Here is a 51,097-nt window from a genome sequence, read left to right on the forward strand (position 1 = left end):
GATTCGAATAATGCCTGAAGGACTTTTTTTCTTATAGTCGATTGCATGATTCCAGCCACCTCCTTATCTCTTCTTTGTCATTGTGTATCGTCTCATTGATGATAGCTGATTCAATTTCCAATAATCGTTCTTTCACCCACGGACCACCCTTTTGATCGGCCCAAGCCATTAAGTCTGTACCTGTTACATCGAGTTCTTGCCTGGACGAGATTGCGAGCTTGTGATATTGCTCCATCACTCTCTCCACCGAAAAGTCTGATGACGGTTCCAGGCATCCGTATACCTTTTCAACATTAAGGGCTGCATCGAGCCCGGCACGATATAATAATGTCTTTGTCCATCCGGATTGACGTTCCTTTAGAATATCTAGCTCTTTGGAACGGAGCCTGATCATTTTGGTAGGAAGTCTCCACCCTTTGAGAAAGGCCTGCACATCTTCCTCTTCTATATAAGTCAATAAGATCAGCCATGCTTGATCTTTATTTAATGAATCCAAATCGGGGAGGTCTGCGAACGCTTTGAGCTGTGTGCCATATCCACTTAGAAAGGGAAGCTCCTTATACAAATCCGAATCCACAAGGAGATTCAGCCCTTCTTGCTTCCATCGGCCAGCCAGAATTTTCTCGAATTCCATCGTTTTTCGTTCAACTGCTATATGCTCGAGCAGTTTCGAGTGCTCCCTTAAGCTGGTTAAAGTTGATGATTCGAGATTGAAGCCGAGCTGACTGACAAACCGGACTGCCCTCATCATCCGCAAGGCATCCTCTGTAAACCTCATCTCCGGTGAGCCCACGGTCCGTATCAACCTATTCTGTATATCTTCTCTGCCATGATAAGGGTCGATGATCGTGCCATCCCCGTCCATGGCCATGCTGTTCATGGTGAAATCCCGGCGTTTCAGGTCCCCGTCGAGTGAACGGATGAATTCTACCTTATCGGGTCTTCTATAATCCGTATAGGAAGACTCGGTCCTGAACGTGGTGATTTCATATTCCCTGCCTTCTTCCAATACGAGGACCGTTCCATGCTCAATACCGATATCAATCGTTTTACGGAAAACCATTTTAACCTCTTCCGGATAGGCAGAAGTGGCGATGTCTACGTCATTGATCGTCCTGCCAAGAAGGTAATCCCGGACAGATCCTCCAACGAAATAGGCTTCGAACCCTGCCTCTTCAAGCCTTTTCAACACGGGAACAGCCTGTTGGAATATGGTTGGTAACATTCTTAACACCTGCTTTACTTGAATCGTCTTCGCGTATTCCTGACTGTTCACAAAAGATTCTTATAGATTTGTTCATACTGTTCGACTATTTTGCTCGAGTGAAAGGTCGACCGTGCCGTATGAAGGGCATTCTTCGATAATTCACCGTGGAGCCCATCGTCCTTCAGTAATTGCAGCGCCCTGCCGGCAATTTGCCTGACGTTTCCGATTTCACAAATAAAACCGTTGTATCCATCCTCGATCACTTCAGGGATGCCGCCTACATTTGTACCGATGCTCGGAACGCCACAAGCCATCGCCTCGAGTGCGACTAAGCCGAAGCTCTCTTTTTCTGAAAGTAATAGTTTGATATCACTGATCGAATAAAGTTCTTCCAGATTATCCTGTTTTCCAAGGAATAAGACCCGATCCTCTAATCCCAGCTCCGTTACCTGCTTGCATATGAGGGTCATTTCAGGTCCGTCACCTACAAGGAGGAGCTTTGATGGGATCTCCTTCTGGATGAGGTTGAAGGAATCGACTACATCGTTCACCCTTTTCACACCACGGAAGTTTGATACGTGGATGATGACCTTTTCATCATCCTTGATTCCATATTCGCTTCTCAGATGACGGGAATCCACTTTCCTGTAAACCCTCTCATCAATGAAGTTATAAACCGTCTTAATCTCTTTATCAGGCTGGATCAAATCATGGGTCTGTTTGACTAGAGCGGTAGACACCGCCGTCACGACATCCGACTTTTCAATGCCAAAACGAATGGCCCCTGTCAGAGATGGATCGTACCCAAGAACCGTAATATCCGTTCCGTGTAATGTGGTGACGATCTTCACGTCCTTCCCGGACATTTGTTTCCCCAAGATAGCACAGACAGCGTGGGGGATCGCATAATGAACATGCAGGATATCCAGGTTTTCCCGTTCCGTTATCTCCGCCATCTTATTTGCCAGCGCAATATCATAAGGAGGATATTGAAACACTGAATATTGACTCACTTCCACTTGATGAAAATAAATATTGTGATACATTTTGTTCAACCTGAACGGGATGCTAGAGGTAATAAAATGGATTTCATGGCCTTTCTCAGCCAGTAACTTACCGAGCTCCGTTGCCACTACCCCTGATCCTCCGACCGTTGGATAGCAGGTGATTCCTATCTTCAACTTCTTCATACAATTAATCTCCTAACAAATCATGATGCAAGATAAGGGTGTGATAGGAAAAGAATCCTTCTGCATAAAGGAGTCCGGCATCTTTCCCCATCATTCTCTCCCTTGCTTCTACCGCTTCGATGTAACCATCTGTCAAAGGAGTCGAGACCCCGTCGGATCCTTTGGAGAATTGGCTTCCATATGCTTGAAGGCTCGCAATCTTCGCTTTCATATACGGCTCGATATCCACTACAAATTGAGGCTTATGAAACCCGTTGATCATATAGAAATAGAGATGAGCCGTTTTATGCGCCGGGGTTTCGGAATGAAATTTCCGGATTCCAGCAGAAAAAAAAGCCTCTTTCACCAGTCGGGAAGCATTTCCATGGTCTGGGTGGCGATCTTGGTCAAAGGGAGCAAATATCGCTTTCGGTTTATATGTTCTAATCAAGTTGACGACTTTCTCGATGTTTTCGTCCGTTATGTATATTCCCCGATCGGGTATATCGAGGGTCACTCTCTTATATGCACCTAATATGTCCGCTGCCCGCAGCGCTTCCTCTTTTCGCAAAGAAACCGTCCCATTCGAGGACAGCTCTGCCTCTGTTATATCGCAGATGACAATCTTCTTACCCTCAGCTGCATATTTCGCCAATGTTCCTCCCATACCGATCTCCACATCATCGGCATGTGCTCCGAACGCAAGGATGTCTATTTGTCGGTCCACTTTACTCCTCCTTTTCCTTCACTATACTCCGCCACGCAATATCCCCTCTGTCAAGACCCCTTACCAGCACTTCAGCGGTCCCCATATTGGTCGCAAGGGGTACTGAGTACACGTCACAGAGCCTGATCAGAGCCGATACATCAGGTTCATGGGGCTGTGCCGTCAGGGGATCCCGGAAGAAGAGGATAAGGTCCATTTTATTATTGGCAATGTATGATCCTATTTCCTGGTCTCCCCCCAATGGGCCTGAACGGAATCGATGGACGGATAAACCCGTTTCTTCCCCGATCCTTTTTCCCGTTGTCCCAGTGGCAAAGAGAGTGTGTTTCTCTATGATTGTCTTGTATGCGAGCACAAAACGAATAAGATCATCTTTTTTCTTATCATGAGCAATCAGCGCAATATTCATAACACTCACCCTTTAGTCTAAAATATTTTCAAGTCCATACACTAATGTATCCAGTTTCATGACCGTGTCCACAGAAACCTTCACGCCAGACATGAAACTTCCTCTGTTAAAAGAATCATGGCGTATCGTCAATGTTTGTCCCTCTGCTCCCAACATCACCTGCTGATGTGCGATGAGACCCGGAAGACGGACACTGTGAATATGCATCCCATCTACATTCGCTCCCCTGGCACCACTATGTGTTTCCTTTTCATCAGGGTGGCCCTGCTCCTTCGATTGCCTTACTTCCCTTATCATTTCCGCTGTTTTCACGGCCGTACCCGATGGTGCATCCAATTTTCGATCATGATGCAATTCAATGATTTCCACATCATCGAAATATTTTGCAGCCATTTGAGAGAACTTCATCATAAGTACGGCTCCGATCGCGAAATTGGGAGCAATGATACATCCAAGAGACTTGGACTCTGCCAATCCCCTCAATTCTTCCAGTTCATCCGGAGAAAAACCCGTTGTCCCGACAACCGGTCTGACTCCATATTCCAGGGCCGTTTTCGTATGATGATACCCGACTTCGGGCGTCGTCAAGTCAATCAACACATGTGGCGCTTCCACTTGAAAGCATGCCTCTATATCTGTATAAACCGGTACATCCAGATTCGTTTCCTTTTTATGATCGATTACGCTAATAAGAGTAAAATGCTCGGTGTCCTTCACCAATTGAACCGCTTCCTTACCCATTCTTCCTCTTGGTCCTGCAATCGTGATGTTAATTTGCTCCATCTTCATCCCCACTTTCGATTCTGGTCCAACGATCTTTATCTCTTGTATTAAACTTATGAATCACTCTGTTATGGGCTTCTTCAAGGCTTATATCCAGGGAGTTGGCCAAACAGATGACGACAAACAATAGATCCCCCAGCTCTTCCTCAATCGTGTTTTCTTTTTCTGTATGTTTCTTTGGTTTTTCGCCATGGTAATGATTCACTTCTCTCGCTAACTCACCAAGTTCCTCGGTCAGACGCGCTACCATCGCCAATGGACTGAAATAACCCTCTTTGAATTGACTTATGTATTGGTCCACTTCTTTTTGCAATTGATTCATCGTTTTACTATTATCCATGAGAAGCCTCACTCCTTCATTATCTCCTATCATGTTAGCTAAATCCTCCCCGTTTGACAAATATTACGTTTGATTTCGCAAGTCTTCGTTGCCAGTTTGTTTTTCTTCTTATATAATGTCTCTGTCAACGGGATAATACTATAAAAGGAGGGAAACACAGATGTTGGGATTACGTATTAAAAATATTTTGTTCATCTTATTAGGATCGGCTATATTTGCATTCGGACTTGTACATTTTAATATCCAAAATAAACTGGCTGAAGGTGGATTCACGGGAATAACACTCATCCTTTACTTCTTATTTGATATTGATCCATCGTACTCCAACCTAGCCTTAAATATACCCCTATTCTTTCTGGGATGGAAGCTCCTAGGGAAGAAAGCTTTCTATTATACTGTGATAGGGACTGTAGCTCTATCCGTATTCCTATGGATTTTCCAACGGTATCAAATGACCATCAACCTGGAAGGGGATCTTTTTCTCGCGGCCTTATTTGCAGGTGTTTTCATTGGAATCGGACTGGGGATCATTTTCAGATACGGAGGTACGACAGGCGGGGTAGATATCATCGCCCGGCTTGCCCATAAGTACATTGGCTGGAGCATGGGAAAGACGATGTTCATGTTTGATGCCGTCGTCATCGGCATCTCTCTCATTACGTATTTGGAATATCGGGAAGCGATGTACACCCTGGTCGCTGTATTTGTTGCTGCAAGGGTCATCGATTTCATGCAGGAAGGGGCTTATTCTGCCAGGGGCGCCATGATCATTTCAGAAAGCCATGAAGAAATCGCCAATGTCATCAATGAGAAAATGGACCGGGGAGTGACCGTCTTACGCGGCCACGGCTCATTTACGAAACAAGAGCGGGAAGTTCTTTACTGTGTGGTAGGGAAAAATGAAATCGTAAGACTGAAAAACATCATTACAAGCGTTGATCCCCACGCCTTCGTATCCGTCACTGTGGTCCATGACGTTCTCGGCGAAGGATTTACACTTGATGCAGATAAAAACCCTATACTGGACTAGAGGGAAACAAAAAGAAGCCGGACCCATGATCAAGGGTCCGGCTTCTTTTATTCTATTCTTAATCGTCACCATTCATCCCGGTGAAAATAAGTACCAGTCTTAACAATTCAATGATTGCGACAGCTGCAGCTGCTACATACGTCATTGCTGCTGCGTTCAGCACTTTTCTGGCATGACGCTCTTCTTCGTTGCGGATCAGTCCAAGGGAAACGATTTGATTCATCGCCCTTGAGGAAGCATTGAATTCAACAGGAAGCGTGATCAATTGGAACACAACCCCTGCCGCCATCAAAATGATCCCGAGCAGGAACATACCGGATAATTGCGTGAAAATACCGATCATCAAGAAAATCCAGGACATATTGGAACCGATGTTCGCTACCGGTACGAGAGCATGTCGGAAACGGAGAAATGCATAGCTTTCAGCGTCCTGTATGGCGTGGCCAACTTCATGGGCAGCCACTGCGGCCCCGGCTACGGAGTGCCCGTGGTAGTTATCAGGTGATAAGGCGACCGTTTTGGTCATAGGGTTGTAGTGATCACTCAGGAATCCCCGGCCTTCCACTACCTTCACATTGTGCAAACCGTTTTCGTCCAGAATCCTTCTTGCCATTTCCCTTCCGGTCATACCAGAAGTGGTGGCCACTCTTGAATATTTCTTAAACGTACTCTTTACACGCATCTGTGCCCCTATTGGAATAAGAGCAATCAGTAAAAAGTAAATCAAAAATCCTGCCATTATCGCAAAAACCTCCAGATGTATAGATTACCTAAATTTTATAGCGTCATCCTCGCACTGTCAATTTTTTTGACGTTCGGACTTTTTCATTTCACCCTGTCCCTTATATTTTCTCCAACCTACATAAGATAATGTAGAAACAATGATACTGCCCGTCGATATGATGACCCACCAAAGAGAAGGATCTGCCTCATCCTCTGTCATGTTCTCGAATAATTTCTGGAGATCTGTTTCCAAAGCGGTAAGCTCGCTCATCGTTTGCTCCCCTTCCAGCACGTCCTGTCGATAATGATCCAAGTAAGTGATCCTCGCATCAAGGGATTGAGCCCGCTCAACTGGAATATCCAACTTAATACTCGGTTGAATGATATTATATTTTGATAAAAAGACATTCAATGTCGTTTGGTATTCATCCACGTTTCCATTTTCCGCCGCCACTTTGACTCCATTAAAGGCTTCCATGATCGGGTCCTCCATTTCAACCCATAAAGGCTGATGCTGACTGTTTAATGCATCCATCACCAGGCGGAACTTCGTAACGGCATTCACCTTTTGCTCAAGGGCAAGGGAGGATTGGTTGATACTTTCCAATGCAAGATTATGTGAAATGGTAAGGATTCTAAGCTCATCCATCGAAAAGGACTGCTGGGCACTCAAAGAGGCAAATTCTTCGGAGAAATAAACCAATAGGTGCTTGGCTTCTTCATATCGGCCGGCCTTTGTCATCTGTAAAGCCTGATCTGATAGATCATCAAGCTCGTTGATTGGAGACGGAGATTCTACAGCGATTAATGGGTGAGGTACTAAAATGAGAAATAAGAAAAGCGTGATAAAAAATTGGATTAATTTCATACTTGTCCCCCCTAAAACTACTAATAAAGTGTATGAAGGGGTGGACAAGAGTAGACCATAAATCAGTCAAACTAATAGTCGAGGGTGAGACGATTTGTTTTCTGAGTGAAATAATACGCAATGGCAATGGAGATGATGCTTAGCCAGAAAGTGAAATATCCTATATCCTGAATATACATATAGAGTTTTGAGTATACCGGAAACTGCATGAAAACATAATCGATGATATCATTATGAACGGTCCAGACGGCCCCTGCGACAATATGCCACAACTTCACCCGATAAAACGATGAATATAGGATCCCCTGCACGGCCATTGCGCCGTGTGAAGCCATTAGCATATATCCTTCCCAAGGCAAGTCACCTGATACCATGAGGGTCAACAGATTCATGATCACTGCCCAAACACCGTATTTAAACAGGGTGATGATGGCAAGCACTTCGAAAATCGGCCAATTCCGATTCAGTATAAATGCGATCAATACGAAGCAAAAAAACAGACTGGCTGTCGGACTATCCGGGACAAACAGTAAAAACTGTGGAGGAGTAATTTGGAGTTGTGGAATATACCATATGTATCCGTAGACGGTTCCGAAAACATTCACTATTAGCAGCAACCATAAAAACAGTTTATTTCTTAAGATCGTCATGAGCCAAAGCATGTTTGCACCTCACTTTCAAGTAGAAAAAAGGCCGACATAAGCCGGCCTTTTTTATTAAAACTATTCTTCTAAACCAGCAATGAACTCGGACAGCTTCTTAAGCTCTTCATCTGTCCCTTTAAATAAACCTGCAGGCATGCCCGGCGGTTTACCGTTTTTAGCAATTTTCGCAATTTCTTCAGGTGCAAGACCCGTTCCGATTAGGGAAGGACCAGCCCCACCTTGCAAATTCTCACCATGACAGTTGATACAGCCATTCTTCTGATCAGAAAAAATCTTATATCCTTCAGATTCTTTATCGATATCCACTTCGGCACGGATCTTCCCTTGTTCCTTAGCCGCTTCCCAGTCATGGGTCGCAACGGATTCCCAAGTCAGGAAGTACGTAGCTGCGAGTGCCAATAACATGAATCCTACTGCAAAAGGACGTTTTGTCGGACGGCGTTCAGGTCCTTTATCAATGAATGGCGCAAGTAAAAGTGCCCCAAACGCGATTCCAGGAATGACGAACGCTCCGATAACATTATAAGGTCCGGATGCATATGTGTACTTAAGTAATTGGTATAAGAATAAGAAATACCAGTCAGGTAATGGAATATATCCAGTATCTGTCGGATCGGCTATACGTTCTAACGGTGATGGATGAGCAACCGTTAAACAAAGATAACCGATAAGGAAAACAGCTCCTACCAGCCACTCCTTCAATAAGAAGTTCGGCCAGAAAGCTTCTGTTTTACCAGGGAACTCCGAATAGTCTTTCGGTATATTCGGCTTTCTGTCTGCAGGAACCCGGGAGTCCCCTACAAACTTCATCCCTTTTCCTCGATGCATAGTGTCCCCCTCCTTTTATTAGGTTAATCATTTACAATTGTTTCTTATAGTGGTCCGGAAATACCTTGCTTACGGATCATCAGGAAGTGAGCTCCCATCAAACCAAGTAGAGCAGCAGGCAGGAAGAATACGTGAATAGCGAAGAATCGAGTCAGAGTCTGTGCCCCGACGATATGAGCATCTCCCGCTAATAACATTTTCACCTGGTCTCCGATAAATGGAGTGGCCCCTGCGATTTCAAGACCTACTTTCGTCGCGAATAGCGCTTTCATATCCCACGGCAGTAAATAGCCTGTGAAACCAAGCCCCAGCATAACGAAGAAAATAAGAACCCCAACAACCCAGTTTAATTCACGAGGTTTTTTGTATGCACCTTGGAAGAAGACGCGTAGTGTATGTAAGAACATCATTACGATAACCAAACTGGCTCCCCAGTGATGCATTCCGCGGACAATTTGTCCAAATGCAACTTCATTTTGAAGATAATACACAGATTCCCAAGCGTTTTTAATATCTGGAACATAGTACATCGTTAAGAACATTCCGGATAAAATCTGGATGACGGTTACGAAGAATGTCAATCCTCCGAAGCAGTAAACGAACGCAGAAAAGTGATGCGCCGGGTTTACATGTTCAGGAACTTCGTGATCCGCGATATCGCGCCACAAAGGCGTAATGTCTAAACGCTCGTCAACCCAATCATAGATCTTGTTCAGCACAGATTACGCCCCCTTACTTAACAAATTTATTTGGTTCTGGTTGTCCAAGATAAAGAATTCCATCTTTTACTTTTGTCGGATATGAATCCAACGGTGCTGTCGGTGGTGTACCTGGTACATTCTCACCGTTCTTGTGATACATTCCACCATGACATGGGCAATAGAACATTTCTTTATGATCCGGATTCCCATTCCAGTTAACTGTACAACCGAGGTGCTTACAAACCGGTGAAAGAGCAATGATTTTGTCTTCTTTGTTCTTATATACCCAAGCGGTTTGTGTAACTTCTGATGTGTACCACGCATCTTTTTGCTCATATGAGAAATCGACACGTACTGGTTCATTCGATAATTCTGAAACCTTTTGCTTAGTCGCTCTAAAATCTCCCGCAGCTTCCGTTTTCAACACTGGATCCACTGCAAAGCGAACCATCGGCATTAACATTCCCGCCGCCATGAAACCGCCTACACCCGTAAGTGTATAGTTAAGGAATTGACGTCTAGATACACGATGTTTGCTCATCCTTTTCCCCCCTCTATCGTAAGGTAAGTCCGTCGGACATATTTCGCACAAATATAAAACTAGGACATAACTATGATATATTAAACTCTATACAAGGTCAATAACTCTCGTATCTAAAAGATGGAAACAATGTGAAGTTTTTATGAATTTTTTTGCCATTTTTGTACAATCACATTTAACAGCTGCTTGACCTGATCTTCCATGATCGAATGTTTATATTGGTCGTCCAGGTTTTCAAGCGGGATGGACGGGACCCAGATCAAGCCTTCTCCAAGTTTATCCTCCACCTTCTTCCACCGGCTGTCTGAAGTCAGGAAGAAGACGTGCTTCACACCACTCCCGGTTAATTCTCCTGCCCATTGGGATAATTCGGATGCCTCTTGCTCTTCCGATGATGTCATTCTATACGTAAATGAAGGGGTCATCATCATTCTTCCTTTGAACTGCCTTTCCAGGTGTAGAGCGAGTAGATTGATAAACTCTGATTGTGCCGCCGAGACTCTTATATCCTTCCCGAAATCAACAGGGACAACGGGAATGACCGCCGTATCTACATATGCTTTTTCCGCTTCAAACACTTCGATATCTTTTACGTTCCAATTCATATATAACCCTCACTTTTTTCTTTCATTTTCCACTTCCCATCTTATCACTTTATCTCATCTCATATAAAGCGATTTCACTTTTTTTATACTAGTGCCTTACATACAAAACGTGCTTCCCGGTGAAATACTCCCCTGGATAGAAATACTTCTGGGGGATACTCCACTAAAAGGGCACGAAAAGAGCCTCGTTCATAGTATGTACCATTCTTAATCTTCCTATCTAAAAAGACAATAAAAAAATCGAATGAAGAGATGGTGTTTCTCTTCATCCGACTTATCATGTCAGGCTATTCAATTCTCTGGTCAATTTACTGAAAGCCTTTTTGTCACCGGTATCCAATGCTTGATCGATGGCCTTTAACAAGCGGTCCCTCCTGAAAGTCTGCAGGCTGTCCTCTAAAAACTGTTCAGCTACCATTCTGTCTTTTTCATTGATGAGTAAGTACTTCGGCATAAACGGATTTTCTTCCAGTACGGCTGCAAATTGATAACTCGAATTTGCATTACTGAAGTTCAGCTGAATATAAATGTCCTCATCTTTGTTCAAGCGGATATCATGAAATGACTTCTCTGCGTCCGTTGTCATGATATTTTCCTTGTAGAACCGGAATGGAACATCTTCGACACAATGAGTGGACATCACCAAGCCTCTCGGACAATACTGGGATTCTTCGACAAAGTGAACCTTTTTCATTAATTGGTCATGACTCATCAAATAATTTAAGATCCACACACATTCTCTTCGTTTTAATTGATATCGGTTCAAAAACCAGCGGATAAATTCTTTCTTCTCGTTGACAGAAACAGGGGTGGTCATGGTTTTCCCTCCTCTGCAGAATCCTTTTTAAAAGGTCCGTTTTTCTTTCATCATAAAGTGCAAGTCACATTCATAAGCTCTTTGCCAATTTCATCTCAAGACACCCTAGTCCCTTTAACCCACCGTCACAGATCAGTCTTGTAATCTTTCAATCAGGTCCTGCCATTCGTCATTTGAAGGATCCATTTCAATCAGGTGTTTATATACTTCTACTGCTTCACCCCTGAGTCCTTCTTCTACTAGAAATTGTCCGAACTCTAGTAAAAACTCTTGATGATTCTTAAAGTAAGTATATGCAATACGGTATTGTTTTAATGCATGATTATATTGTTCAAGCCCTTCATAAGCCTTTGCCAGGTCCCAGTTGATCTGAGGCTCTTCTTCTCCTTCAACTGTCAGCATCTGGGCGATTTCCAGAACATCTTCATATCGGTCCTGTGTAAAGAACAATTTATTGATGATAAGGGCAGCTTCCACATATCCCGGATCAAGGGCAAGGGCTTCCCTAAGAAACGCTTCTGCTTCTTCTTCAAGTCCCATCTTCAATGAAATTTTGCCTCCGAATACATTCAGTTCTTTATTATATTCATCCTGTTTGACTCCCGCCTGAACAGCCTCCAGGCTCTCTTGAAGCTTTTCTTCACGCTCATACGACTTCGCCAGTAGTAAATAGACTGAATGATATTCAGGATCCAGTTCCTTGACGGAAACGAATTTTTCAATCGCCTTTTCGTAATAACCAGCCTGATAGGCGGTAAAGGCATAGCCAAACAGTGTATTGATTTCCAGATGTTCTTGAAGGGCTTTTTCATAATGGGTCAAAGCTTCTTCGAATGCTCCTCCTACACTATAGGCCTCTGCCAATCTCTGGTGTACATTCGTTCCGCCAAGCTCCGTCATCCCCTTTTCTATGAGGATCTGATAATGCCTGATCGCTTCCAGGAATCTGCCCGTTTCGGAGTACAATTCCCCAAGTCCGAAATCGATGACGGGTTCATGGGGTAATAACTTCTTGGCTTGAAGAAGCTTCTGTTCGCTTACTTCAAACAAACCCTGCATTTGATAAAGATCCGCTAAAAGAAGAAGTGATCTTGGATAGGTGGGGTCTTTCTCATCCAGTTCAGCAAGCGTTTCGATGGCTCCCTCTTCCTTATCCATCTCCACCAGCACTTCAGCCAGTTCAATGAGAAGTTCACCCTCACCCGGATAATATTGAAGGAGATTCCCGTAAAGCTCTTTTGCTTCCTCCAGAAACCCCAATTGATGTAATTCTTCGGCAAGACTGAATTTTTCTTCATGACTTCCAAATTTCAGCACTTGATTATACTGTTTCTTTGCTTCTTCTAAGTTCCCTTCTTCCAAGGAAGATAACATTTGTTCTTTGTATGACATGGTCAATCCCTTTCTATAAAAAAGCTTGTATTCAATTAAGTAAAATATCCCGGGGTTTGTATGATCAGTTCTTCACCAGCTCCAGGATAAAAATGACCTCTATTATTTACATAATGATATTTCCCTTTGTTCATAGTACATTTTAGCACATGATGATCATATTGAAATGATAATGGCTCAGTACTTGACTCACCTTCAGGCTTCATATAGAGGTTATAACATATTTCTCCACCCACTAAAAAATTTCCTCTAAGGGGATATATTCCAATTTTCTTCAATATGCTCAAGTTCAGTGGCTCTTTTTCAGGGATTTCAACAGGAATATGGGGAATACCCTCGTTTTTCATCGAATTCTGCCATATTTTAAGATGCTTCATTTTGGTTTTATTGTCTATGTTTGTCGTAAAAAAAGGGACAAAAGTAATAGGGTAATCATACAATAATCCTTTGATCCATCCCCATGGAATGTCTCTGAATCCACTTGCTTCATCCAGTTCGATCCAGATGAGGGGCACTTTATGCCGCTTACAGGCACGTATGATGTTCGGGGTAATCAGATTCGCAGATGTTTTCAACCCTATCGTATAATCAAGGGGACTGTTGAGCAGGGAGGTTTTCCGTTCATTCAATTGTGTAAGGAATTCATACTCATACTGTATTGAAAAAGCCGTTAAAATGGTGGTGCACCCTCTTTTTATGAATTCGTCAAGGTAATAATTCTTTACGGAGATGAAGTCGTTCCCTTGGGGTACCATTATGTCACACATGACATGTCCGGGAGTCATCAAAAAATGTGACACATCCATTTTCATGTACTTGTAGTACTGAAAGCTGTTCCTGATGGCTGAAATCCTTCCATCTTTCACCAATAGTGAAGTGTGAGTTAGCTTGGTGTCCTTTACCCAATGGGCATTTTCAATAATATAGGTGCTCACCCCATCATCACCTTCCTTTATAGACAAGCTATGAAGGTAAGGATGAATTCATGCCACCCACTCATTAAAAAGAGAGGCGGATTTCAGCCCGAAGACCAACCACCTCTCACTTAATCAATTCAGTTTTATTTCATCAACAGTTGGTTGATATGTTCAAAGAAAGTCGGATACGAGATCTTCACGGCCTCTGCATCTTCTAAATATACATCAGAGTCGGTCAACAGGGAAGCGACAGCCAGTGTCATGCCGATCCGGTGATCGCCCCAGGAATGGACTTCTCCACCGTGTAAAGGGGTTTTCCCCTCGATGATCATCCCATCATCCGTACCCTGTATGTTTGCACCAAGCTTTCCAAGCTCCTTCACAACGGCATCGATTCGATTGGTTTCCTTGACTTTCAATTCCTCGGCATCTTTGATGACGGTCTTCCCCTCTGCCTGTGAAGCTAAAAGAGCAATGATGGGAATTTCGTCGATCAAAGAAGGAATCAGGTCCCCTCCGATTTCAATGCCGGTAAGGTTGGAGGTTTGCACGAGAATATCACCGATAGGTTCACCTTCGTTTGATTGCTCCATGACCTCAATGGACGCACCCATTTTCTTCATCACTTCTACAATGCCGGTTCGCGTTTCATTCAGCCCGACATTCTTCAACAGTACTCTGCTATCTGGAACGATGGCTGCGGCCACCATGAAAAAGGCTGCTGAGGAAATATCTCCAGGTACATAGATTTCCGTTCCTTTCAATACCTGTCCTCCGTTTACTTTAATGGTGTCTCCGTGCTTCTCAATCGTTCCCCCAAACTCGACGATCATTTTTTCTGTATGGTTCCTCGTCTGCTCTCTTTCGACTATTTCAGTCATTCCTTCAGCCTGAAGCCCGGCCAGTATGAGGGCGGATTTCACCTGAGCACTCGCCACAGGTAAAGAATAATGGATCCCTTTCAGGTTTCCACCCCTGATGGATATAGGCGTGAAGTTGCCTCCTGAACGGCCATCAATCACTGTCCCGAATTGCTTTAAAGGCTCTGTCACCCTCTTCATGGGCCTTCTCGCAATCGAGGGATCACCTATCAGGACTGAATGAAAAGGCCTTCCAGAGAGAATTCCCATAATGAGACGGGTCGTGGTCCCTGAATTTCCCACATCAAGAATGTCAGAGGGTTCTTTCAAGTGGTCCCACCCTTTACCGTACACGGTCACTGCGTCTTTAGAAACCTCGATCTCAACTCCTAATTTACGGAAGCAGGATATCGTGCTTAAACAATCCTCCCCCATAAGAAAATTATGTATAACCGTTTTCCCCTCAGCTACCGATCCAAACATAATGGAGCGGTGGGAGATCGATTTGTCTCCTGGTACGTGAAGCTCTCCATTCAAACCAATGTTTGGATTTGATAATCTTTTCTTCGGTTCCATCCTTATCACCCTTTATCCTAAGAATAGTTCATAATTTGTTTGTTCTCTTAAGCAGTGCAAAGCTCTTTCCCTATCTTCCAGGGTTTGAAAGCTGATTGCTAATACTCCGTATATATCTTCTCTCGTTTCCATTATTCTGATATTCGTCAAACTGATCTTCTCCTGTGCAAGATATCCTGTCACTTCCGAGATCACACCTGGATAATCCGGTACGTCTACAAACAAATCATAGAATGAAGGTATCGCCCCTTTTTCCAAGATGGGGAGATCATCCCTGAATTCTTTCGCATCGTTAAAATAATCGTATATTTTCTGTGAATCATTCATTTCGATGAGTGATACGACCTCATCCATCTCTACTTTCCACTCCTTTAAGAGTGAAAGCAGGACTCCCCTGTTCTGGATGGTGATGTCTTTCCACATGGTCGGGTTGGATGAAGCGATTCGGGTGATATCACGAAAGCCCCCTGCAGCAAGTCTTCTCAAATAAGGGTGTTCGGTCGAAGAGCCCTTCGCTTGATGAACGAGTGAAGCCGCTACAATATGGGGAAAGTGGCTGATCATGCCCGTTAATTCATCATGTTCCCTTGGTTCTACTATTAAAAATTTCGCATGGGTTCCCCTCAGCCAGTCTTGAAGCCTGGCGACGTTTTCCTCTGCCACTCCGGATCCCGGCGTAAGCATGTAAAAGGCATTTTCAAAGAGGATTTCCTTCGCAGCTGCTACGCCGCTCTTATGAGAGCCTGCCATCGGATGGCCCCCGATAAATTGAAGCCCGTTTTTAGTCAGCACTTCCGAAGATCTCATAATCTGTTCCTTTGTACTTCCAGTATCGGTTATCAGGACACTTTCTTTCAAGGAAAGGGATTCAAATTGTGCAATGATCTTTTCAGTTTGAAAAACAGGTGTAGAGATAACAATAAGATCCGCCTGTTCGGCGGCTGTCTGTAAAGAAAGTGACATCTCATCGATTACTCCCAATGACTTCGCCAGCCTTAATTCTTTATGATTCACATCATGTCCAATGATCTTGGCATGTGGGTGTTCTTTTTTTATGCAGAGGGAAAGGGACCCTCCGATCAGCCCCATCCCAATGATCAACACTGTTCCATTCATCGTTTCCCCTCCATCTTTCTATTTAAAAAAAGCCGGAAAGGACCAACGCCCCTCCGACCGCTCATCATGCTTGTTTCTGAAGTGCCAGAAATTCAGTCATTTTCTCGATGACCTCTTTATTTTGATCATGGGATCCCACTGTTATCCTGACTGAATGAGGGTATCCGAGTGCTTCTCCGGAACGGACGATATAGCCCTTGCTCATCAAGTATTGAAATACCTCGTCCCCACTTACGCCGAAGTCGATCAAAACGAAGTTCGCTTGGGATGGGACATAGGCGAGGCCGTTCTCCTCACAGAAGCGGTAATACTGCTCTAGTCCTTTTCGGTTCTCTCTCCTGCATTCCTCTATGAACGCCTGGTCTTCGATGGCCGCTGAAGCCGCTCCTTGAGCCAGTGTATTATTATTGAAAGGTTCACGGATCGGATCCAATTTCCCGATTACGTCCTTATTCCCGATTCCAAATCCCACTCTGAATCCTGCAAGGCCATATGCTTTTGAAAAGGTGCGTGTAATCAATAATTGAGGATATGACTTCAACAATTCAAGAGAATTATAATAATCATCCGCCACGACATATTCAAAATACGCTTCATCCAAAACGACCAGGACATGGGAAGGGACTGCGTCCAGGAAGGAAATGAGTTCCCCGTTTCGGATATATTCCCCTGTTGGGTTATTGGGCGAGCATAACCAGACGACCGAAGTGGTGTCATCAATTTCTCCCAGCATTTTGGCCAGTTGATGCTTCCCTTCCGCATCCAGGGGAACTTCACGGACCTCTGCTCCCTCAACGATGGCATTATGCTTATATTGAGGGAAGGTAGGGGTTGCCATAACCGTGCTTTTCCCTCCATCCAATAAAGCCCTTGAGATGATCTCGATCACTTCATCAGAGCCATTTCCAAACAATAACTGTCCAGGTTCCACAGCTAAATGTTCTGCCACCTTAAAACGTAACTCCTTCGCATAACCGTCAGGATAGAGCGCATGTGAAAGGGCATTGTTTTTCAGATAGGTTTCAACGTTCCTGGAGCATCCAAAGGGATTTTCATTCGATGCGAGCTTCACTACTTTCTCAAGATTGAATAACTCTTTTACATCATCCATCGTTTTTCCAGGCTGGTATGCTTTAAGATTTTGAATCTGGGATTTCCACTTCATGTTTAAACTTCCTTTCAGTCGTATTCATAATGGCCGCTTCTTACTTCTTCAAGTCAGGACGAAGGCTGACTGCATTTTTCATATAAATATGTTGGATGTCACTCTGAGGTGTTGAGGTATTATAGTGAATCATCACCCTGATGCAGCGGGACAGTCCATGGGGTACGTCCAATTCCTGCATGCACATCACCGGGACATATTTCCACTCTTCGAATCCCCTTAATGCTTTGGCTGGAAATACGCTTTTAATGTCATCTGTTGCAGAAATAAAAACGGATGCGACATGTTCTGCCGTAATATTATTATGTAAAATCATTTCCTTTAAGAGACTTTCAGTTGAAAGGAGAATTTCCTTTTCATTATCACGATCTGCTGTAGTGGCACCTCGAATTCCCCTGATCATTCTTCCACTCTCCCTTTTTCTTGATATTCTGTACTCTCTTCAGTGGCGGGATCTATAACTGTCGAATGTATGCATCCGCCTGTTTTAAATCTTCCTCCGTAACACCCGCCATCACGGGTTCACCGATCTCCTTCAACAACACAAAAACCGGATTGCCGTTCAGGGACTTCTTATCACGCTTCATCCCCTCGTATAATGTGTCAAAACCGATGTTGGAAGGAACCTTGAGATTGTACCCGAGAGATTTGATCCATCCTATGAACCCATCCATGTCAAATGACAGGTTGCAGTAGCGTTCACTGAGATATAAAGCATAGACCATCCCGATCATGACCGACTCACCGTGAGTCCGATTTCCATAGCCGCTTGCACTTTCAACCGCATGCCCGTATGTGTGCCCGAAGTTTAAGAAAGCCCGGATATTTGACTCCCGTTCATCCTTTGATACGATGTCTCCCTTAACCTGTATTCCCCTGATCAGGCAATCTGTTAAAAAGCTTTCATCCATGTTATCAGGCGATCGGAAAGAGTGCATGAGATCCTGCAGGAACTCACGGTCAGACAAGAAGGCATGTTTGATCACTTCAGCGAATCCCGATCGTATTTCCGTTTCAGGAAGGCTCGAAAAGTAATTCAAGTCAAAGAATACGCCTTCCGGCTGATAAAACTGTCCGACCATATTTTTCCCCAGGGGGTGATTGATCGCGACTTTCCCTCCCACGGCACTGTCATGTGCAAGGATCGTGGTCGGAACGCTGATGAAAGGGATTCCCCTCATATAGGTGGATGCGATAAAGCCCGCAAGATCACCTATGGCACCGCCACCGAAAGCAATCACGATGGATTTGCGATCTACTCTATGCTTGAGCCCATGTGTGATCGCATCTTCATACGTGGCAAAGCTTTTCGCTTTTTCCCCTTTGGGAGCTTGATAAATGGTTACATCAAAGGACTGACCGAGATCATCCGAGAATGCTTGCCCATGGAGCTTATATACGGCTTCATCGGCAATGAGCCATAGCTTTGATACATCAGGGAAGGACTTCTTAATAAAAGAAACAATCTCATTCGTCATCTCCACTCCAATAGTTACGTCATATGTCTTGGAAGCAGTTTGAATGGTTACCTGTTTCATTTCATTAATACTCCTTTGATTCCTGGCGTTGTCTGTTGATATCCTGACGAAGTTTCTCAAATTGATCGCTATTGAATTGTTCAACGATGCCAGCAGCAAGTTCCCATGCCACTACGGCTTCCGCCACTACGCTTGCAGCTGGAACCGCACAGCTATCCGACCTCTCGATGCTTGCTTTAAAAGGTTCCTTCGTTTCGATGTCTACACTCTGAAGAGGTTTGTAGAGAGTCGGGATCGGCTTCATGACACCTTTGACACGGATCGGCATGCCCGTTGTCATACCTCCTTCAAATCCTCCTAAACGATTCGTTTTCCTGTAGTACCCAAGCTCTTCGCTCCATGCAATTTCGTCATGCACTTCACTTCCAGGCTTTCTTGCCATTTCAAAGCCCAAGCCGAATTCGACCCCTTTAAATGCGTTGATACTCATGACAGCCATGGCAATTTTCGCATCAAGCTTACGGTCATAATGAACATAACTACCTACTCCTGCAGGCATCCCCTCAACAATGACTTCCACGACCCCACCTATGGAATCCCCATTCTGCTTCGCTTCATCTATCAGGTTCATCATTTTCCCGGCAGCCTTTTCATCCAGGCAGCGGACAGGAGATTCTTCCGTGATCTCTCTCAGTTCATTTATTGAATTATAATGAAGCTTTTCGGCTTTAATGCCTCCGATTTCAAGGACATGTCCGACGACTTCTATATCCAATAGCTTCAACAGCTTCTTAGCAACGGCTCCTGCTGCCACCCTTACAGTCGTCTCCCTGGCAGACGAACGTTCCAGGACATTCCTTAAATCTCTATGTCCATATTTCATTCCGCCGACGAGATCAGCGTGACCTGGTCTCGGCCTCGAGATCTTTCTTTTCACTTCTTCTTCTCCGCCCTCAAGAAGGGGCTCGATTCCCATCACCTTCGTCCAGTGAGTCCAGTCCTTATTCTCCACAACCAATCCTAAAGGAGAACCAAGGGAATATCCATGCCTCACCCCGCCGACGATGGAAGCACGGTCCGTTTCTATCTGCATTCTTCGTCCGCGCCCATAGCCTTTCTGCCTTCTTGCCAAGTTTTCATTTATATCTTCAGCTTCCAGCGGCATTCCTGCCGGCAGCCCTTCAATGATGGTCGTTAACTGTGGTCCATGTGATTCTCCAGATGTTAAGTATCTCATTTACTTTCCCCCTTCAACTCGTTAAAGAATTATGTACCAATATAACATAGAATTTATATTCTTTCCTAGTCCTTACGTTTAAAAACTTTTCTAATATTCTATTTTCCTTAAAAAAATAAAACGATGTGAATCCATCATATTTTGAGAGTACACTTCTTCATCAGCCTAAGGGATGAAAAAGTGATTCTCGGATATGCGGATTGACATCGCCGTTGTTTATATTTTTTTGTAGAAGAAGGTGTCTTCTGTTTCGAAGCCGTATTGTGAGGGGTTGAAGATTTGTTCTGTGCTTCCTACGAAGAGCACGCCGCCTGGCTTTAGTGAATGATTGAATTTATGGTAAAGGAGGTTTTTGGCCTCTTCGGTGAAATAGATCATCACATTTCTGCACACGATTAAATCATAATTCCCTTCGAATGGGTCCGAAAGCAGGTTTTGCTGCTTAAAGCTCACCGTTCGCTTTACTTCGTCCTTCAGTTTAAATAAAGGTCCTTCCTGGGTGAAATGGACTTTTTTCATTTCTTCCGGGAGTTCGGTTAGGGATCTTTCCGGATAGACCCCGTTCATGGCCCGTTGAAGGGCATTTTTGTCTATGTCTGTAGCTGTGATGGATCCGTTTGAGAGGGTCATATACTTCGACAGCATCATGGAAAGGGTGTAAGGTTCTTCCCCGGTTGAACATGCTGCGCTCCATACTTTCAGTACTGGATTCCCACTTAACAGTCTCGGGAGGATCTTTGTCTCCATTATTTCCCAACGCTTGTAGTTGCGAAAGAATTCTGACACATTGATGGTCATACGATCCAGAAACCCTTCCATTTCTTCTCGATCCCGATTCAACGCACCAAGAAATTCCTGAAAACTTCCATACCCTTTCTTTTCATAAAGGGCAGTCAGCCTCCTCTTCATCTGCGCTTCTTTATATAGGGAAAGATCAATCCCTGTTTTTCGTTTAACCCCTTGAATAAACTCACTATAATCATTTGACATTCAGATCCACACTCTCTTTGCTGCGAAAGGTATAAAGCTATATTATCTATATCGAACATTTCGGAGAAAAGTTAACCTTTATCCATAGAAAAAAGCAAGCCGCAAAATGCGACCTGCTTCTAAATAGCAAAGGCTATTAGTAAACCCACTCGTTCATTAATTTGGAATATTCAACTAATTCTTCCTCTTTGAAAAATAGACCGATTTCTCTTACAGCGCTTTCAGCAGAGTCGGAACCGTGGATGATGTTCTTGCCTACAGTCAGACCGAAATCACCGCGGATCGTACCTAGTGCAGCATCCTTTGGATTTGTTGCACCCATCATTCCACGTGCTGTCGTGATGACGTTTTCACCCTGCCAAACCATTGCAAATACAGGTCCAGAAGTAATGAAGTCAACAAGTTCCCCAAAGAATGGTCTTTCTTTGTGCTCACCATAATGTTCTTCTGCAAGCTCGTTTGAAATACTCATAAGCTTGGCACCTACCAATTGAAAGCCCTTTTTTTCGAAACGTGATACGATATCACCGATTAACCCTCTTTGTACGCCGTCCGGCTTAACCATTAAAAATGTCTTTTCCATCTTCCCCACTCCTAATATGTATGTATGGAATTCCTAAGGACATCCCACGAAAATAGTAACACTGATTGGGGGTTTTGGCAACGTTTCCATTTTAAATTTTCTTAATATTTTCTCTTGCCGATATAATTTGCGATATTTTTAAGGCTTTTCTTTACGCGGTTATATGGAAGGTGCTCCAGGTCTTTCAGGGCCCTGTCCAGATACATCCTGCTGAGGTCATGGGACCGGTCGATGGCGTCTGTAGCCAGGATCGCAGATATGACCTCTTTCATTTCGTCGGGAGTGGTATATTCCGTCACTCGTTCAATCTTGGATTTCAATTCCGGGTATTCCATGGCGTACAGGATTGGCAGGGTGATATTCCCTTGCCACAAGTCACTTCCCGCAGGTTTCCCGAGTTCTTCCTCACTTGCTGTAAGGTCCAGGATATCATCCGTGATCTGAAAACTCATTCCCACATTGTAACCAAATCGGTAAAGACGCCTGTGAATCTCTTCAGGTGCACCGGAAGAAATAGCACCGAGCTGGCAGCTTACGGCAATAAGCAAGGCGGTTTTCCTTTTGATCCGTAAAAGATAATTTCGCAGGTTCTGATCAAATCGGTATTTATCTTCGATTTGAGCGATTTCACCCTTACATAATTCCACCAGTGTATGTGATAAAATCTGATGTGCTTCAGGAACTTTTATAGATGTCATATATTCAAGGGCCCGTGCAAATATATAATCCCCTGTATACATCGCGATACGATTATCCCATTGGGCTTTAATCGTCGGTTTTCCTCTTCTCAACTCTGCATCATCGATCACATCGTCGTGTACGAGGGAAGCCATGTGCATCAGCTCTAATGCTACCGCTACATTCTTCACAATATTAATATCGTATTGTCCGAATTTGGCAGACAGCAAAACAAACACCGGCCGGATCCTCTTCCCACCTGCTTGAAGAAGGTGAAGGGAGGCCTCTTGTAAAAGCAGGGATTCTGACTCGATCGCCACTTCCAATTCCTTTTCAATTTCATCTATATCCGCTTTAAGAAACGAATACATCCTGTTTAGCTTCATAGTTTTTCCACCTAATTTACGAATTTCTTACTTTCTGCCGGAATGCATAGCAGCAACCCCGCCACTATACGGCTTCACATGTATGTCTTTAAAGCCTGCTTCTTCAAACATCTGTGCAAGCTCCTTCATGCCCGGAAAATCCCTTGCAGATTCCTGAAGCCAGGAATATTCATTAAAGCTCTTGGCGAATATCTTCCCGAACAGGGGCATCACAAAACGGAAATATGCGTAATACATCTGCTTGAAGCCAAACATGGTAGGTTGGGAGGTTTCAAGGCAGACGGCCATCCCTCCAGGTTTCACTACGCGGTTCATTTCCTTCAGGACGTGGAGATAGTCAGGTACATTTCGCAAACCGAAGCCAATGGTCACGTAATCAAACGTGTTATCGTCGAAAGGGAGCTCCATAGCGTTCCCATGAATCAGCTCGATATTGTTCAGGTGGGACTCTTTGACTTTCTCTTTACCGATCGAAAGCATATTTTGACTGAAATCAAGGCCCACCACGTTGCCGGACTCACCGACTTCTTCCCCAATGGCCAATGTCCAGTCCGCAGTACCGCAGCAAACGTCAAGCGCCTTGGAGCCAGGCTTCACATTCATATGCTTCATGGTATCTTTTCTCCATTTTATATGCTGTTGGAAACTGATTACGGAGTTCATCTTATCATAATTGGAATAAATCTTTTCAAATACTCCATGAACTTTTTGTTCTTTCGACTGCTGCATGTTGTTTTACCCTTCTTCCGCGTATAGTTTGGTCATTGGTTCAGGCTCCACATAAGGTAACAGCTCTACAATAAGCTTCTTAAAATAGGGCGTGTCCGGCTCGATGGTCTCTAACTGCCCCTGGACCTTTCTCTTTGTCATTGCTATGAGTTCATCTATTTGAGAGAGCACATGTCCCGCTTCTTCCTTTGTTAAATGGAAGTCCGGTGAAGTCTGATCTGTCCGGTTGGATAAAGTGGTCAAAGCCCGGATGAAGCTCGTATACTGCGAATGCCCAAGACTTATTTTCTCCTGGACGAGCTTCTTGTAAAGCAGGGCTTCTTCTACGATTTCAATCCATTGATCGTCTTCGAAGGAACGATAGAAGTTGGAAACAATCGCTGATTCCCTGGTCTTTAACTTCTTCATGAGTTCAGCGATGCTTTTATGCTCGTCCTTGTATATGGAAATTTTGCTTTCATTTATTTCTTTGATCGCTTTTGCTAAATGTGAGATAAGTTCAACATCATCTGTTTCTGCGAGGATCTTGTAATAGAGGCTGCTGAAGTACACTCCAGCTAGAACTGTCAGCTGCCTTTCCTTTAAGGAATCACGTTCAGAGATTGTAACCTTTTCATGTGTATCAAGGGCTATCTGCAATAACATGGCAGTCGAAATCCACTGTACAACTTCTTTACTCATCGTCCGTCCTTCACTTACGAAAGGCAGGAGCAGAAAATAGATCCGGTCCCGGTCAATATACGGTTGATCGATATATTCCTTTAGATAAGAGTGATGCAACTGCTCTTCTATGTATTGATGAATGATATTCGCTTGATGGTTACAATCAATGAATTTCATACCCTGTAATCCCCATTTCTACTATGTATCGGTCTAAAAATTTCAGCATTAAATATTATACCATAAAATCCTCCACAATAGGGAACATGAGTCTCATCCCCCTTAAGGAGATTATAACAAAGGGGACGACCACGAAGCTGAAAACTTCTTAGTCCGTCCCTCCTTTATTCTCTCTATCAGCCAAAAGCAGAATAGAAGATTATTTCTTATTATCACTCTCAACCTCGCCGTAACTGGTGACGATCGTCGCTTTCCCTCTTACCTTGATGGCAGATGTGTGATCCGTAAATTGTGCGATCATCACTTCCCCTTTATCCAGCTTCTCTGAATGATGAAACCTTGTGTCAGTCCCTCTTGTCAGGCCGATCACATTCACGCCGTCTTCTATTGCTTTGATGACAATATAATCATTTGAATTCATTTGTCGTCACTCCTAATTCTTTATGAAAGAAAGAACTTCACTGCGTGCCTGAGCGTCCTCTTTGAACGTCCCCCTGACAGCTGTCGTCACTGTACTGGATCCCGGCTTCTTCACGCCTCTCATCGTCATACACATATGCTCCGCTTCAACGACTACCATGGCACCGTGTGGAAGAAGGGTTTCCATGATCGTATCCGCCACTGTGGATGTGATTCTTTCTTGGAGCTGTGGGCGCTTGGCAACGGATTCAACGGCCCTTGCAAGCTTGCTTAATCCTGCCACCTTACCATCCCTTGGAATATACGCAACATGTGCTTTTCCGAAGAAAGGGACTAGGTGATGCTCGCACATTGAATAGAACGGAATGTCCTTTACCAGTACGAGTTCTTCATGTTCTTCACTGAATATGGTTTCAAAGTATTCTTTCGGATCATGATCAAGTCCTGAAAAAACTTCTGCATACATTTTCGCCACGCGTTTCGGCGTATCTAATAAGCCTTCTCTATTAGGATTCTCTCCAATAGCTTCTAATATTAATCGAACTGCTTCTTCTATTTGGCCATGATTGACTTGTGCCATAATGTTGTCCTCCTAAAATAACTTAAAGAAATAGTAACATTGTTAATATTAGCACAAGCCCATAATGTCATCAAAGACTAGTGCTTTAGAAGTTTTATCTTAATATAAAATACTCGATAAAAGAAGAAAACTTCATACATAATTTTCGGGAGGAGACTTCATACTAGTAGAGAAAAACAAAAAGGCCGCATAATTATGCGACCTTCCCGTTACGCTCAAAGTATGTAATTATTTTACAGCTTCTTTAAGCGCTTTACCTGGTTTGAAAGCAGGTACTTTGCTAGCTGAGATTTCGATCTCTTCACCTGTTTGTGGGTTGCGACCTTTACGGGCTGCACGCTCACGTACTTCGAAGTTACCGAATCCGATTAATTGTACTTTATCACCGTTTGCAAGTGAATTTTGAATTGTATCGAAAACAGCGTCAACCGCTTTAGTAGCGTCCTTCTTAGATAGCTCAGCAGCTTCTGCAACAGCATTGATAAGTTCTGTCTTGTTCATGCCATTCACCTCCTCCCAAGGAAATGTCTCAGTCATGATTCATTTACTTTAATATCATTAGTAAACAACTTTAGCGAATTCTATACATGATGTGTAGAAAAAACGCTTGAAAACGTTGCTGAATCAATATTCAACAACAATTCTGTTAAAAGATTATCACAATAGATAAACCTTAGCAAGAACAAATCAAGAAATAATGGGAATCTTTTCTTATTTGCAACAGAAATGTAATAGAATCACCATCCATCCCTTTATTCTCGCACTCTAATCAACCTATCACTTCTTTCGGATGACTGCAACTGATACCCTCATCTATCAGGTACTCTAACTTACTTCCCAACCTCGGAATCCCTTAAACATCCATATCCGTTTCCCGTCAGGTTTGCATACCTTCCATGACGACATCCATCCAGGGAATAAACCTTCCACAAACCCATACACACCAAGGTTTCACAGGGTATGACGCAATGACAAAAACCTTCCTTCAGACGACTGGAAATTTATAATTATTCATTGTGAAAAATCCAGAGTCCGAGGAATATTTCTTAAAGAAAAAGCAAAAAAAATGACCCTCCTAAGAAGGTCAAAGACATTTATAATATAATGGCGATCAATCCACCCGATCCTTCGTTGATGATTCTTTCTAATGTATCCTTTAGTTTATATCTTGCATTTTCAGGCATGAGGGAGAGTTTGGCCTGAATACCTTCTCTTACGATGGAACTCAAGCTTCTTCCGAAAATATCGGAGTTCCAGATGGAGAGCGGATCATCTTCGAAATCCTGCATCAGGTAGCGCACCAATTCTTCGCTCTGTTTCTCTGTCCCGATGATCGGTTCAAACTTGGACTGAACATCCACTTTGATCATGTGTATGGATGGAGCCACCGCTTTCAAGCTGACACCGAATCTTGCCCCTTGCCTGATGATTTCAGGTTCATCCAGGCTCATATCGTTCAATGAAGGGGCAGCAATGCCGTATCCAGTCTGCTTCACCATTCTCAGCGCGTCTGAAATTTGATCATATTCGGCTTTCGCATGGGCGAAATCCTGCATTAATTCAAGCAAGTGATCTTTCCCCCGAATTTCCACCCCTACAATTTCCTTCAACACTTCATCGTACAGTTCATCCGGGGCGTACAGGTCGATTTCAGCAATCCCCTGACCCATATCGATACCGGCAAGTCCCGCACGTTCGATATGATCGAATTCACTGAAGTAGTGGACAACCCGATCCACATCCCGGAGTCGCTTAATGTCCTTGACTGTTTCCTTCACCGCTTCCTGGTAGTTCTGTCTTAACCAATGCTCTTCTTTCAGCACCATTACCCAGCTTGGAAGATTGACATTCACCTCAAGAACCGGGAATTCAAACAGCGCTTCTCTCAGGACATTCAATACATCCGAGTCCCTCATACTTTCCACACTCATGGCGAGGACCGGTATGTCATATTTATCCTGAAGTTTCACTCTAAGGTCTTCTGTTTCAGGAGCATGGGGCCTCGCTGAGTTGATGACCATGATAAATGGTTTACCCACTTCTTTCAGTTCCTCTATGACCCTTTCTTCTGCCTCAATGTAGTCCCCTCTGCCAATTTCCCCGATGGAGCCGTCTGTCGTGACAACCACTCCGATCGTGGAATGTTCCTGGATGACTTTCCGCGTGCCGATCTCGGCTGCCTCATGGAATGGTATAGGCTCTTCATACCACGGGGTATTGATCATCCTGGGTCCATTTTCATCCTCATATCCCTTGGCACCAGGGACCGTATATCCTACACAATCTACCAATCTAATATTCACTTCGAGGCCTTCATCGACGTGAACAGAGATGGCTTGATTCGGAACAAATTTTGGTTCGGTCGTCATGATCGTCCTGCCTGCCGCACTCTGAGGCAACTCATCCTGCGCTCTTGCACGCTCTGATTCGCTTGCGATGTTAGGAAGGACGACAAGTTCCATGAACTTCTTGATGAATGTTGATTTTCCTGTTCTAACTGCTCCTACCACACCTAAATAGATATCTCCGCCTGTTCTTTCGGCAATGTCTTTAAATAGATCGACTCTTTCCAAGAGATTCCCTCCCATCTTATATTCCAGGGATGTTTCATCCGTGTATTCTGTGTCTCACATTCTATAGTTATGATGTTGTCCCAATGACTTATGACTATTAATATGCTTTTTTTCCCCCCTTATGATGAAAAGTGAAAAATTTATTATGTCTTAGCATTTATGATCATTTGTTTTGATGAAATAACCCTATAAAGGATGACATAAAAATAATAACCCTTCCCTTACAATATATTTTGCAAGAAAAGGGTTATGCCTATTTTGTCATAAAGACAGGTTCGTTATTTTCATCAACCGTATACGGTAAAGAATATGCAGGAACAAAGTATGTATCTTTTACTAGTAAATTCCGGATATCTTCACCATTTTTATATTTTTTATCACCCGATTTGAGTTTTTCAAATAAATCCATTGAATAATCAACATAAATGTCGCCGTCCCCATTGATGACAAGGGGAAGATTTTTATTGGAATAAGGGCTATTCACGTAGACTTCCTCGTCATAGCCAAGTTCCTTATAATTCAGGGTATAGACATTATTTGCAACTTCTTTTTTAAACGGAGGATAGTCCTGTGCCTGGATCCTGATTTTCAATTCCCTTATTTGTTCAGCCATACGAAGATCGAATATCTTGACTTCGGGATTTTCTTCCACATTCACCAGAACATATTGAAAGATTCCTCCATTCTCAAAGGCATTCCCCGGAATTTCGGGTAAGTATCTTGGGGATAATTTCCTGAAATCAATCGGATATTTCTGATAGATGGGAGTATCCTGATCCCGGGTCTTGATCGGAAGCAGTCCGCTATTATCTTTCTGATAGGTTTCCACTGCCTCTTGTACTGCCTTCACCTGGGTTTCATAAGGAATCTGATTCTGACTTAATTCTTCATCCGGATACAAACAGCCGGAAAGTATGCTCATCGTAAGTATGAGGAGTAATGCTGTTATACTAAAGCGCTTCAATCTAAAACGTCCTTTCAATCGGGCGGCCCTAATTGGTAGGTCCGCTTAATACTATATAAATCATCATGAGCCCGCCAGCGATCATCAGTATGTATGCCATGAAAGCTGTGATAAAACGCAGGAATTTCTGCTTAATCTTATATCTGCTGAAATAAATCGTTAATATGGCAAAAAACATGAATCCCATCGAGGCAAACGAAATCCACATCTTCATCATCGAATCCAAAGTACATCCCTCCTGTTATCGAATGTATTATATCATAAGATTTTTACTAAAGAATAGAAAAGAATGGTTGTTCAAGAATCTGTTACAACCTTAAAGAGGGAGCTTATGGATGAAAGATCAAAAAAAGCTTCTCAAGTATGTCAGCATCATAGACGTCAACATACTAAGAGAAGCTCTAAATAAGGGAGACCTACCCATCCATAGGCAAAGCTGTATATATTCATGACAGTGTATGCAGAAAGATCCGTGTACGCATCCTCGAATGCCTATAAATCGAGGAATAATTGTGCATTATGCAAAAATAATCATTCATACAGTCCTATTTTCCGGATCAGGTTAAGCGCTCACCCAGAATATTCACAAGGTCTTCCATTTCATTCGTTTTCACGCGACCCATCAAATGATCAACGGCTTCTTTCGCTTCAACTTTATTGAAGAGGACATCGTACAGTGCATCCGTAATCGGCATATTCACTTCATACTTCTCAGCAAGCTGATGGGCCGCCTTCGTCGTGCGAACCCCTTCTACGACCATTCCCATGTTGGCCAGGACCTCATCCAGATTATGGCCCTTTCCGAGCATATTCCCGGCTCTCCAGTTTCTCGAGTGCACACTTGTACACGTTACGATGAGGTCACCGATTCCCGTTAATCCTGAAAACGTCAGGGGATTCGCACCCATCTTCGTTCCCAGACGGGCAATCTCAGCAAGCCCGCGTGTAATCAGAGCCGCTTTGGCGTTATCCCCGTATCCCAAGCCGTCTGTAATTCCGGCAGCAAGGGCGATGATATTCTTTAGAGCCCCACCAATTTCTACACCCAGGAGATCCGGATTTGTGTACACACGGAAATTCATGTTCATGAAGAGGTCCTGAACTTCTTCAGCGGCCTTCATATCCTTAGACGACACGGTCACAGTGGTCGGATGCCTTAAGCTCACTTCCTCAGCATGGCTTGGTCCTGATAGTACCACGACCGTATGTAAATTCTCAGGTGCCATTTCATCTTCGATCAATTCTGAAATTCTGAGGAGGGAATCAGGTTCAATCCCCTTACTTACATGAACCACGGTCAACGGGGCACGTTGAACCTCTTGAATCTGCCCGAGGACCCCGCGGATCGCTTTCGTCGGAACAGCCAGAATGATGGTATCGACACCATCCAATGACTCCCCGAGGTCGTGATAACCAATAATGGAGTGGGGAAGCTCGATGTCTTTCAAATACTTATGATTCGTATGCTTGGCATTGATTTCATCGATTTGTTCTTTTTTGTGGCCCCATAGCCTAACTTCCAGTCCATTATCAGCCAGTACCATCGCCAGGGCCGTGCCCCAGCTTCCTGCTCCGATTACCGTTACATTTTTTGAAATTTTCATTTTTACACCCACCTTATTATTTTCTAGCACGAGCAATAATACGAATAGGGGTTCCTTCAAATCCAAATGCATCACGGATTCTATTTTCCAAGAATCGTTCGTAAGAGAAGTGCATTAATTCAGGGTCATTGACGAACACAACGAAAGTAGGAGGCTTTACAGCCACTTGTGTCGCATAGTAAATCCGTAATCTCTTTCCATTATCCGTTGGTGTCGGATTCATGGCAACAGCATCCATGACCACTTCGTTCAATACACTGGATTGTACACGCATGGCGTGATTTTCACTTGCCGTATTAATGATAGGCAGCAATGTGTGAATGCGTTTCTTTGTTTTCGCAGAAAGGAAGACGATTGGAGCATAGTCAAGGAATTGAAAATGTTCCCTGATATTCTTTTCCCATTTATTCATGGTTTTCTCATCTTTGTCCACGGCATCCCATTTATTCACGACAATGACGACAGCACGCCCGGCATCATGTGCATACCCTGCGATTTTCTTGTCCTGCTCGATGATCCCTTCCTCACCGTCTATGACGGATAGGACGACATCTGAGCGCTCAATGGCTCTGAGAGCTCTTAATACACTATATTTTTCAGTGGTTTCATACACTTTCCCTTTTTTCCTCATACCCGCTGTGTCAATGATGACGTAGTCCTGTCCATCATACGTATAGGAGGAGTCAATGGCATCCCGCGTCGTACCCGCTACGTTACTGACGATGACACGGTCTTCCCCTAATAAAGCGTTCACTAGAGAAGATTTTCCTACATTCGGACGTCCGATCAAAGAAAATTTGATGACATCTTCCGCATAGTCCTCCTCCTCTTCCTGTTTGAAGTTCTTTACGACCTCGTCGAGCAGATCTCCAAGACCAAGTCCATGGGAACCTGAAATAGGATACGGTTCGCCAAATCCTAACGAGTAGAAATCATAAACCATTTCCCTCATTTCTGGATTATCGATTTTGTTTATCCCTAATACGACCGGTTTCTTTGATCTGTAAAGAATTTTGGCAACGATTTCATCAGCGGCTGTGACACCTTCGCGGCCATTCGTCAAGAATACAATGACATCGGCTTCATCAATCGCAATTTCAGCCTGCTGCCTGATCTGATCCAGGAATGGTTCATTTCCCAGTTCAATCCCGCCTGTATCGATGATATTAAATTCATGCGTCAGCCATTCTGCAGAACTATATATTCGGTCCCTTGTTACACCAGGTACATCTTCAACGATGGATATTCTTTCCCCAACAATTCTATTAAAGATCGTGGACTTCCCGACGTTCGGACGCCCTACGATTGCTACTACTGGTTTAGTCACGTTCATCACCCTTTCTGTAAGAAGTTGTTTCGTTCTTACATTTCCTCTTTTTAAGCCTGTTCAATCATTTTCATTAACTGGCACAAGAAGGACCGGCCCTTAAGGTAATGCTTCCTTATGGGACAGTCCCCCCTAACTTTACTATTTTATCAGTAAAAGAATAAACTGGCAATCAATGTTTTACAATGATGAAGAGTCCCTCGTCTAATTCATGGGCAATCCCGTCCAGGATGGCTTCCAGGTTTGCACAGATCTTCTGTAATTCATCATCCGTTTTACAATAGAACACACTTGTCCCACTCGGTACTTTTTCAGGTGTGGTGGTGACGGTTGCGAGGATGAATTTCTGTATCGTCGTACTCATTTTAACTTACTCCCCTCCTGATTCGCTTTCGACTCAGACGGCATCCTTATGGCATTTTCCAGTGTTGGTACCTGCCCAAGGATGGCAATGGCCTTCTCTACGTCCTTTCGCTGTGGAAGGACAAACACCCCGACTCTCCCATCATCTAGATCCCTCTTGGCGAGCGGTGTCAAAGCAGGAGTCCCCGAATCCTTAAAGATCCCGAGGGAAGTGGACATATCATGGAGAATGGCCTGACGCTGACCCAGATTGGCAAGTGTCGACCTTGCATCAAACGATTTGGGTGACAGGATGAACCCCATCCCATATCGGAGGATCTCTTCCTGCCTTACTTTAAGGCCTATATTCATGATGTAGATATTATCAACATATAATCCCGCTCCATCAAAATGAGGCTTCACATATTCAATGTCAACGATATCCTTCAGCCGCCCGCCGGCCATTAACTTATGAGCAAGCACCATGCAGATCGCACTGATCCCTAAAGCAGCATAAATATTAAAAACGATGTAGGCGAGCGTAGCAAGAAGAGAAGTGAAAATAACCAGGTAATTTCGGCTTTCAAATGCAATGGCAATCCCCTCGATGTACGTAGCCCCTCTGGGGACAAGTTCATAAGCATCCAGCTCTGTCAACGTGTTTCTCTCCATATTTCTCACATCACGGAACTGAGAAGCCGCAACCGTCAAGAACGTTATCGCCGTGAAATTTTCCTCCAGTAAAGCAGGAATTGCAATGGTGCCAAGTCCCGCCGCAATGAACCCGAGGGCTATATGTATAATCTTGCCATGAAGATACGTCGGATATTGGCGATAGTCGGTGCGAAGCATATAAATCCTTGTCAGGGTCCCCACCACCACGCCAAAGATTACCGGATACACATACACATTCATAGATTCTTCATTCCCCCCTTATTTGTTTGTGTCTTGATGTGAACAGCCTGATTTATTTCCCCCACTATTTTCAAGGCTGATAATAGCCCGATGGTTAGAGCAAGCACGTCCAGGTAAGCAGGACTTCCGATCGAATAGTAAAATCCAACCTTGTTTAATGGAATGCTCAGAAAAAAGTCACCGATCACACTGCTTAAAGCAACCGCAATGACACGGAGCCTGTATTGGGTGGAGAGACTGTAGAATAGAACACCTACAAGCACCAACGACAAAGAAAGGATGATATCCCGGTCTATGAACATAAGTACCGGGTCATAAATGGAAATCAGAGCGATTCCAGCGTAGAGCATCCCCATTGAGAGAACAGCTACAAGCATGTATAGCTTCTCTCTCAAGCTTAAATTTCGTATATAAACAATACAAATGAGTGCAAGTACAATAACAGGGAATGATACTTCTACAGGACCCACCATCATTCCATAAGGAAATACACAAAGAAGCAATAAACAGAGAAACGAATAACGAAAACGTTCCGGATGCGTCTTTCTCATTAAAAATGTCGTATATACCCATATTCCCCACAGTAACCACAAATACAATATCCCATCCATCAGTACACTCTCCCTCCTATTATCTACATTATGGAAAATCTTTATGTATCTCATTCATGTATGAATCAACTTTCCAAAGAAAAAATAAAGACAGGAGGTGTTTACAAGTGGGTAAAGATCGACAAGAGAAAAAGCTGAAACAAAGCAAGCGCGTGGAATCAGACCGTGACCAGGGCTTACATTACAACGGAGCGACAGGCGTCGAAGGACCGGAAAAAGCTAAACGCTAAAAGCGTGAACGGACAGATTGGAAGCGAGAAGCCTCAACATTATCGATAGCTCATATCCATCAATCGGTAGTAATCCGGCCGAAATGGTCAAAAATCCAGCCATTATGAGTGGAAATCCAGCCGAAATCGAACGGAATCCAGCCGTTTCACGTTGAAATCCAGCCAATTAACAAAAATATCCAACAAAACCGGATCAGAACCACAAATTAAAACCCCTGCAACAAAAAAAGAACGAATTCTCACTCATGAGAATTCGTTCTTTTTACATACATCTATTGCTGTACCCCCGGGGATCCAACTCTCTTGTTTCAAGCCAATGATATACGTGACCTGATAGCACCATGGGCACCTTATGAAGGTCGTCAATCCGTCTACATCCGAGAGCACACATTAAAAATTGAATATCCGTATGAATTTGATTCACTTCTTCAATGGTATCGTTCAAACCCGATTCCAGGAGCTGTTTAAGGATGACTCCGGCCATCCCAACAGCGGATGCCCCTAAACCAAGGGACTTAACGATGTCCAGGCTGTTCTGGATGCCACCGGAAGCCAGTATCGGCTTACCTGAGACAGCGTAGCTCTCGGCAATCGATATCGCAGTGGGGATCCCCCATTCATCAAAGAAATCCAACATACGCTTTCTCCGTTGGTTCTCGATTTTTGAGAAGTTCGTTCCGCCGAATCCGCCTATATCGATGGCTGAAATCGTTGAGCCGGACAAGGATTTGGCAGCTTCTTTACTGATGCCAAACCCGGTCTCTTTCACAATCACAGGTACAGAAAGATTCTCGGCAATATTCTGTATCCTCTCCAATGCACCCCGGAAGTCACGGTCCCCTTCAGGCATCGTCAATTCCTGAATTACATTCAAATGAATCTGCAGGGCGTCGGCTCGAATCATTTCAACGGCATCTCTTGCCTGTTGAACAGTGGCCTCACTTCCCAAATTCCCGAAAATCATCCCATCAGGGTTGTGCTTCCGTACGACTTCATACGTTTTTCGTTCAGCAGGGTCCTTAAGTGCTGACATTTGCGATCCTACCGCAATGGCGAGCCCCGTTTCCCTGGAAAGGATCGATAATTCCTGATTGATTTTTGTAGTGGATTCTCCACCTCCACCCGTCATAGCATTTATGAAAATTGGCGAACTCCATGTAAGTTCGCCAATCTCAGACTGCAGATGAACCTCATCTACTGCTATATTCGGTAAGCTTTGGTGGACAAAAGCCACTTCATCGAAACCGGTCTTCCGCTGTTGACCGGTAGACAAAGCATAATTAATGTGGTCTTGCTTTCTTTGAGCTCTCGTCACAATTCATCACCATTACTTAAGATCTTTTAATTTGTCTCCAATCATTTCACCTAATTGGAAGCCGGTGCTTTCTTCAGGCATTTCGTAATCCGTTACTTCTTCCTCTTTTTCCTCAAGTGCCTTGATGCTTAAAGATAAGCGTTGTTCATTTTCGTTCACGTCAAGCACCTTCACTTTTACATCCTGGTTCTCCTGAAGCACTTCGTGCGGAGTACCGATATGTTTATGCGAAATTTGAGAGATGTGAACAAGTCCTTCCACTCCAGGGAACACTTCTACAAATGCACCATAAGATACAAGGCGTTTTACGACCCCATCCAACACGCTTCCTTTAGGAGCCTTGCCTGTGATGTCACTCCACGGCCCAGGGAGGGTTTCTTTGATGGATAAAGAAATCCGTTCGTTGTCACGATCGACACTCAGGACCTTCACCTGTACTTTTTGTCCCTCAGTCACGACATCCGAAGGCTTCTCTACATGTTCGTGGGAGAGTTGGGAAATATGGACAAGTCCGTCCACTCCACCAATATCCACGAATGCACCGAAATCCGTAATCCGCTGGACTGTCCCTTCAAGGACGGCACCCGATTCGATATCTGTCAGCAGTTGTTTTTTCTGTTGCTGCTTCTCTGCTTCGACCACTGCTCGGTGGGACAGGATCAAACGATTCTTCTCCTGATCCAGCTCAACGATCTTGAACGATAAGGTTTTGTCTTTATAATCGGAGAAATCCTCGACATAGTAATCTTCCACCAATGATGCCGGGACAAATCCCCTTACTCCAAGATCAACGACAAGACCGCCCTTCACAACGTCTTTCACTTCAGCTTCGAAGACGTCTCCATTTTCAAAGCGGACCTTCATTTCTTCCCATGCCTTTTCGGCATCCACTTTACGTTTGGATAGAACCAGAAGTTCTTCTTCCACTTTTGTCACGATTAACTCAAGTACATCCCCTTCACTGACTACATCAGAAGCTTTTTCAATATGAAGGCTTGAGAGTTCACTAATTGGAATGATGCCATCCACTTTACTATCTTGAACGTCGACTAAGACTTGTTTTTCTTCAACCTTAGTGACTGTCCCCTTAACTTTTTCACCAATTTCAAGATTCTTCACTTCAATTCCATTCATGTCTTCCATTATGTACTCCTCCTTAATCCATGACTGCAAAGATTTTGATTATTGTGAGACTTCGCAATTTAAAATATTCTTTCTACTAACTTCTAATAAATACTACTTTTTGTCAAGCGGGAAACCTTATATTATTGATTCGCAAGTATCAACTCTTCAATATGCTTCATGATGATTTCCGTCGTTTTCTCCGCATTTAATCTTTCTTCACGGATACTATCCATCGGGATCGGCGGTCCGAACACAACCTTCAATTTCCTGAATGGCTTATATGGGCCGATGATGGCACAGGGTACGACATAAGCTTCAGATCTGAGAGCGAAGAAGCCCGCTCCGGCCAATCCCTTGCCTATTTGCCCTGTCTTACTTCTAGTACCCTCTGGAAACAGTCCTAAAACATCTCCCTGCTTCAGGATCTTTAATCCTTTACGGAGTGCTTCCCGGTCGCTCATCCCTCTTTTCACCGGGAATGCACGTAAGTCAGGCAGCAATTTCCCCAACACGGGAACATTGAAGAGCTCTTCTTTCGCCATGAAGGATACTGGCCTTGGGGCGGAGATCCCTACAACGGGGGGATCCAGATTATCAATATGGTTGGCGCATAGTAAAACACCCCCATCTTCCGGGAAATGCTCCAGCCCCTTCACCTCTATCCGGTACAAAGGGGACAGGATCGACTTAACGAGACCTCTGGCAAAGGTATATAGGTTCACTTTAACCTTTCCTTTCTACTAACATCATGATTTGGTCAACCACTTCTGAAATGGAAAGGGAAGTGGTGTCTATTTCCGTTGCATCCTCGGCTTTTTTCAATGGGGCCACTTCTCTTTCAGAATCGATCTTGTCACGGCGGGCGATTTCTTCTTTTAATTGCTCCAGATCACTCGGATATCCCTTCGAGAGATTCTCCTCATGTCTCCTTTGGGCGCGTTCGTCCACACTCGCCAGTAAGAAAACCTTGATTTCCGCATCAGGTATGACATGGGTGCCGATATCCCTTCCGTCCATCACTACAGCGCCTTCTTTTGCAAGCAGCTGCTGTCTCTTCACCATTTCTTCCCTTACACCGGAGTGAACGGCCACATGGGAAACTGAATTGGTCACGGAAGCCTGACGGATTTCATCCGTTACATCGTTCCCGTCCAGGAATACAAGCTGTCCGACTTCAGAAGGTTCAAGTTCGATCGTTGTTTCAGACAATAATTGATTCAATTCATTCTCATCATGCAAGTCTACGTTGTTGCTCAAAGCTTTATACGTTAAAGAGCGGTACATCGCCCCGGTATCAATATAAAGATAAGATAATTTCCCTGCCACAATCTTTGCAACAGTACTTTTCCCTGCAGCCGCAGGACCATCGATTGCAATTCTTAATTTTTTCAATTCATCCACCTACTTAAGTTCCTAATAATTTTCTTACCCATTTTAACATAAATCTCACTTTCCGTTTATAGATTCTTACTTTTGGAGTCTTTTTCAAAAAAAAGAGCAGGGATTCATCTCCTGCTCTAACGTGATAGGGTTTCTACAATTTCACTGTACTCCATTTTCTCCACTCCTTCGTAGAATACAAGCTTATGAAGCTCGGGAAGGACATTCAGTTGATGAAATACAAACTGGACCGCTATTAATAATATGACATGTATGATGGCTAATTTGATTAAAATTCTTTCTACCCTTTTCACTGTGATCACCCTTTTTCCTTACTAAGAAAAAGTATGTGTACATTTCGTTTTTTTATTCAAGTAAGCCTTTTTTTCTTAAGTCAAGCTGTCTTTCGAAACAATACCTTAAAATATATTGCCGCTGATTTTCAGTTAAATGAACAAATTCGATGCTTGCAATTTGTTTGTGCTCCTTTTCCCATACCCGGATCACTTTCCCTTCGATTTCTGCATACCGGCACTCCCCTGTCTGCATCGGGAGGACGATGATGGTGGACAGCCTGTCGCCACTTTTCAAATCCATTCCCTTCCTCACCACCACAGCACATCCTCCTGCACTGAGATCTTCCGTGATCGTAGGGTAAAACTGACCATTCTTCTTTAATGAAATGTCGGTATTCGCATCTACACGAACGAATTGCCTTCTCTGGACTTTCATTAACCCTTCATCCCCTGGATAGTGGAGGTGGATCATCGGTATCTTGGATAATTTACGGCCCATCACTTCCGTTTCAAACATCAGGACGGTCTGTTCATTGAAGGTGAAGCTTGCTTTCAACTGTGTTCCATCAATCAAAAAAACGGCTTTCTCCGTTTTGGTATGGATGGGATAATCGATAAAAATCCCCTCCTCGGAAAGTTCGACCACCCTGCATCTATATCGATCAAATGTTTCATTATGTATAGGCTCCAATTGCAATGTGGTACCTGCTTTTATCATAGTCCAAAATTCCCACTTTCCCATATTATGTATCTATATTATGTCACGAGATTCCTCTCCTTTCCATACCTTTTTTAACTCCATTCTGAATTTTCCAATAAGAAGAGAGGGACGGACCTCCAAGTTGGAGGTCCGTCCCTCTAAGTGTTAAACGACTTCTTCATAAATGGGCTCTGCTTTTTTGAGCCTTTCTACTTTCTCTTCTTCTCCTGTTTTTGCATTGACGAATATTCTATAGGTATCTTTACCCAGCATACCCATGAATTCATAGCAAAGCACTTCTTCGTTGAGGTCGTTCACGATCACTGCCTGGCGCTCTTCCATTATCTTCAGGTTGGGGTTCGTCGTTTCTTTCGCCTCTGCCTTTGTAATGGACGCTTTAGGAATTTCTCTTTCATGATTATTCTTTAAGTATTCTTCAGCAGCAAATCCGACAATCTGTCCATTATCCAATGCTACTTTTATTTTGACTGAATCAGGATAAATCCTCACTCCGTCCAGGACCGTCACGTATGTGAAAATACCGATGTTATCATATTGTGCACTCTCAAAAAGTTCAAGCTTCTGGAAGTTATTTTCCTTAAGGAAAGCCGTCGCTTTTTCAGCTGCTTTGTTCAAGCTGATCTTTGGTTCCTTGATTTTACGGTTATTGATATACCAGATCGGATACCCGCCTTTTTGGGTGATATCCATGCTCGCTTCGGTGTTACCATTTCCGATTGATACACTATAGAATTTGTAATCGGCACCCTTCCCGCTTTTTGAAACTTTTGCATCTTTTGATTTAGGGATACCGGAATACCTCCTCAATATCTTGACTGCTTCCTCTTTGGAAATTTCTTTCCCTTTTAACTTCTTAAAGTTCTGATCTTTTTTCTCTGTGTTGACGAAGGTAGTCGTGCCAAAGTTCGCCTCATCATATCCGGATACATTTTTCTCGACAGTCTTGAATCCATCGATTATGGTATTATCTGCCTGTTCATCCCCTGAAGCCAAAGCCATTTCCACATCCATCCATCGCAAATTGTTTTCCATGACAAGATGCTGGACTTGACGTAACTGATTTTGAATATCGGCACTTTGTTTATACAGATTTTCCAATGACTTATATTCCTTATCCGTCAATGGATTTTTATCTAAATCCCTTACAGCTACACGATAGCTGAAGTCACCGATATTACTCAGGAATTCTTCCGTCTTATTAAATGGCAGCAGCGTCAAAGGAAGCTGACCTACGTCACTGTGAGCCTGTGACGTCAATCTCCACACATCGGCAAGTGCCGGTGATAGTGACTTCCGTGAATTCATGGCAAGAGTGGAACCGATTTGATCATGAAGCAGGTCCACCTGGTAAGTCAATTCATGAAATGCTCTTTGATAATTATTTTCCGCATTGATCAGTATCGCATTTTTCTCCTGGTGTTCCTGGTATCCCCAGAAAGCGGTACCTGCGACACCGAGGACGAGTACCGTAATTAAAATGATACGTAGCAATTTCCTTCACCTCTTTAACTACAGAATATGTGTTTCCCAATTTTCTTGATTTGGGGACGGGACCAAATCCACTTGCTTGTTGCCGTCGCTGGATTAAAGTAATACAGGGCACTTGATGACGGATCCCAACCGTTAATGGCATCCAACACCGCTTCTTTTGCTCTTTCATTAGGGGTTAACCAGATTTGGCCGTCAGCTACGGCTGTGAACGCACCTGGTTCAAAGATGACCCCTGCCACGGTATTGGGAAACGCTGAGCTGTCTATCCGATTGAGAATGACTGCTGCTACAGCTACTTGTCCCTCGTATGGTTCACCACGTGATTCTCCATATACTGCGTTTGCGATCAATTGAATGTCATTTTGAGAGAAACCATTCGGTGTATTCACCGCCGTCGGCTTAGAAGGGGCCGGCTTGTTTTGAGCAGGAGCCTTTGCCCCTCCCCCTCCTGTCGAACCTCCTTGTTTATCTAAATCTGTCCCGCCATAATGGCTGAAGTCATTGCCTTTTTCAATTTGATTCTTCACATATTCCTTATTGTACTTTGATGCTTTCACAAGTTTTTCTTTTGTTTTCGCACCGGCAAGGCCATCAATCGGAAGACCGAACTCATATTGAAAGTTTCGGAGTGCCCAATAGGTCCCCCATCCAAATACACCATCAATATCGCCGTTATAATACCCGATATATTGAAGTCTGGATTGAAGCTCGATTACATCCTCACCCGTTGCGCCATGCTGAATGACCTGATTCGTAAAAGCGTCTGCCTTCTCACCTTCAGAAGAAATCATAAGAAGAGAACACATAAGCACCATGACGACTGAAGTAGAAACCCATTTGAAACGACTATTCATAATGCCTTAACCTCCATATCTTCAATTAACATTAACTCTAGTTTTTGTAGAGGCTCCCATTTTATACAAGTGGAATCATTAAAATTTGAAAACGGGAAAAAGCGCCTGCACAAGTGAAGCACTTTGATAAGACACTGTAATGTCTCAGCAAAAAGGATGTAAACAAGTAAGGTTATAATGAGTGAGGGATACTTCATTAATTCAAACAGGAGGGTCATGATGGAGGATTATTTAGCGAAATCGTTGGATGAATGGAAAGAAGATATTTCAGAGGTATTGGATCAAATCAATACAGATTATGAGGAAGTAAAAAAAGAACTGAAGGTCTATTCCTATAAATACGGAATTACAAAGCAGGTCATTCAATCCACGGTGAATGAGGAAATCATTGAAAATATCAGGGAAATGTATCATAAGCCATTTGAAGAAAAGTATAGTGAATTGAAAGAATACATACGCGACTTGGATGAAAAACGTAAAGTATTTCAGATGTTTGTGAACAAAATTGATGAAGTGAAGCGGAAAGAATCCCCAAAAACTGATCTAGCTGCTGCCTATAAATAAACCGAACCCCCGCTATTAGCGGGGGTTCTTCTGATTCACTTATTCATAATTCTCTTTAAATGACTTCTTTCTTCAGTTCCCTTTTGTACTTCTTCTCTGTCAGCTGATGGGCACTCTTCACTTTCTTTAATCCCAGCCACCATAAGAAAAACATAAACGGAACCATATAGTAAACCCAGTTTTTCTCAGAAAGGAAAATATAATTGTAGGTTCCATGCAACAAGATAGGTACCGAAATGGCCAGAAAAAGCCATTTATGCCTTTCTTCTCGGGAAGAGAACTTGGCTTTCCCTAAATAATACCCCATGATGACCCCGAAAAGGGCATGACTGGATACAGGGAGTACCGCCCTCCCAAATGCGTGCTCTACGCCATTGGCGATCAAATATAAAATATTTTCCACTGTAGCAAACCCAAGGGAAACACTGGCCCCATACACGATCCCGTCATAGGGTTCGTTGAAGTCCACGTGTTGGAAGATGGCAAACATCAAAATAAACCACTTAAAAAACTCTTCGAGGAACCCGGAGGAAATGAAGGCTGTAGACCAATTGGAATCAATGATCCCTTCCACTTCCAGGACATATTGTAAAAACATAATCGGAAAGGTAATAAGGGCCCCGTACATAAACGTTTTAAACACCAATGTAATGGGTTCGGCCTCATATTGATCCCGTAAATAAAAGTAACTTAACAATGCTAATCCTGGTGCTATACCCGCTGATAAAATCACCAGCATAAAAAGTCCTCTTTTCTTTCAGTTTTCTTAATCGTATCATGTTAATGTAGGATTGGAAATAGGAATTTAATTGGTTGGAGGAATGAATGATGAAGAAAGATATTTTAGTCATACATACAGGCGGCACCATCTCGATGATGGAAGACGAACAGACCGGAGCCGTTTCACCGGGAAAAGAAAACCCGCTCTCTGTGCAAACATCCATCGTTTCAAATCTGGCGAATCTGAGTGTAGTAGAAGCATTCCATCTGCCCTCCCCTCATATTACGCCTGCGCATATGCAGGAGCTGAAAGAGACCATCGAAGCAAAGTATCAGGAAATGCCATTCCACGGGGTCGTCATTACCCACGGAACAGATACATTGGAAGAAACAGCTTATTTCCTGGACTTGACCCTCTCCCTCCCCATCTCGATCGTGGTGACGGGGGCGATGAGATCGAGCAATGAAATCGGGGCTGACGGATTATATAACCTGATTTCGTCTGTACGTGTAGCAGCGGACTACAAATCCATGAACAAAGGGGTTCTGGTTGTCCTGAACGATGAGATCCATTCTGCGAAAAATGTGACCAAAACCCATACGAGCAATGTATCCACATTCCAAAGCCCACAGTATGGACCGATCGGGATCGTGACGAAAAGAGGGGTCCTCTTCCATCACCAGCCGACCTCTAAAGAGCACTACGAGGTGTGTGACATCTCCAAGAGGGTGACACTCATAAAAGCGTATGCAGGAATGGATTCAGGATTACTGCGGGCGATAAAGGAGCTTCAGTACGACGGGGTCGTCATCGAAGCATTGGGTCAGGGGAATCTCCCACCGGAAACCGTGATGGGCATCGAGGAACTGTTAGAAGCGAACATTCCCGTCGTTTTGGTTTCGAGATGCTTCAATGGGATCGTCCAGGACATTTACGGATATTCAGGTGGAGGAAAACAACTGAAGGAAAAAGGGGTCATCTTCTCTAACGGTCTAAATGGACAAAAAGCCAGAATCAAGCTTGTGGTCGCCCTTTCCCAAATACATGATATGAAAGAACTGGAAGCGATTTTCAAAAACTAGTAAACGACAAAAAGTAAAAAAGACGAAAGAAAGAGGCTCATCTCTCGAGCCTCTTTTTTCCTTCTTCCTTCTATTTTTTCATTTCCGTGATGGATCCTGCAATCAATCCGCCATGCAAACGACCGTTTTCTATGAAGATTTCATTGGCATTGTTTCCTGCGGCAATGACCCCCGCAATATAGACGCCCGCTACATTTGTTTCCATCGTTTCGGGATTGTGGGCCGGACGCCCGGTTTCCTTATCGATGTCTATCCCCATTTTCGTCAGGAAGCTGTGATCGGGATGATAGCCGGTCATGGCAAACACAAAATCACTCTTGACTTCTTTCTTTTCTCCATTCACGTTGTAAAGAACAGAATCCCCGGTTATTTCGTCCACACATGCTTGAAACTCCATCGTGACTTCACCGTTTCTTACAAGTGCATCAAAATTCGGGAGGATCCAGGGCTTGACACTTTTGGAATATTCACTTCCCCGGTATAAAACGGTGACCCTTGCCCCCGCTTTATTCAATTCGAGTGCTGCATCAACCGCGGAGTTTTTGCCTCCGATGACCACCACATCCGTATCAAAAAAAGGATGGGCTTCTTTAAAATAGTGAAACACATTCTCTTGTTCCTCGCCCGGGATCTCCATATAATTCGGGTTATCGTAGTATCCGGTTGCGATGACGATCGACTTACTCTCGTAATGGCCCTTAGAAGTCGTCACCGTAAAGCTGTCGTCGTGCTTCTCTACTTTATAAACGGTTTCAAATCGGTTGATCCTCAGCTTTTTACGCTTCGCCACTTCGCGATAATAGACCAATGCCTGATTTCTTCTCGGCTTATGCTCTTCAATGACAAATGGTACATCGCCGATCTCAAGCTTCTCACTCGACGAGAAGAAGGTTTGATGGGTAGGGTAGTGGTAAATCGCATTGACGATATTCCCTTTTTCGATGATCAAAGGATTGATTCCTTTTTCTTTGAGACTAATGGCAGCAGACAACCCGCACGGTCCTCCGCCTACAATTATGCATTCTTCCATTTTCAAATTCAGACACTCCTTCAATTCCTCTATCTGAATGATCAAGTTCATCTGTACACTTCAGATTTTTAAAAAGTCTTTACTCAGTTATTATGGAATAAGATTGCGTCCAGGTCAAAAAGGAGCCCTCGGTCTCCCGTGATCCACACTCATTATATGCGCGCAAATGAATAGGATCCCAATAGAAAAAAGGGTGGGGTTTCTTGTCCCCACCCTTTTAGTATGTCGCTAAATCCAGCCTCTGAACCTACAGGCTTCCGCCATTTTCCTTACCCCGACCATATAGGCTGCGAGCCTCATATCCACTCTTCTTGTTTGTGACGTTTCATACACATTATTGAAAGAATTAACTAGGATCTTTTCCAGTTTCTCTTCCACTTCTTCTTCTGTCCAGTAATACCCCTGATTGTTCTGAACCCATTCGAAGTAGGAAACCGTCACGCCACCCGAGGACGCTAACACATCCGGTACCAATAGGATACCGCGTTCTGTCAAGATCTTTGTCGCATCCAGTGTGGTCGGGCCGTTGGCAGCTTCGACGACGATGCTTGCCCTGATATTGTGGGCATTCTTATCCGTGATTTGATTTTCGATGGCAGCAGGCACTAGAATATCACAATCCAGCTCCAGCAGTTCTTCATTTGTAATCGTATTATTGAACAACTTCGTGACCGTTCCAAAGCTGTCGCGTCTGTCCAGCAGATAGTCGATGTCCAAGCCGTCCTCATCGTGCAGGCCGCCGTAGGCATCGGATATCCCGATCACCTTCGCACCGGCATCATGCATGAATTTGGCAAGGAAGCTTCCGGCATTTCCGAACCCCTGAACGACCACCCGTGCCCCTTCGAGTTTGATTCCCTTTTTCTTCGCCGCTTCATGGATACAAATTGTCACCCCTTTGGCAGTGGCCGTTTCACGGCCGTGGGATCCTCCCAGCACCAGTGGTTTACCGGTAATGAATCCTGGAGAATTGTATTCATCAATGCGGCTGTATTCATCCATCATCCACGCCATGATTTGAGAGTTGGTGAAAACATCCGGTGCCGGAATATCTTTAGAAGGTCCGACAATTTGGCTGATGGCACGCACATATCCACGGCTTAATCGCTCTAACTCCCTGAATGACATATCCCGGGGATCACAGATGATTCCGCCTTTCCCTCCCCCGTAGGGAAGATCGACAATTCCGCATTTCAAGCTCATCCAAATGGAAAGCGCTTTAACTTCCTTCTCCGAAACGTTCGGATGAAAGCGGATGCCGCCCTTTGTCGGTCCGACCGCATCATTATGCTGGGCACGATAGCCCGTGAAAACCTTTACTTTTCCATCGTCCATCCGGACTGGTATTTTAACCGTTAACATACGAATTGGTTCTTTTAATAATTCATAAACTTCTTCTGAATACCCTAATTTATCGAGTGCAAGATGAATAACCGTTTGTGTAGATTTCAGCACATCATGCTGCTCTGAACTTTGATGATTTTCTTTCCCCTTTTCGGCTACCATGTATGTAAACCTCCCAGTATCCTTCACTGTTTAGCAGAACCTCGTCCGCTTTCATGACATAGTATACACGTTTGATTTGCACTTGCAAAGAAGGAAAATTCAATATGAGATATTTTTTTGAAAACGCTATCATTTCATGATAAGAATTTCTAAAAAGCACCCCCAGGAGACCCTGAGAGTGCAAAAAGACGATTTTCTTATGTGATCAAACATAAAATATATTTTCAAAGGGGGTAAACATACAATACAAGGATGAACGAGTCAAAAATAATGTAATATCTTTTTAATGGAATCCCTTAGTAACACAACTCGGCCATATTCCATCAGAATATGCTTTGTGATCGTCGAGTGTTGACCATATTCGGCGCAAATCGCTTCAAGGACGAAACTGTCGCCTTCAAGCAAATTCTCTATAAGTACGTAATACTTTTTTTCATAGTGAAAAATACTGCATTGAATGAGGGAATGGCTCAGCTTTCCCATCTCATTGATCCGTTTGAGAAGGTTGAGTAAGTCCTCGAAATCATTGAAATACACGAGAACATCGTGATCGTTCATGGATTTCATCATTTCGGTACCTTCTTCCCAGTCGGAAAAGTCATCCTCAGACTCCAACGTGAGGATCAGACAGATTTCCTGGTCATCAAAGGATTCAATCTCCACTGTGATTTCCATTTGTGTTTCGATGCCGAACTTCCCTTGTACTTCATCTAACATGTCTTCGAACAGATCATGCCACATATAGGAATCTTTCCATTGGTCCTGTTCAAATAACCCTTTTTGTTCCAACTCTTCTACACTAATGGAAAATTTTATTTTATTGTCCGAAATTCTTTCGAGCTTCATCTTCGTACCCCCTAGAGTGTGACGATTTATCATCATACTATGTAAGGGGCAAAAAACAGTGCATGCTCTTATAATTTACTTTTGAGCCAATGTTCCCATTCGGATTTGGATTGTCCCACGATGTGTTCATCAAATTCTGCTTTTACGTCTTTGGGCAGATGATCGACGGCGAAACCGCCCATTCCGATTACGAGATCCTTCCGCTCTGTCTTTAAGGATGTAACGAGTGAAAGAAGGTTATCCACATTTTCAAACAGTGTGCACGAGAAGAATAAAAACTTTGGATCCACTTCATCCAATACGACCTCAATATCATTCTCTTTTATGCTCGATCCCAGATAGATGACTTCAAACCCCTTCCTTCGTACGTAAAGGGTGAAAATCAATAATCCTAATTCATGCCATTCTCCAGGGCCGCAGACAGCGACTACCTTGGGTAATATCCCGTTATGTGGGAAAGAATGCATGATGATACCGATACGGGACCTGAGGATGGAAGTGGCAAAGTGCTCATGGGCCGTTGTGATTTCATCATTTTCCCATAAATCACCGATCCTGACCAGGAGGCTGCCGAGAATGTCGATGACCACTTTGTCGATGGTATACACCGAAAACGACTGGTTGATCAATTCATGGGCTTTCGTTTCATCAAAACTCAATAAAGCCTTCAAGAGATCATCGGAAATCGTCTGGGTACGATCCTTCTGTTCAGAGGATGTGATTTCATTCTCTTCCAGCTCCTGTTTGTCCAGTAACGCAACGGCCTGGCTGATGGTAAAGCCTTGATCGACCTTTTCAACCAGCCATTTCAATATATTTAAATGTTGTTCGGTATACAAACGGTGCCCGGATTCATTCCGCACAGGAGCAATGATCTGGTATCTTCTCTCCCATGCCCTCAATGTTCCAGGTTGAATCCCTAATATGGTAGACACAGCCTTAATGTTGTATTTGCCTTCCAACTTTTTATCATTGCTCATAAATAGTCCCCCAAGTATTTCTCATCTCTCTAAAATTATAACCCGAGAAACCTCATTGTGTAAAATTTGTATAGGTAATGAATAACATTTGTTCATTTCAACCTTTATCTATCATCACCAAGTGGGTTTCCGCCGGGGCACCCAGCCGCAAAGGAACAGCGGTGGTCCCGTAGCCATTGCTTACTAATAGGGTGGTCTCCGGGAGAGTTTCAAGTCTTCCTTTTTTATACATCCCCCAACCGAACAGACGAATCTGCCCCCCGTGTGTATGTCCGCTTATCATGAAGTCGATTCCGTCTTCTTTCCGAACTTGATTCACAAGTCTTGGATCATGACTGATCAAAAGGTTGAATTCATCAGGGTGTACCCCTTCAAGTGAAGCCTCATAATTTGCCCGCTGGGTACTTGCGTCATCCACCCCTATCAAGTTCAAGACACCGTTATGAACCTTTACCTTCACTGAGGAATTGACGATTTCGATGATTCCTTTTTTCTTGAATATTTGTTTTAACCTGCTCGTATTCACTTCATAATCATTATTTCCCCATATGAAATAAACGCTTCCCAAAGTCAGGAGTTTGTCAAGATTTCGTTCGACCCTGGAAAAAGGCACTCCTTTTTCCAACAGGTCCCCGCCGATAATGACAAGATCCGTTTTCCCTCTCACTTCTTCAATGATTTCATTTGAAATTTCCCGTTTATGTATATCAGAAATAAAAAAAAGGGAGACAGGCTTCATCTGTCGGGGAAAGTGAGGCAGCTTAACCTCTTCAATCTTTACAACGTTACGTCGGGCTTCATATACCATATAAAAGAGGAGGCTGACTCCCCCTGCCAATAAAATCATACTAATTTCAAGCATTGTGGCCTCCTTGACGGCGAAAATCTATTGAAATGATACCATAAAAAATGGCTGAACAGGAAAAAATCATCGTTTGCCATATGCCATACCCGCTCAACACGTAGATCACCGCTAAGTGAAATGGAATGAGGATCGATTCTTTATGTAGTTTTCCATTCCATAATTGAAGGACAGAATAGAATTCAGCTTTCAGTATATTCACCTGGACCATGACCCCGATCATAAAAGCAATGGACGCAGCGAAGAACTGTACAGGATTGAGAACCATTTCCACAATGAATTCCGGATTTGTAAATCGTTCGGATGCCGGAAACCATGTAATGAATAAATACCCTAAAAGAAACGTCATTATCAGTTTCATGAAATGATTGATCAAAAAAATCCCTCCCATAAATCTTATGAGAGGGATTTTGTTTCATACAGGGATTTATTAAATTATTCATCTTCATGGATATCGAGAATCCGAAAACCTGATTTTTCTAACTTATGAAGAAATTTATCCATATTGTCCTTCTTTTCCACCTTCAGGACAATACGACGTAATAATTTATCGGATTCATCGAATGTTACAAGGGATATCACTGATTCTGAATATTGTTGGATGATGTCACCGAGCCTCGCGATCCGCCCTTCCGTTTCTACAGAAGAGAAAGCGATGCGGACTCCCTTCTGGTCCATGCCGAATGCACTCCTGAATTGATCCAGGACGTCGAAGCGTGTAACGAGTCCCAGGAACTTATTATTTTCTGCCACCACCGGGAGGATCGGCGAATCCTTTAATTCGATCAATGCATTTTCAAATACATCCTTTTCGGTTATATATTTGTCCGAATCCGTGATGATATCACTGACCTTTTTCTCTTTGAGAAAGGATTCCTTGTCCATTCCGGAAAGGAAGAAGCTTTGATAGATATTGTAACGGGTCGCTACGCCTTTAAACTCTTCATTCGAAAGGACAGGTACCCCGTCGATTTTATGGTGTTCAAGCACCGTCAGCGTCTTTTCAACTGAATCGTTTACATCCACCACATAGCATTTGTGTTTCGGTATCATGGCATTTTTAACAAACATTTGACCACCTCATCATTAATTTCCTACATCTTAAGTATTCAACATTTCCCTTGTATTTCCCTTCATTCTAATGAATTTATATAAATTAACATGTTCCCATTCCTCCAATCATATGTTGTTACGAAGGAATTCATTTAAAGGAGGAATCGGTATGCATGAATTCTATAAAGCATATTATCCGTATATAAGTCCCTATGACCCGTGTAAGCCGATTACACGGAAGATCTATTCGACTCCCCCAAACCTGTATCTTGGGTTTCAACCACCAAATTTAGAACAATATACCCCTAAAGAGGCATTGCAGAAAGGGACACTGTGGAAAGTATTTTATGATCCGTATTATAGTCCCTACGAAAAAGCGAAGGGAGAGTGATCCCATATGAAACAGCTTCCCGCCCATTATTATGAAGTGTTGGAAGAACTGCAGGCGGTCGATTTCGTCATTGTCGACCTCACTCTGTACCTTGATACCCACCCGGAAGATCATGAGGCCATCTCACAGTACAATATGTATGTCAAAACCCGAAAACAAATTAAAAAGAAATTTGAAAAGGAATTCGGCCCCCTGACCCATTTTGGGTACAGCTACTCCAATTACCCGTGGGATTGGAAGGAAGCACCCTGGCCATGGCAAGTGTGAGGGATGTGCATGTCTGTTAAAGCCACTCCCAGTGCTTCCCTTTAAGCACTGGGTTCTCATTTACTGCCATGGAACAGATTGATATCCCATTCTTTCTTCATCTTATCGTATACATGATGCCTCTTTTTCCACGCTTCTTCTTTCCATAAATCTTTACTGCGATCGATGATTTCGCATCTTAATGCATGAAATTCTTTTTCTTTCTTTTCCTTCTTTTCATATAGAATTTTGGCAGCACCGAATAGCACAACCAAAAAAAGGACCATTAATAAATGAATGGAATCTGATACAAAGCTTGAGAACATGGCGGCAAATGAGTATGAATAAGGGTCCAACACGAACTTCGTCAAATAATATAGAAAAAAGAAGGACGCAAACATTGCCCCCCATAATATATAGAGGTGAAGAGCCTTCGCCCTATCAAATTTTTGTTTCTTCTCAATCAGGTTATAGAGCATTTGCTCCGTTGCCTGATCTGTCCACTCCCCAAATTCCTTTCCTCCACGGTCCATCCTTATCCACTCCTCCCCTCCTTAAAGCATATGAGCATGTCCAGGGAGATAGAATCAGCACATGAAAAAGATGCTGGGACAAGGTGTTTAGTTAAAAGAAAAACCGAACGATCATCGAAATCTTTCGGATCTATCATTTAGCTGTTTACGTAAATACTGCTGTTTGGGATGTAGT

The 51,097-nt window shown here is 43.5% G+C and carries 62 protein-coding genes (1 of these 62 running past the window's edge); 6 read left to right on the forward strand and 56 right to left on the reverse strand.

Annotated features, from left to right (window positions below; genetic code table 11):
• The 7 genes in view from BVI01S_RS08315 to BVI01S_RS08345 are tightly spaced (at most 47 nt apart) and all read right to left on the reverse strand, a layout consistent with a single transcriptional unit that may run on beyond the window.
• Positions 1-47, reverse strand: partial view of a biotin--[acetyl-CoA-carboxylase] ligase gene (locus BVI01S_RS08315; protein WP_034758416.1) — the 5' portion only. It extends 937 nt beyond the left edge of the window; 47 of the gene's 984 nt are visible here — the first part of the coding sequence; the start codon lies at positions 45-47; the stop codon falls past the left edge of the window.
• Complete coding sequence (locus BVI01S_RS08320) at positions 32-1,225, reverse strand: CCA tRNA nucleotidyltransferase (RefSeq protein WP_061809860.1); 1,194 nt, start codon at positions 1,223-1,225, stop codon at positions 32-34. Before BVI01S_RS08320 ends, BVI01S_RS08315 begins: the two co-directional genes overlap by 16 nt.
• A 47-nt stretch (positions 1,226-1,272) precedes the next feature.
• Complete coding sequence (gene bshA / locus BVI01S_RS08325; RefSeq protein ID WP_061809861.1) at positions 1,273-2,397, reverse strand: N-acetyl-alpha-D-glucosaminyl L-malate synthase BshA; 1,125 nt, start codon at positions 2,395-2,397, stop codon at positions 1,273-1,275.
• 4 nt (positions 2,398-2,401) lie between these two features.
• A complete protein-coding gene (gene bshB1 / locus BVI01S_RS08330; RefSeq protein WP_079533116.1) occupies positions 2,402-3,103 on the reverse strand; it encodes a bacillithiol biosynthesis deacetylase BshB1 in 702 nt (233 codons plus the stop codon).
• Between the two features lies 1 nt (position 3,104).
• On the reverse strand, positions 3,105-3,512 hold the full coding sequence (gene mgsA, locus BVI01S_RS08335) for a methylglyoxal synthase (protein ID WP_034758408.1): 408 nt from the start codon (positions 3,510-3,512) through the stop codon (positions 3,105-3,107).
• Between the two features lie 12 nt (positions 3,513-3,524).
• Entirely contained in the window at positions 3,525-4,295 is a 771-nt protein-coding gene (gene dapB / locus BVI01S_RS08340) for a 4-hydroxy-tetrahydrodipicolinate reductase (RefSeq protein ID WP_034758405.1), read from the reverse strand.
• The gene (locus BVI01S_RS08345; RefSeq protein ID WP_061809862.1) at positions 4,282-4,695 is read right to left on the reverse strand and encodes a nucleotide pyrophosphohydrolase; all 414 of its coding nucleotides are present in this window, start codon (positions 4,693-4,695) and stop codon (positions 4,282-4,284) included. Before BVI01S_RS08345 ends, dapB begins: the two co-directional genes overlap by 14 nt.
• A gap of 100 nt (positions 4,696-4,795) precedes the next feature.
• Here BVI01S_RS08345 and BVI01S_RS08350 point away from each other — a divergent pair, with 100 nt between their 5' ends.
• The gene (locus tag BVI01S_RS08350) at positions 4,796-5,665 is read left to right on the forward strand and encodes a YitT family protein (RefSeq protein WP_034758399.1); all 870 of its coding nucleotides are present in this window, start codon (positions 4,796-4,798) and stop codon (positions 5,663-5,665) included.
• Positions 5,666-5,723: 58 nt separating this feature from the next.
• On the opposite strand, the gene BVI01S_RS08355 is transcribed toward BVI01S_RS08350, so the two are convergent.
• From BVI01S_RS08355 to BVI01S_RS08510, 32 genes are all read right to left on the reverse strand, one after another.
• Entirely contained in the window at positions 5,724-6,404 is a 681-nt protein-coding gene (locus BVI01S_RS08355) for a zinc metallopeptidase (protein WP_034758397.1), read from the reverse strand.
• A 60-nt stretch (positions 6,405-6,464) separates the two neighbouring features.
• Positions 6,465-7,256: a sporulation protein YpjB gene (gene ypjB, locus BVI01S_RS08360; protein WP_094075201.1), complete on the reverse strand. Its 792-nt coding sequence runs from the start codon at positions 7,254-7,256 to the stop codon at positions 6,465-6,467.
• A 71-nt stretch (positions 7,257-7,327) separates the two neighbouring features.
• On the reverse strand, positions 7,328-7,918 hold the full coding sequence (lhaT, locus tag BVI01S_RS08365) for a lipoprotein heptaprenylglyceryl N-acetyltransferase LhaT (RefSeq protein ID WP_061809863.1): 591 nt from the start codon (positions 7,916-7,918) through the stop codon (positions 7,328-7,330).
• Positions 7,919-7,978: 60 nt separating this feature from the next.
• On the reverse strand, positions 7,979-8,749 hold the full coding sequence (locus tag BVI01S_RS08370; RefSeq protein ID WP_034758391.1) for a menaquinol-cytochrome c reductase cytochrome b/c subunit: 771 nt from the start codon (positions 8,747-8,749) through the stop codon (positions 7,979-7,981).
• Positions 8,750-8,793: 44 nt separating this feature from the next.
• Complete coding sequence (gene qcrB, locus BVI01S_RS08375) at positions 8,794-9,468, reverse strand: menaquinol-cytochrome c reductase cytochrome b subunit (RefSeq protein ID WP_032087896.1); 675 nt, start codon at positions 9,466-9,468, stop codon at positions 8,794-8,796.
• A 13-nt stretch (positions 9,469-9,481) separates the two neighbouring features.
• Positions 9,482-9,991 (reverse strand): QcrA and Rieske domain-containing protein, encoded by a 510-nt coding sequence (locus BVI01S_RS08380; RefSeq protein WP_034758386.1) that lies wholly within the window; start codon positions 9,989-9,991, stop codon positions 9,482-9,484.
• Between the two features lie 140 nt (positions 9,992-10,131).
• Positions 10,132-10,596 carry a YpiF family protein gene (locus BVI01S_RS08385; protein WP_034758382.1) on the reverse strand — a complete coding sequence of 155 codons (465 nt, stop codon included), beginning with the start codon at positions 10,594-10,596 and terminating at the stop codon, positions 10,132-10,134.
• 277 nt (positions 10,597-10,873) lie between these two features.
• Positions 10,874-11,413, reverse strand: a complete 540-nt coding sequence (locus BVI01S_RS08390; protein ID WP_061809864.1) for a ReoY family proteolytic degradation factor — start codon at positions 11,411-11,413, stop codon at positions 10,874-10,876.
• A 132-nt stretch (positions 11,414-11,545) separates the two neighbouring features.
• The gene (locus tag BVI01S_RS08395) at positions 11,546-12,805 is read right to left on the reverse strand and encodes a tetratricopeptide repeat protein (protein WP_061809865.1); all 1,260 of its coding nucleotides are present in this window, start codon (positions 12,803-12,805) and stop codon (positions 11,546-11,548) included.
• 35 nt (positions 12,806-12,840) lie between these two features.
• Positions 12,841-13,740: a hypothetical protein gene (locus BVI01S_RS08400; protein WP_061809866.1), complete on the reverse strand. Its 900-nt coding sequence runs from the start codon at positions 13,738-13,740 to the stop codon at positions 12,841-12,843.
• A 125-nt stretch (positions 13,741-13,865) separates the two neighbouring features.
• Positions 13,866-15,158 (reverse strand): 3-phosphoshikimate 1-carboxyvinyltransferase, encoded by a 1,293-nt coding sequence (aroA, locus tag BVI01S_RS08405; RefSeq protein ID WP_061809867.1) that lies wholly within the window; start codon positions 15,156-15,158, stop codon positions 13,866-13,868.
• A gap of 12 nt (positions 15,159-15,170) precedes the next feature.
• Positions 15,171-16,274, reverse strand: a complete 1,104-nt coding sequence (locus tag BVI01S_RS08410; RefSeq protein ID WP_034758367.1) for a prephenate dehydrogenase — start codon at positions 16,272-16,274, stop codon at positions 15,171-15,173.
• 64 nt (positions 16,275-16,338) lie between these two features.
• Complete coding sequence (gene hisC, locus BVI01S_RS08415) at positions 16,339-17,439, reverse strand: histidinol-phosphate transaminase (RefSeq protein ID WP_034758363.1); 1,101 nt, start codon at positions 17,437-17,439, stop codon at positions 16,339-16,341.
• A gap of 40 nt (positions 17,440-17,479) precedes the next feature.
• Positions 17,480-17,842 carry a chorismate mutase gene (gene aroH, locus BVI01S_RS08420; protein WP_034758360.1) on the reverse strand — a complete coding sequence of 121 codons (363 nt, stop codon included), beginning with the start codon at positions 17,840-17,842 and terminating at the stop codon, positions 17,480-17,482.
• Between the two features lie 52 nt (positions 17,843-17,894).
• On the reverse strand, positions 17,895-18,977 hold the full coding sequence (gene aroB / locus BVI01S_RS08425) for a 3-dehydroquinate synthase (protein ID WP_034758357.1): 1,083 nt from the start codon (positions 18,975-18,977) through the stop codon (positions 17,895-17,897).
• Between the two features lie 4 nt (positions 18,978-18,981).
• The gene (gene aroC / locus BVI01S_RS08430; RefSeq protein ID WP_061809868.1) at positions 18,982-20,154 is read right to left on the reverse strand and encodes a chorismate synthase; all 1,173 of its coding nucleotides are present in this window, start codon (positions 20,152-20,154) and stop codon (positions 18,982-18,984) included.
• Positions 20,155-20,370: 216 nt separating this feature from the next.
• Positions 20,371-21,144, reverse strand: coding sequence for a CheR family methyltransferase (locus BVI01S_RS08435; protein ID WP_034758352.1), 774 nt, complete (start codon positions 21,142-21,144; stop codon positions 20,371-20,373).
• 136 nt (positions 21,145-21,280) lie between these two features.
• Positions 21,281-21,727, reverse strand: a complete 447-nt coding sequence (gene ndk / locus BVI01S_RS08440) for a nucleoside-diphosphate kinase (RefSeq protein ID WP_034758349.1) — start codon at positions 21,725-21,727, stop codon at positions 21,281-21,283.
• A gap of 101 nt (positions 21,728-21,828) precedes the next feature.
• Positions 21,829-22,791: a heptaprenyl diphosphate synthase component II gene (gene hepT / locus BVI01S_RS08445; RefSeq protein ID WP_061809869.1), complete on the reverse strand. Its 963-nt coding sequence runs from the start codon at positions 22,789-22,791 to the stop codon at positions 21,829-21,831.
• 27 nt (positions 22,792-22,818) lie between these two features.
• Positions 22,819-23,520 (reverse strand): demethylmenaquinone methyltransferase, encoded by a 702-nt coding sequence (locus BVI01S_RS08450; protein ID WP_034758342.1) that lies wholly within the window; start codon positions 23,518-23,520, stop codon positions 22,819-22,821.
• A 6-nt stretch (positions 23,521-23,526) separates the two neighbouring features.
• On the reverse strand, positions 23,527-24,360 hold the full coding sequence (locus BVI01S_RS08455; RefSeq protein WP_051758236.1) for a heptaprenyl diphosphate synthase component 1: 834 nt from the start codon (positions 24,358-24,360) through the stop codon (positions 23,527-23,529).
• A gap of 199 nt (positions 24,361-24,559) precedes the next feature.
• Positions 24,560-24,781 carry a trp RNA-binding attenuation protein MtrB gene (gene mtrB, locus BVI01S_RS08460; protein WP_034758340.1) on the reverse strand — a complete coding sequence of 74 codons (222 nt, stop codon included), beginning with the start codon at positions 24,779-24,781 and terminating at the stop codon, positions 24,560-24,562.
• Positions 24,782-24,793: 12 nt separating this feature from the next.
• Entirely contained in the window at positions 24,794-25,360 is a 567-nt protein-coding gene (folE, locus tag BVI01S_RS08465) for a GTP cyclohydrolase I FolE (RefSeq protein ID WP_034758338.1), read from the reverse strand.
• A gap of 228 nt (positions 25,361-25,588) precedes the next feature.
• Positions 25,589-25,861 carry a non-specific DNA-binding protein Hbs gene (gene hbs / locus BVI01S_RS08470; protein ID WP_034758336.1) on the reverse strand — a complete coding sequence of 91 codons (273 nt, stop codon included), beginning with the start codon at positions 25,859-25,861 and terminating at the stop codon, positions 25,589-25,591.
• 593 nt (positions 25,862-26,454) lie between these two features.
• Positions 26,455-27,933: a stage IV sporulation protein A gene (spoIVA, locus tag BVI01S_RS08475; protein WP_034758333.1), complete on the reverse strand. Its 1,479-nt coding sequence runs from the start codon at positions 27,931-27,933 to the stop codon at positions 26,455-26,457.
• 253 nt (positions 27,934-28,186) lie between these two features.
• On the reverse strand, positions 28,187-28,855 hold the full coding sequence (locus BVI01S_RS08480; RefSeq protein ID WP_439951103.1) for a YphF family lipoprotein: 669 nt from the start codon (positions 28,853-28,855) through the stop codon (positions 28,187-28,189).
• A 70-nt stretch (positions 28,856-28,925) separates the two neighbouring features.
• Complete coding sequence (locus tag BVI01S_RS08485) at positions 28,926-29,114, reverse strand: DUF2768 domain-containing protein (RefSeq protein ID WP_079533131.1); 189 nt, start codon at positions 29,112-29,114, stop codon at positions 28,926-28,928.
• Positions 29,115-29,454: 340 nt separating this feature from the next.
• The gene (locus BVI01S_RS08490; protein WP_061809871.1) at positions 29,455-30,501 is read right to left on the reverse strand and encodes an NAD(P)H-dependent glycerol-3-phosphate dehydrogenase; all 1,047 of its coding nucleotides are present in this window, start codon (positions 30,499-30,501) and stop codon (positions 29,455-29,457) included.
• Between the two features lie 16 nt (positions 30,502-30,517).
• Positions 30,518-31,828: a ribosome biogenesis GTPase Der gene (gene der, locus BVI01S_RS08495; RefSeq protein ID WP_034760591.1), complete on the reverse strand. Its 1,311-nt coding sequence runs from the start codon at positions 31,826-31,828 to the stop codon at positions 30,518-30,520.
• Between the two features lie 172 nt (positions 31,829-32,000).
• A complete protein-coding gene (locus BVI01S_RS08500) occupies positions 32,001-32,192 on the reverse strand; it encodes a capping complex subunit for YIEGIA (RefSeq protein WP_034758320.1) in 192 nt (63 codons plus the stop codon).
• Positions 32,189-33,085, reverse strand: a complete 897-nt coding sequence (locus BVI01S_RS08505) for a YIEGIA family protein (protein ID WP_034758317.1) — start codon at positions 33,083-33,085, stop codon at positions 32,189-32,191. The genes BVI01S_RS08500 and BVI01S_RS08505 overlap by 4 nt, the downstream gene beginning before the upstream one ends.
• Positions 33,082-33,696 (reverse strand): YphA family membrane protein, encoded by a 615-nt coding sequence (locus tag BVI01S_RS08510; RefSeq protein ID WP_034758314.1) that lies wholly within the window; start codon positions 33,694-33,696, stop codon positions 33,082-33,084. The genes BVI01S_RS08505 and BVI01S_RS08510 overlap by 4 nt, the downstream gene beginning before the upstream one ends.
• A gap of 107 nt (positions 33,697-33,803) precedes the next feature.
• Here BVI01S_RS08510 and BVI01S_RS22165 point away from each other — a divergent pair, with 107 nt between their 5' ends.
• Positions 33,804-33,926 (forward strand): YpzI family protein, encoded by a 123-nt coding sequence (locus BVI01S_RS22165; protein ID WP_079533103.1) that lies wholly within the window; start codon positions 33,804-33,806, stop codon positions 33,924-33,926.
• A gap of 262 nt (positions 33,927-34,188) precedes the next feature.
• On the opposite strand, the gene fni is transcribed toward BVI01S_RS22165, so the two are convergent.
• From fni to sleB, 8 genes are all read right to left on the reverse strand, one after another.
• Positions 34,189-35,241 carry a type 2 isopentenyl-diphosphate Delta-isomerase gene (gene fni, locus BVI01S_RS08515; protein ID WP_061809872.1) on the reverse strand — a complete coding sequence of 351 codons (1,053 nt, stop codon included), beginning with the start codon at positions 35,239-35,241 and terminating at the stop codon, positions 34,189-34,191.
• Between the two features lie 12 nt (positions 35,242-35,253).
• Positions 35,254-36,387, reverse strand: coding sequence for a 30S ribosomal protein S1 (gene rpsA, locus BVI01S_RS08520; RefSeq protein ID WP_034760590.1), 1,134 nt, complete (start codon positions 36,385-36,387; stop codon positions 35,254-35,256).
• A gap of 119 nt (positions 36,388-36,506) precedes the next feature.
• Positions 36,507-37,088: a lysophospholipid acyltransferase family protein gene (locus BVI01S_RS08525; protein WP_034758309.1), complete on the reverse strand. Its 582-nt coding sequence runs from the start codon at positions 37,086-37,088 to the stop codon at positions 36,507-36,509.
• Position 37,089: 1 nt separating this feature from the next.
• Positions 37,090-37,758, reverse strand: coding sequence for a (d)CMP kinase (gene cmk / locus BVI01S_RS08530; protein WP_034760589.1), 669 nt, complete (start codon positions 37,756-37,758; stop codon positions 37,090-37,092).
• 125 nt (positions 37,759-37,883) lie between these two features.
• Positions 37,884-38,060 (reverse strand): YpfB family protein, encoded by a 177-nt coding sequence (locus BVI01S_RS22730; protein ID WP_159362177.1) that lies wholly within the window; start codon positions 38,058-38,060, stop codon positions 37,884-37,886.
• A gap of 52 nt (positions 38,061-38,112) precedes the next feature.
• Entirely contained in the window at positions 38,113-38,760 is a 648-nt protein-coding gene (locus BVI01S_RS08535) for a flagellar brake protein (protein ID WP_034760588.1), read from the reverse strand.
• A 147-nt stretch (positions 38,761-38,907) separates the two neighbouring features.
• Complete coding sequence (gene ypeB / locus BVI01S_RS08540) at positions 38,908-40,254, reverse strand: germination protein YpeB (protein ID WP_034758305.1); 1,347 nt, start codon at positions 40,252-40,254, stop codon at positions 38,908-38,910.
• Between the two features lie 14 nt (positions 40,255-40,268).
• Positions 40,269-41,069: a spore cortex-lytic enzyme gene (sleB, locus tag BVI01S_RS08545; RefSeq protein ID WP_371928763.1), complete on the reverse strand. Its 801-nt coding sequence runs from the start codon at positions 41,067-41,069 to the stop codon at positions 40,269-40,271.
• Between the two features lie 258 nt (positions 41,070-41,327).
• Here sleB and BVI01S_RS08550 point away from each other — a divergent pair, with 258 nt between their 5' ends.
• On the forward strand, positions 41,328-41,672 hold the full coding sequence (locus BVI01S_RS08550; protein WP_034758298.1) for a hypothetical protein: 345 nt from the start codon (positions 41,328-41,330) through the stop codon (positions 41,670-41,672).
• Between the two features lie 55 nt (positions 41,673-41,727).
• Here the strand turns inward: BVI01S_RS08550 and prsW are convergent, their stop codons facing one another.
• The gene (gene prsW, locus BVI01S_RS08555) at positions 41,728-42,411 is read right to left on the reverse strand and encodes a glutamic-type intramembrane protease PrsW (protein WP_034758297.1); all 684 of its coding nucleotides are present in this window, start codon (positions 42,409-42,411) and stop codon (positions 41,728-41,730) included.
• 86 nt (positions 42,412-42,497) lie between these two features.
• Between prsW and BVI01S_RS08560 the strand changes: the two genes are divergently transcribed.
• Positions 42,498-43,475, forward strand: coding sequence for an asparaginase (locus BVI01S_RS08560; RefSeq protein ID WP_061809873.1), 978 nt, complete (start codon positions 42,498-42,500; stop codon positions 43,473-43,475).
• A 70-nt stretch (positions 43,476-43,545) separates the two neighbouring features.
• Here BVI01S_RS08560 and BVI01S_RS08565 read toward each other — a convergent pair whose 3' ends face one another.
• From BVI01S_RS08565 to BVI01S_RS08595, 7 genes are all read right to left on the reverse strand, one after another.
• Positions 43,546-44,511, reverse strand: a complete 966-nt coding sequence (locus BVI01S_RS08565) for a YpdA family putative bacillithiol disulfide reductase (RefSeq protein WP_034760587.1) — start codon at positions 44,509-44,511, stop codon at positions 43,546-43,548.
• Between the two features lie 222 nt (positions 44,512-44,733).
• A complete protein-coding gene (locus BVI01S_RS08570; RefSeq protein ID WP_034758292.1) occupies positions 44,734-46,011 on the reverse strand; it encodes a Glu/Leu/Phe/Val family dehydrogenase in 1,278 nt (425 codons plus the stop codon).
• 261 nt (positions 46,012-46,272) lie between these two features.
• A complete protein-coding gene (locus BVI01S_RS08575; RefSeq protein ID WP_034758290.1) occupies positions 46,273-46,857 on the reverse strand; it encodes an adaptor protein MecA in 585 nt (194 codons plus the stop codon).
• Positions 46,858-46,925: 68 nt separating this feature from the next.
• Entirely contained in the window at positions 46,926-47,837 is a 912-nt protein-coding gene (locus BVI01S_RS08580) for a MerR family transcriptional regulator (protein WP_034758288.1), read from the reverse strand.
• 97 nt (positions 47,838-47,934) lie between these two features.
• Positions 47,935-48,699 carry a metallophosphoesterase gene (locus tag BVI01S_RS08585; protein WP_034758286.1) on the reverse strand — a complete coding sequence of 255 codons (765 nt, stop codon included), beginning with the start codon at positions 48,697-48,699 and terminating at the stop codon, positions 47,935-47,937.
• Positions 48,692-49,075, reverse strand: coding sequence for a hypothetical protein (locus tag BVI01S_RS08590; protein WP_034758284.1), 384 nt, complete (start codon positions 49,073-49,075; stop codon positions 48,692-48,694). The genes BVI01S_RS08585 and BVI01S_RS08590 overlap by 8 nt, the downstream gene beginning before the upstream one ends.
• A 59-nt stretch (positions 49,076-49,134) precedes the next feature.
• On the reverse strand, positions 49,135-49,770 hold the full coding sequence (locus tag BVI01S_RS08595; protein WP_034758282.1) for a CBS domain-containing protein: 636 nt from the start codon (positions 49,768-49,770) through the stop codon (positions 49,135-49,137).
• 151 nt (positions 49,771-49,921) lie between these two features.
• Here BVI01S_RS08595 and BVI01S_RS08600 point away from each other — a divergent pair, with 151 nt between their 5' ends.
• Complete coding sequence (locus BVI01S_RS08600) at positions 49,922-50,143, forward strand: spore coat associated protein CotJA (RefSeq protein WP_034758280.1); 222 nt, start codon at positions 49,922-49,924, stop codon at positions 50,141-50,143.
• Between the two features lie 6 nt (positions 50,144-50,149).
• Positions 50,150-50,410, forward strand: coding sequence for a spore coat protein CotJB (locus BVI01S_RS08605; RefSeq protein ID WP_034758277.1), 261 nt, complete (start codon positions 50,150-50,152; stop codon positions 50,408-50,410).
• A gap of 56 nt (positions 50,411-50,466) precedes the next feature.
• Here the strand turns inward: BVI01S_RS08605 and BVI01S_RS08610 are convergent, their stop codons facing one another.
• Positions 50,467-50,922 carry a DUF2663 family protein gene (locus tag BVI01S_RS08610; protein ID WP_034758275.1) on the reverse strand — a complete coding sequence of 152 codons (456 nt, stop codon included), beginning with the start codon at positions 50,920-50,922 and terminating at the stop codon, positions 50,467-50,469.
• Positions 50,923-51,097: the final 175 nt, after the last annotated feature.

Origin of the sequence: Rossellomorea vietnamensis NBRC 101237 (genome assembly GCF_001591825.1) — a bacterium.
GTDB lineage: Bacteria > Bacillota > Bacilli > Bacillales > Bacillaceae_B > Rossellomorea > Rossellomorea vietnamensis.

Bases quoted from the DNA above. Each gene is read 5' to 3' on its own strand.
- BVI01S_RS08320 (WP_061809860.1), bottom strand. From the start codon at position 1,225: ATGTTACCAACCATATTCCAACAGGCTGTTCCCGTGTTGAAAAGGCTT.
- bshA (WP_061809861.1), bottom strand. From the start codon at position 2,397: ATGAAGAAGTTGAAGATAGGAATCACCTGCTATCCAACGGTCGGAGGA.
- mgsA (WP_034758408.1), bottom strand. From the start codon at position 3,512: ATGAATATTGCGCTGATTGCTCATGATAAGAAAAAAGATGATCTTATT.
- dapB (WP_034758405.1), bottom strand. From the start codon at position 4,295: ATGGAGCAAATTAACATCACGATTGCAGGACCAAGAGGAAGAATGGGT.
- BVI01S_RS08350 (WP_034758399.1), top strand. From the start codon at position 4,796: ATGTTGGGATTACGTATTAAAAATATTTTGTTCATCTTATTAGGATCG.
- BVI01S_RS08355 (WP_034758397.1), bottom strand. From the start codon at position 6,404: ATGGCAGGATTTTTGATTTACTTTTTACTGATTGCTCTTATTCCAATA.
- ypjB (WP_094075201.1), bottom strand. From the start codon at position 7,256: ATGAAATTAATCCAATTTTTTATCACGCTTTTCTTATTTCTCATTTTA.
- lhaT (WP_061809863.1), bottom strand. From the start codon at position 7,918: ATGCTTTGGCTCATGACGATCTTAAGAAATAAACTGTTTTTATGGTTG.
- BVI01S_RS08370 (WP_034758391.1), bottom strand. From the start codon at position 8,749: ATGCATCGAGGAAAAGGGATGAAGTTTGTAGGGGACTCCCGGGTTCCT.
- BVI01S_RS08380 (WP_034758386.1), bottom strand. From the start codon at position 9,991: ATGAGCAAACATCGTGTATCTAGACGTCAATTCCTTAACTATACACTT.
- BVI01S_RS08385 (WP_034758382.1), bottom strand. From the start codon at position 10,596: ATGAATTGGAACGTAAAAGATATCGAAGTGTTTGAAGCGGAAAAAGCA.
- BVI01S_RS08390 (WP_061809864.1), bottom strand. From the start codon at position 11,413: ATGACCACCCCTGTTTCTGTCAACGAGAAGAAAGAATTTATCCGCTGG.
- BVI01S_RS08395 (WP_061809865.1), bottom strand. From the start codon at position 12,805: ATGTCATACAAAGAACAAATGTTATCTTCCTTGGAAGAAGGGAACTTA.
- aroA (WP_061809867.1), bottom strand. From the start codon at position 15,158: ATGGAACCGAAGAAAAGATTATCAAATCCAAACATTGGTTTGAATGGA.
- BVI01S_RS08410 (WP_034758367.1), bottom strand. From the start codon at position 16,274: ATGAATGGAACAGTGTTGATCATTGGGATGGGGCTGATCGGAGGGTCC.
- hisC (WP_034758363.1), bottom strand. From the start codon at position 17,439: ATGAAGTGGAAATCCCAGATTCAAAATCTTAAAGCATACCAGCCTGGA.
- aroH (WP_034758360.1), bottom strand. From the start codon at position 17,842: ATGATCAGGGGAATTCGAGGTGCCACTACAGCAGATCGTGATAATGAA.
- aroB (WP_034758357.1), bottom strand. From the start codon at position 18,977: ATGAAACAGGTAACCATTCAAACTGCTTCCAAGACATATGACGTAACT.
- aroC (WP_061809868.1), bottom strand. From the start codon at position 20,154: ATGAGATACTTAACATCTGGAGAATCACATGGACCACAGTTAACGACC.
- BVI01S_RS08435 (WP_034758352.1), bottom strand. From the start codon at position 21,144: ATGTCAAATGATTATAGTGAGTTTATTCAAGGGGTTAAACGAAAAACA.
- ndk (WP_034758349.1), bottom strand. From the start codon at position 21,727: ATGGAAAAGACATTTTTAATGGTTAAGCCGGACGGCGTACAAAGAGGG.
- hepT (WP_061809869.1), bottom strand. From the start codon at position 22,791: ATGAAGCTAAACAGGATGTATTCGTTTCTTAAAGCGGATATAGATGAA.
- BVI01S_RS08450 (WP_034758342.1), bottom strand. From the start codon at position 23,520: ATGCAGCAGTCGAAAGAACAAAAAGTTCATGGAGTATTTGAAAAGATT.
- BVI01S_RS08455 (WP_051758236.1), bottom strand. From the start codon at position 24,360: ATGAAATTCATTGATTGTAACCATCAAGCGAATATCATTCATCAATAC.
- mtrB (WP_034758340.1), bottom strand. From the start codon at position 24,781: ATGAATTCAAATGATTATATTGTCATCAAAGCAATAGAAGACGGCGTG.
- folE (WP_034758338.1), bottom strand. From the start codon at position 25,360: ATGGCACAAGTCAATCATGGCCAAATAGAAGAAGCAGTTCGATTAATA.
- hbs (WP_034758336.1), bottom strand. From the start codon at position 25,861: ATGAACAAGACAGAACTTATCAATGCTGTTGCAGAAGCTGCTGAGCTA.
- BVI01S_RS08480 (WP_439951103.1), bottom strand. From the start codon at position 28,855: ATGAGCATACTTTCCGGCTGTTTGTATCCGGATGAAGAATTAAGTCAG.
- BVI01S_RS08485 (WP_079533131.1), bottom strand. From the start codon at position 29,114: ATGATGAAGATGTGGATTTCGTTTGCCTCGATGGGATTCATGTTTTTT.
- BVI01S_RS08490 (WP_061809871.1), bottom strand. From the start codon at position 30,501: ATGAAAATTTCAAAAAATGTAACGGTAATCGGAGCAGGAAGCTGGGGC.
- BVI01S_RS08500 (WP_034758320.1), bottom strand. From the start codon at position 32,192: ATGAGTACGACGATACAGAAATTCATCCTCGCAACCGTCACCACCACA.
- BVI01S_RS08505 (WP_034758317.1), bottom strand. From the start codon at position 33,085: ATGAATGTGTATGTGTATCCGGTAATCTTTGGCGTGGTGGTGGGGACC.
- BVI01S_RS08510 (WP_034758314.1), bottom strand. From the start codon at position 33,696: ATGGATGGGATATTGTATTTGTGGTTACTGTGGGGAATATGGGTATAT.
- BVI01S_RS08535 (WP_034760588.1), bottom strand. From the start codon at position 38,760: ATGATAAAAGCAGGTACCACATTGCAATTGGAGCCTATACATAATGAA.
- sleB (WP_371928763.1), bottom strand. From the start codon at position 41,069: ATGGTGCTTATGTGTTCTCTTCTTATGATTTCTTCTGAAGGTGAGAAG.
- BVI01S_RS08550 (WP_034758298.1), top strand. From the start codon at position 41,328: ATGGAGGATTATTTAGCGAAATCGTTGGATGAATGGAAAGAAGATATT.
- prsW (WP_034758297.1), bottom strand. From the start codon at position 42,411: ATGCTGGTGATTTTATCAGCGGGTATAGCACCAGGATTAGCATTGTTA.
- BVI01S_RS08560 (WP_061809873.1), top strand. From the start codon at position 42,498: ATGATGAAGAAAGATATTTTAGTCATACATACAGGCGGCACCATCTCG.
- BVI01S_RS08570 (WP_034758292.1), bottom strand. From the start codon at position 46,011: ATGGTAGCCGAAAAGGGGAAAGAAAATCATCAAAGTTCAGAGCAGCAT.
- BVI01S_RS08575 (WP_034758290.1), bottom strand. From the start codon at position 46,857: ATGAAGCTCGAAAGAATTTCGGACAATAAAATAAAATTTTCCATTAGT.
- BVI01S_RS08580 (WP_034758288.1), bottom strand. From the start codon at position 47,837: ATGAGCAATGATAAAAAGTTGGAAGGCAAATACAACATTAAGGCTGTG.
- BVI01S_RS08585 (WP_034758286.1), bottom strand. From the start codon at position 48,699: ATGCTTGAAATTAGTATGATTTTATTGGCAGGGGGAGTCAGCCTCCTC.
- BVI01S_RS08595 (WP_034758282.1), bottom strand. From the start codon at position 49,770: ATGTTTGTTAAAAATGCCATGATACCGAAACACAAATGCTATGTGGTG.
- BVI01S_RS08600 (WP_034758280.1), top strand. From the start codon at position 49,922: ATGCATGAATTCTATAAAGCATATTATCCGTATATAAGTCCCTATGAC.
- BVI01S_RS08605 (WP_034758277.1), top strand. From the start codon at position 50,150: ATGAAACAGCTTCCCGCCCATTATTATGAAGTGTTGGAAGAACTGCAG.
- BVI01S_RS08610 (WP_034758275.1), bottom strand. From the start codon at position 50,922: ATGGACCGTGGAGGAAAGGAATTTGGGGAGTGGACAGATCAGGCAACG.